This window comes from Bradyrhizobium sp. sBnM-33 (genome assembly GCF_032917945.1).
In the GTDB taxonomy this organism is placed as follows: Bacteria; Pseudomonadota; Alphaproteobacteria; order Rhizobiales; family Xanthobacteraceae; genus Bradyrhizobium.
In genome coordinates this window covers 8,976,610-9,032,225 of the sequence record NZ_CP136624.1, presented here as the reverse complement: position 1 = coordinate 9,032,225, position 55,616 = coordinate 8,976,610, and the positions used below count along the sequence as shown (strand labels likewise).

The 55,616-nt window shown below is 63.0% G+C and carries 54 protein-coding genes and 2 pseudogenes (2 of these 56 only partly in view); 26 read left to right on the top strand and 30 right to left on the bottom strand.

What is annotated here, in order from left to right; translation table 11 throughout:
* From RX328_RS42530 to gloB, 3 genes are all read right to left on the bottom strand, one after another.
* Positions 1 to 267, bottom strand: the 5' portion of a protein-coding gene (locus RX328_RS42530; protein WP_249726726.1) for a hypothetical protein. 192 nt of this gene lie to the left of the window's left edge; the window shows 267 of its 459 coding nt (coding positions 1–267); its start codon is at positions 265 to 267; its stop codon lies beyond the left edge, outside the window.
* Positions 268 to 440: 173 nt separating this feature from the next.
* Entirely contained in the window at positions 441 to 875 is a 435-nt protein-coding gene (locus RX328_RS42525) for a cupin domain-containing protein (RefSeq protein WP_213253411.1), read from the bottom strand.
* Positions 875 to 1,642, bottom strand: a complete 768-nt coding sequence (gene gloB / locus RX328_RS42520) for a hydroxyacylglutathione hydrolase (RefSeq protein ID WP_213253410.1) — start codon at positions 1,640 to 1,642, stop codon at positions 875 to 877. Before gloB ends, RX328_RS42525 begins: the two co-directional genes overlap by 1 nt.
* A 121-nt stretch (positions 1,643 to 1,763) precedes the next feature.
* Between gloB and RX328_RS42515 the strand changes: the two genes are divergently transcribed.
* The gene (locus RX328_RS42515) at positions 1,764 to 2,516 is read left to right on the top strand and encodes a methyltransferase domain-containing protein (protein WP_213253409.1); all 753 of its coding nucleotides are present in this window, start codon (positions 1,764 to 1,766) and stop codon (positions 2,514 to 2,516) included.
* A 137-nt stretch (positions 2,517 to 2,653) separates the two neighbouring features.
* Here the strand turns inward: RX328_RS42515 and RX328_RS42510 are convergent, their stop codons facing one another.
* The 5 genes from RX328_RS42510 to RX328_RS42490 form a co-directional block, all read right to left on the bottom strand.
* Entirely contained in the window at positions 2,654 to 3,373 is a 720-nt protein-coding gene (locus RX328_RS42510) for a DUF4167 domain-containing protein (RefSeq protein WP_213253408.1), read from the bottom strand.
* A 491-nt stretch (positions 3,374 to 3,864) separates the two neighbouring features.
* Positions 3,865 to 4,737: a peptide chain release factor N(5)-glutamine methyltransferase gene (prmC, locus tag RX328_RS42505; protein WP_213253407.1), complete on the bottom strand. Its 873-nt coding sequence runs from the start codon at positions 4,735 to 4,737 to the stop codon at positions 3,865 to 3,867.
* Positions 4,734 to 5,813 carry a peptide chain release factor 1 gene (gene prfA, locus RX328_RS42500; protein ID WP_213253406.1) on the bottom strand — a complete coding sequence of 360 codons (1,080 nt, stop codon included), beginning with the start codon at positions 5,811 to 5,813 and terminating at the stop codon, positions 4,734 to 4,736. The genes prmC and prfA overlap by 4 nt, the downstream gene beginning before the upstream one ends.
* A 56-nt stretch (positions 5,814 to 5,869) precedes the next feature.
* Positions 5,870 to 8,137 (bottom strand): phosphoenolpyruvate--protein phosphotransferase, encoded by a 2,268-nt coding sequence (gene ptsP, locus RX328_RS42495; protein ID WP_213253405.1) that lies wholly within the window; start codon positions 8,135 to 8,137, stop codon positions 5,870 to 5,872.
* 324 nt (positions 8,138 to 8,461) lie between these two features.
* Entirely contained in the window at positions 8,462 to 9,715 is a 1,254-nt protein-coding gene (locus RX328_RS42490) for an aspartate kinase (protein WP_213253404.1), read from the bottom strand.
* Positions 9,716 to 9,891: 176 nt separating this feature from the next.
* Here RX328_RS42490 and RX328_RS42485 point away from each other — a divergent pair, with 176 nt between their 5' ends.
* The 3 genes from RX328_RS42485 (at position 9,892) to RX328_RS42475 (ending at position 12,197) form a co-directional block, all read left to right on the top strand.
* On the top strand, positions 9,892 to 10,371 hold the full coding sequence (locus RX328_RS42485; protein ID WP_213253403.1) for a PH domain-containing protein: 480 nt from the start codon (positions 9,892 to 9,894) through the stop codon (positions 10,369 to 10,371).
* A 3-nt stretch (positions 10,372 to 10,374) separates the two neighbouring features.
* Positions 10,375 to 11,142 carry a bifunctional 2-polyprenyl-6-hydroxyphenol methylase/3-demethylubiquinol 3-O-methyltransferase UbiG gene (gene ubiG / locus RX328_RS42480; protein WP_213253402.1) on the top strand — a complete coding sequence of 256 codons (768 nt, stop codon included), beginning with the start codon at positions 10,375 to 10,377 and terminating at the stop codon, positions 11,140 to 11,142.
* Positions 11,143 to 11,297: 155 nt separating this feature from the next.
* A complete protein-coding gene (locus RX328_RS42475; protein WP_213253401.1) occupies positions 11,298 to 12,197 on the top strand; it encodes a DMT family transporter in 900 nt (299 codons plus the stop codon).
* 148 nt (positions 12,198 to 12,345) lie between these two features.
* Here RX328_RS42475 and RX328_RS42470 read toward each other — a convergent pair whose 3' ends face one another.
* The 4 genes from RX328_RS42470 to RX328_RS42455 are packed head-to-tail and all read right to left on the bottom strand — an operon-like array spanning position 12,346 to position 14,814.
* Positions 12,346 to 12,816 (bottom strand): DUF1178 family protein, encoded by a 471-nt coding sequence (locus tag RX328_RS42470; RefSeq protein WP_213253400.1) that lies wholly within the window; start codon positions 12,814 to 12,816, stop codon positions 12,346 to 12,348.
* A complete protein-coding gene (locus RX328_RS42465; protein ID WP_213253399.1) occupies positions 12,813 to 13,691 on the bottom strand; it encodes a carbon-nitrogen hydrolase family protein in 879 nt (292 codons plus the stop codon). The genes RX328_RS42470 and RX328_RS42465 overlap by 4 nt, the downstream gene beginning before the upstream one ends.
* Positions 13,688 to 13,960 (bottom strand): glutaredoxin 3, encoded by a 273-nt coding sequence (gene grxC, locus RX328_RS42460; RefSeq protein ID WP_213253398.1) that lies wholly within the window; start codon positions 13,958 to 13,960, stop codon positions 13,688 to 13,690. Before grxC ends, RX328_RS42465 begins: the two co-directional genes overlap by 4 nt.
* 44 nt (positions 13,961 to 14,004) lie before the next feature.
* A complete protein-coding gene (locus tag RX328_RS42455) occupies positions 14,005 to 14,814 on the bottom strand; it encodes a ComF family protein (RefSeq protein ID WP_213253397.1) in 810 nt (269 codons plus the stop codon).
* A 78-nt stretch (positions 14,815 to 14,892) separates the two neighbouring features.
* On the opposite strand from RX328_RS42455, the gene RX328_RS42450 reads away from it, so the two are divergent.
* Together RX328_RS42450 and RX328_RS42445 are read left to right on the top strand one after the other, a co-directional pair.
* Entirely contained in the window at positions 14,893 to 15,738 is an 846-nt protein-coding gene (locus RX328_RS42450; RefSeq protein WP_213253396.1) for a methyltransferase domain-containing protein, read from the top strand.
* Between the two features lie 282 nt (positions 15,739 to 16,020).
* Complete coding sequence (locus RX328_RS42445) at positions 16,021 to 16,842, top strand: phosphotransferase (protein WP_213253395.1); 822 nt, start codon at positions 16,021 to 16,023, stop codon at positions 16,840 to 16,842.
* Positions 16,843 to 17,058: 216 nt separating this feature from the next.
* Here RX328_RS42445 and RX328_RS44035 read toward each other — a convergent pair.
* The 4 genes and pseudogenes from RX328_RS44035 to RX328_RS42430 all read right to left on the bottom strand — a co-directional run bounded on the left by RX328_RS44035 (position 17,059) and on the right by RX328_RS42430 (position 19,888).
* Positions 17,059 to 17,342 (bottom strand): annotated as a pseudogene (locus RX328_RS44035) (GFA family protein).
* A gap of 265 nt (positions 17,343 to 17,607) precedes the next feature.
* Complete coding sequence (locus RX328_RS42440) at positions 17,608 to 18,579, bottom strand: MBL fold metallo-hydrolase (protein ID WP_213253394.1); 972 nt, start codon at positions 18,577 to 18,579, stop codon at positions 17,608 to 17,610.
* 292 nt (positions 18,580 to 18,871) lie between these two features.
* On the bottom strand, positions 18,872 to 19,291 hold the full coding sequence (locus RX328_RS42435) for a DUF6647 family protein (RefSeq protein WP_213253393.1): 420 nt from the start codon (positions 19,289 to 19,291) through the stop codon (positions 18,872 to 18,874).
* Between the two features lie 270 nt (positions 19,292 to 19,561).
* Positions 19,562 to 19,888: a hypothetical protein gene (locus tag RX328_RS42430; protein WP_213253392.1), complete on the bottom strand. Its 327-nt coding sequence runs from the start codon at positions 19,886 to 19,888 to the stop codon at positions 19,562 to 19,564.
* A gap of 472 nt (positions 19,889 to 20,360) precedes the next feature.
* Here RX328_RS42430 and RX328_RS42425 point away from each other — a divergent pair, with 472 nt between their 5' ends.
* The 3 genes and pseudogenes from RX328_RS42425 to RX328_RS42415 all read left to right on the top strand — a co-directional run.
* Positions 20,361 to 21,158 (top strand): helix-turn-helix transcriptional regulator, encoded by a 798-nt coding sequence (locus RX328_RS42425; RefSeq protein ID WP_213253391.1) that lies wholly within the window; start codon positions 20,361 to 20,363, stop codon positions 21,156 to 21,158.
* A gap of 349 nt (positions 21,159 to 21,507) precedes the next feature.
* A complete protein-coding gene (locus RX328_RS42420) occupies positions 21,508 to 22,572 on the top strand; it encodes an IS110 family transposase (protein ID WP_317258597.1) in 1,065 nt (354 codons plus the stop codon).
* Positions 22,573 to 23,223: 651 nt separating this feature from the next.
* Positions 23,224 to 23,404, top strand: a pseudogene (locus tag RX328_RS42415) (IS5/IS1182 family transposase); the annotation flags it as partial.
* 324 nt (positions 23,405 to 23,728) lie between these two features.
* Here the strand turns inward: RX328_RS42415 and mutT are convergent.
* From mutT to RX328_RS42400, 3 genes are all read right to left on the bottom strand, one after another.
* Positions 23,729 to 24,139 carry an 8-oxo-dGTP diphosphatase MutT gene (mutT, locus tag RX328_RS42410; RefSeq protein ID WP_213251321.1) on the bottom strand — a complete coding sequence of 137 codons (411 nt, stop codon included), beginning with the start codon at positions 24,137 to 24,139 and terminating at the stop codon, positions 23,729 to 23,731.
* Between the two features lie 15 nt (positions 24,140 to 24,154).
* Positions 24,155 to 25,393 (bottom strand): bifunctional glutamate N-acetyltransferase/amino-acid acetyltransferase ArgJ, encoded by a 1,239-nt coding sequence (gene argJ / locus RX328_RS42405; RefSeq protein ID WP_213251320.1) that lies wholly within the window; start codon positions 25,391 to 25,393, stop codon positions 24,155 to 24,157.
* Between the two features lie 199 nt (positions 25,394 to 25,592).
* Positions 25,593 to 26,516: a peptidylprolyl isomerase gene (locus RX328_RS42400; RefSeq protein ID WP_213251319.1), complete on the bottom strand. Its 924-nt coding sequence runs from the start codon at positions 26,514 to 26,516 to the stop codon at positions 25,593 to 25,595.
* Between the two features lie 345 nt (positions 26,517 to 26,861).
* Between RX328_RS42400 and secA the strand changes: the two genes are divergently transcribed.
* Entirely contained in the window at positions 26,862 to 29,699 is a 2,838-nt protein-coding gene (gene secA, locus RX328_RS42395) for a preprotein translocase subunit SecA (protein WP_213251318.1), read from the top strand.
* A gap of 180 nt (positions 29,700 to 29,879) precedes the next feature.
* On the opposite strand, the gene RX328_RS42390 is transcribed toward secA, so the two are convergent.
* Positions 29,880 to 30,323, bottom strand: coding sequence for a MarR family winged helix-turn-helix transcriptional regulator (locus RX328_RS42390; RefSeq protein ID WP_213251317.1), 444 nt, complete (start codon positions 30,321 to 30,323; stop codon positions 29,880 to 29,882).
* Positions 30,324 to 30,503: 180 nt separating this feature from the next.
* On the opposite strand from RX328_RS42390, the gene RX328_RS42385 reads away from it, so the two are divergent.
* The 7 genes from RX328_RS42385 to RX328_RS42355 all read left to right on the top strand — a co-directional run bounded on the left by RX328_RS42385 (position 30,504) and on the right by RX328_RS42355 (position 37,992).
* Positions 30,504 to 31,688 (top strand): substrate-binding domain-containing protein, encoded by a 1,185-nt coding sequence (locus tag RX328_RS42385; RefSeq protein ID WP_312017993.1) that lies wholly within the window; start codon positions 30,504 to 30,506, stop codon positions 31,686 to 31,688.
* A gap of 154 nt (positions 31,689 to 31,842) precedes the next feature.
* Complete coding sequence (locus RX328_RS42380; RefSeq protein ID WP_213251315.1) at positions 31,843 to 33,357, top strand: amidase; 1,515 nt, start codon at positions 31,843 to 31,845, stop codon at positions 33,355 to 33,357.
* A 35-nt stretch (positions 33,358 to 33,392) separates the two neighbouring features.
* Complete coding sequence (locus tag RX328_RS42375; protein ID WP_213251314.1) at positions 33,393 to 34,250, top strand: branched-chain amino acid ABC transporter permease; 858 nt, start codon at positions 33,393 to 33,395, stop codon at positions 34,248 to 34,250.
* Between the two features lie 4 nt (positions 34,251 to 34,254).
* Positions 34,255 to 35,475 (top strand): substrate-binding protein, encoded by a 1,221-nt coding sequence (locus tag RX328_RS42370; protein WP_213251313.1) that lies wholly within the window; start codon positions 34,255 to 34,257, stop codon positions 35,473 to 35,475.
* A gap of 64 nt (positions 35,476 to 35,539) precedes the next feature.
* The gene (locus RX328_RS42365) at positions 35,540 to 36,577 is read left to right on the top strand and encodes a branched-chain amino acid ABC transporter permease (RefSeq protein ID WP_249726314.1); all 1,038 of its coding nucleotides are present in this window, start codon (positions 35,540 to 35,542) and stop codon (positions 36,575 to 36,577) included.
* Positions 36,564 to 37,298 carry an ABC transporter ATP-binding protein gene (locus RX328_RS42360; RefSeq protein WP_213251311.1) on the top strand — a complete coding sequence of 245 codons (735 nt, stop codon included), beginning with the start codon at positions 36,564 to 36,566 and terminating at the stop codon, positions 37,296 to 37,298. The genes RX328_RS42365 and RX328_RS42360 overlap by 14 nt, the downstream gene beginning before the upstream one ends.
* A complete protein-coding gene (locus tag RX328_RS42355; protein WP_213251310.1) occupies positions 37,291 to 37,992 on the top strand; it encodes an ABC transporter ATP-binding protein in 702 nt (233 codons plus the stop codon). Before RX328_RS42360 ends, RX328_RS42355 begins: the two co-directional genes overlap by 8 nt.
* 60 nt (positions 37,993 to 38,052) lie before the next feature.
* Here RX328_RS42355 and RX328_RS42350 read toward each other — a convergent pair whose 3' ends face one another.
* From RX328_RS42350 to RX328_RS42335, 4 genes are all read right to left on the bottom strand, one after another.
* A complete protein-coding gene (locus RX328_RS42350; protein ID WP_213251309.1) occupies positions 38,053 to 39,537 on the bottom strand; it encodes a L,D-transpeptidase family protein in 1,485 nt (494 codons plus the stop codon).
* 291 nt (positions 39,538 to 39,828) lie between these two features.
* Positions 39,829 to 40,791: an acetyl-CoA carboxylase carboxyltransferase subunit alpha gene (locus RX328_RS42345; protein WP_213251308.1), complete on the bottom strand. Its 963-nt coding sequence runs from the start codon at positions 40,789 to 40,791 to the stop codon at positions 39,829 to 39,831.
* 361 nt (positions 40,792 to 41,152) lie between these two features.
* The gene (gene xerD / locus RX328_RS42340) at positions 41,153 to 42,109 is read right to left on the bottom strand and encodes a site-specific tyrosine recombinase XerD (RefSeq protein ID WP_213251307.1); all 957 of its coding nucleotides are present in this window, start codon (positions 42,107 to 42,109) and stop codon (positions 41,153 to 41,155) included.
* A 78-nt stretch (positions 42,110 to 42,187) separates the two neighbouring features.
* Complete coding sequence (locus RX328_RS42335; RefSeq protein ID WP_213251306.1) at positions 42,188 to 42,598, bottom strand: nuclear transport factor 2 family protein; 411 nt, start codon at positions 42,596 to 42,598, stop codon at positions 42,188 to 42,190.
* Between the two features lie 84 nt (positions 42,599 to 42,682).
* Here RX328_RS42335 and RX328_RS42330 point away from each other — a divergent pair, with 84 nt between their 5' ends.
* Positions 42,683 to 43,264 carry a TetR/AcrR family transcriptional regulator gene (locus RX328_RS42330; protein ID WP_213251305.1) on the top strand — a complete coding sequence of 194 codons (582 nt, stop codon included), beginning with the start codon at positions 42,683 to 42,685 and terminating at the stop codon, positions 43,262 to 43,264.
* A 32-nt stretch (positions 43,265 to 43,296) separates the two neighbouring features.
* Here RX328_RS42330 and RX328_RS42325 read toward each other — a convergent pair whose 3' ends face one another.
* The gene (locus RX328_RS42325; RefSeq protein WP_213251304.1) at positions 43,297 to 43,443 is read right to left on the bottom strand and encodes a histidine kinase; all 147 of its coding nucleotides are present in this window, start codon (positions 43,441 to 43,443) and stop codon (positions 43,297 to 43,299) included.
* Positions 43,444 to 43,586: 143 nt separating this feature from the next.
* On the opposite strand from RX328_RS42325, the gene RX328_RS42320 reads away from it, so the two are divergent.
* From RX328_RS42320 to RX328_RS42310, 3 genes are all read left to right on the top strand, one after another.
* Positions 43,587 to 44,216 (top strand): shikimate kinase, encoded by a 630-nt coding sequence (locus RX328_RS42320; RefSeq protein ID WP_213251303.1) that lies wholly within the window; start codon positions 43,587 to 43,589, stop codon positions 44,214 to 44,216.
* Positions 44,213 to 45,355 carry a 3-dehydroquinate synthase gene (gene aroB, locus RX328_RS42315; protein ID WP_213251302.1) on the top strand — a complete coding sequence of 381 codons (1,143 nt, stop codon included), beginning with the start codon at positions 44,213 to 44,215 and terminating at the stop codon, positions 45,353 to 45,355. Before RX328_RS42320 ends, aroB begins: the two co-directional genes overlap by 4 nt.
* 61 nt (positions 45,356 to 45,416) lie before the next feature.
* The gene (locus RX328_RS42310) at positions 45,417 to 46,769 is read left to right on the top strand and encodes a hemolysin family protein (protein ID WP_213251301.1); all 1,353 of its coding nucleotides are present in this window, start codon (positions 45,417 to 45,419) and stop codon (positions 46,767 to 46,769) included.
* Between the two features lie 41 nt (positions 46,770 to 46,810).
* Here the strand turns inward: RX328_RS42310 and RX328_RS42305 are convergent, their stop codons facing one another.
* The 3 genes from RX328_RS42305 to RX328_RS42295 all read right to left on the bottom strand — a co-directional run bounded on the left by RX328_RS42305 (position 46,811) and on the right by RX328_RS42295 (position 48,232).
* Positions 46,811 to 47,254, bottom strand: coding sequence for a hypothetical protein (locus RX328_RS42305; RefSeq protein WP_249726313.1), 444 nt, complete (start codon positions 47,252 to 47,254; stop codon positions 46,811 to 46,813).
* 147 nt (positions 47,255 to 47,401) lie between these two features.
* Entirely contained in the window at positions 47,402 to 47,917 is a 516-nt protein-coding gene (locus tag RX328_RS42300; RefSeq protein WP_213251300.1) for an AAA family ATPase, read from the bottom strand.
* Positions 47,918 to 47,953: 36 nt separating this feature from the next.
* Positions 47,954 to 48,232 (bottom strand): BolA family protein, encoded by a 279-nt coding sequence (locus RX328_RS42295; protein WP_213251299.1) that lies wholly within the window; start codon positions 48,230 to 48,232, stop codon positions 47,954 to 47,956.
* Between the two features lie 109 nt (positions 48,233 to 48,341).
* Here RX328_RS42295 and RX328_RS42290 point away from each other — a divergent pair, with 109 nt between their 5' ends.
* Positions 48,342 to 48,992 (top strand): J domain-containing protein, encoded by a 651-nt coding sequence (locus tag RX328_RS42290; protein ID WP_213251298.1) that lies wholly within the window; start codon positions 48,342 to 48,344, stop codon positions 48,990 to 48,992.
* A gap of 146 nt (positions 48,993 to 49,138) precedes the next feature.
* On the opposite strand, the gene RX328_RS42285 is transcribed toward RX328_RS42290, so the two are convergent.
* Positions 49,139 to 50,230 carry a citrate synthase/methylcitrate synthase gene (locus tag RX328_RS42285; protein WP_213251297.1) on the bottom strand — a complete coding sequence of 364 codons (1,092 nt, stop codon included), beginning with the start codon at positions 50,228 to 50,230 and terminating at the stop codon, positions 49,139 to 49,141.
* A 73-nt stretch (positions 50,231 to 50,303) separates the two neighbouring features.
* Between RX328_RS42285 and RX328_RS42280 the strand changes: the two genes are divergently transcribed.
* Entirely contained in the window at positions 50,304 to 51,521 is a 1,218-nt protein-coding gene (locus RX328_RS42280) for a citrate synthase family protein (protein ID WP_213251296.1), read from the top strand.
* On the opposite strand, the gene RX328_RS42275 is transcribed toward RX328_RS42280, so the two are convergent.
* Positions 51,518 to 52,162, bottom strand: a complete 645-nt coding sequence (locus RX328_RS42275) for a DedA family protein (RefSeq protein ID WP_213251295.1) — start codon at positions 52,160 to 52,162, stop codon at positions 51,518 to 51,520. The genes RX328_RS42280 and RX328_RS42275 overlap by 4 nt on opposite strands.
* A gap of 301 nt (positions 52,163 to 52,463) precedes the next feature.
* Here RX328_RS42275 and cobS point away from each other — a divergent pair, with 301 nt between their 5' ends.
* The 3 genes from cobS to RX328_RS42260 form a co-directional block, all read left to right on the top strand.
* A complete protein-coding gene (cobS, locus tag RX328_RS42270; protein ID WP_065746623.1) occupies positions 52,464 to 53,462 on the top strand; it encodes a cobaltochelatase subunit CobS in 999 nt (332 codons plus the stop codon).
* 125 nt (positions 53,463 to 53,587) lie between these two features.
* A complete protein-coding gene (gene cobT, locus RX328_RS42265; protein ID WP_213251294.1) occupies positions 53,588 to 55,492 on the top strand; it encodes a cobaltochelatase subunit CobT in 1,905 nt (634 codons plus the stop codon).
* Positions 55,493 to 55,496: 4 nt separating this feature from the next.
* A protein-coding gene (locus tag RX328_RS42260) for an esterase-like activity of phytase family protein (RefSeq protein WP_213251293.1) crosses the window boundary here: on the top strand, positions 55,497 to 55,616 show its 5' end (the start). Its footprint extends 948 nt past the window's final position; 120 of the gene's 1,068 nt are visible here — the first part of the coding sequence; the start codon lies at positions 55,497 to 55,499; the stop codon falls past the right edge of the window.

The window sequence follows — 55,616 nt, the reverse complement described above, 5'->3', positions numbered from 1 at the left end:
GAGAGCGATTGCGGTCAGGGCAAGCCAAAATGCCAATTGGTCACCTCTGACTTCAACCGCGAGAGCCAGATTGGCAATCAACGACGCCGGCAAGAACAGGCCGACCACCCACCAGCCGACATAGGTGCGCTGGACCACGAAGTAGTCCTGCTCCGACATCTGCATCTTGTGGCGCAGTTCGAACAAATGCGCAGCCGGAGCGATGACAGCAAGCCCGGTGAGAATAATCGCCAGGAATCGAATAATCATCGGAGCGGCTTCCGTCATGCAAGAGGGACGGCGCGCAGCGTGGGCGCCCGTTCCCTGGCATGCCGAGATACCGGATCGGGCCGCGGCTTGCCCGCGAGCGGCTTTCGCTACCAACCTCGTCGCCCGGCCAGCGTTCCTGCGGTTGCTTGTTCGGGGAGGCAGCGTGGCTGTTCGCGCGCGATCCCGGTACCTCACCGTGCGGGGAACCAGTCCGGTTTTGCCAGCTCAAACTTCGCAAAGTCGAATCCGGGGGCGACGGTGCATCCGACCAGCGTCCAGTCGCCGGTGCTTTCAGCGGATTGCCAGGCGTGCGGAGGCACAATGGCTTGCGGAACATCGCCGCCAGCGAGATCGGGCCCAAGTTTGACGCTGCGCCGGCCGTCGTCATCGGCGATCTGCAGCATCAGCGCCGCGCCCGCGTAATAATGCCAAATCTCGACTGCATCGATGCGATGCCAATGCGAGCGTTCGCCGCGCGCCAGCAAGAAATAGATCGCGGTCGATCGCGAGCGCCCGGCGGTGTCCACGCTTTCATCGCGAAACGTCTCGCGATAATGCCCGCCTTCGGGATGCGGCTTGAGGTCGAGCCGCGCGATGATCTCGGCGGCTTGTTTTGGCAACGCCATCAGGACTTGTTTTTGCGTTCGCGCAGTTCGCCGAACACCTCGGCGGCGTCGGCGCCCTTCATATGCAGCTTGGCCGCCACCGACGGCTCGTCGGCGCGCAGGAACACATTGGCTTTTTTCTCCTCGCCCAGCAGCACCGGGATCGTCGGCTTGTTCTCGGCGCGCAGCCGCGTGACTTCCTCGGCGCGCGCCTTCAGCGCCGGATTGTCGCCGTCGACGGTGAGCGCGAATTTAACGTTGGCGGCAGTATATTCATGGCCGCAATAGAGCTTGAAATCGTCCGGCAGCGCGCGGAGCTTCAACAGCGAATCCCACATCATTGGATAATTGCCCTCGAACACCCGGCCGCAGCCGATCGAGAACAGCGTATCGGCGGCAAACACCGCCTTTTCCGTATCGAACACGTAGGAGATATGATCGAGCGTGTGCCCCGGCGTTTCCAGCACCCGCGCCAGCAGGCTTCCCACCTTGACTACGTCGCCGTGGGCCGCGCGCAGGTCGACATTGGCAATCTTGGTGGACTTGTCGTGCGGTGCAACGACGCGGCAATTATATTTCTGCTTCAACTCGGCAATGCCGCCGACATGGTCGTGATGGTGATGCGTGACGAGAATATCCGTCAGCGTCCAGCCTTCGCGCTCCAGCGCCTTGATGATCGGGGCCGCCTCCGGCGCGTCGATCGATGCGGTGGCCTTGGTCGCGGGATCATGGATCAAATAGCCGAAATTGTCGTTGAGGCAGGTGAAGGTACGAATTTCCGCGGCCATGACAGCTCCGTGGGTTAAGGCTTTCAGCCCCGCTATTCGGAAAGAAATATGGCGTTAAAGCTTGCGCGGCAATGCCATTTTCGGCGCGCCGCAGTGAAACACGGTGTGGTAGATTGCGCCCATGACCATCGACGTCATCGATCTCCGGGATTTCTATTCACAGCGCCTCGGCATCGTGGCGCGGCAGTTGATCAACCGCGGCATTCGGGCGCGCTGGCCCGATGCGGCGGGGCAGCGGGTACTGGGCCTCGGCTATCCGACACCTTATCTCGGTCTATTTCGTGAGGATTCGGAGCGCTGTATCGCCTTCATGCCGGCAGCACAGGGCGTCTTGAAGTGGCCGACGGGGCGGCCTGCGCTGGCTTCCCTGATCGACGAATTCTCGATGCCGTTACCGGACGCTGCAGTCGACCGCATTCTGCTGGTTCACGCGCTGGAAATGTCCGACGATCCGGAACGCTTGCTGCGCGAAGTATGGCGGATACTGGCTCCATCCGGCCGCTTGATCGCGGTGATTCCGAACCGTCGGGGCGTGTGGACGCGCACCGACAATACGCCGTTCGGTCATGGCCGGCCCTATTCGCGCGCGCAGATCACGCAATTGCTGCGGCAGACCTGGTTCACGCCGGCGGCGTGGGGCGAGGCGCTGTTCCTTCCGCCGGTCGGCAATAGCTGGTTTCTGCGCTCGGCGATGGCGTGGGAGCGTGTCGGCGCCGCGCTGTCGCTGCCGTTCGCCGGCGTCCATATCGTGGAAGCGACCAAACAGGTCTATCGCGCGATCCCCGCCGGCCGCGAACGTACGCGGCTGATTCCGTCGCTGGAGCCGGTGCTGGTGCCGTCATCGACGGCAACGCGGGACAAGCTGAAATCGTAGGGTGGGCAAAGGTGCGTTTGCGCCGTGCCCACCATCTTATCCGTGGTCTTTGCAAGAGAATTGGTGGGCACGTGGAGCCTGTCATCGGGCGCGCATTCGCGCGACCCGTTGGCTTTGCCCACCCTACAAACTGCTACCTACTCATTCCCCGGATTGAAATCTTCGCTTGGCGCGGCGGGCGCGGCCATGCTGTCGGGGCGCGGGCCGTGCGGCCGGCGGCGCCGGCGCGGGAAACGCTCGCCGCGGCCCTCTTCATATCCGCCGGGCGTACCGTTCACCTGCGGCTGCGGGCCGGTGATGAAGGAGGGCAGGCGATCGACGCCGCCGGTATCGGCAATCACCGGCTGCGGCTGAGTTTGCGGCTGATATTGCGGCTGCGGACGGTGCTCGCGCGGCTGTTGGTCGCGCTGGTAGGACTGGTTGTCGCCGCGCTGTTCGCGCGGATTGTTGTCGCGGATGTACGGCTGTGGCTGCTGAGGAACGAAGCCCGGCTCCTGGCCGAAATGGGAGAAGCTCTCGCCCTCGTCGTCGCCGTCTTCCGTCGGCTGCTGTTCGGCGTCGATGCGCGGCTGCGGCTGGTTCTGCCGGAACTGCTCCTGCGCAGCAGCGATCAGGCGGAAATAGTGCTCGGCGTGCTGGTAGTAGTTCTCGGCCGCGACCGGGTCGCCGGAAGAGCGCGCATCGCGCGCTAGCTGAACGTATTTTTCCGCAACGTGCGAAGCGGTGCCGCGGATCTTGATGTCAGGCCCGTTGGATTCGAACACCCGGGTCATCGGGTTCTGACCACGCCGGCCATCGTTCCGGTTACTGCCTTGATTCCGGTTACGCATCCGCTTGTTGTTTTGACCGTTTCTCATGTCTCGCCTTTATTCCAGCCCTGAAGTTTTGCAGTTGCCGTCGTAGCCTGATCCGATCCGGCGCGCACTCAGGCGCACCGAATCACGATGCCGTTAAATTCATGTCGTCGATTTCGCCAACCCTCGCGTTCAACAAAGACGCGTTCCCCAATCGGCGGCGTACATTCGCCCGCCGGATCAAATCATTCAGCCTGCCAAAACCAGCCTAACCGTCTTGCATGACGGCTTCGCGTGACTGGCTGTTGCGTAAGTCTTCAAGCGCAATATCAGGCTTTCGTTCGCTTTACGGTCGAGAGCAGCACAGCTCTAGCTATTGCGCTCGATTCGACCTGCGTTTGGAACCTTTCACCCGGCGGGCTCTCGTTTCGAGAAACTCTGGCCTCACCCGTATGGATCTTACGGGGCCAGCAACCCTGGACCGATGTTGTGAACGGAACGTAGTCGCTCCGGGGGAATATTCCAAGGGGTTTTTTTTGCGTTCCAAAAGGACTTTATCGGGCCATTTTGTGGCCCGCGACCGCCCTCGGAATGCCCGCCAGATCAGTCTTGGGGGCCCTTGCAGGCGTTAACCCTGCGCTCGTCATCAGGGCCTGGATTGGGCCGCTCTGGCCCTCTCCGGCCTCCACGACCAAGGCTGCACCCGGGGCGAGGAGGCCGGCCGCTTGGGGAATCAACGCGCGGTAGGCGTCCAGCCCGTCGGCGCCACCATCGAGCGCGGCAAGCGGGTCATGATTTCTCACCTCCACCGCCAGACGGCCGATATCCGCCGACCGGATATAGGGCGGATTCGAGACGATCAGATCGAACGAACCGGATAGTCCGCGCGCGTAATCGCAGGTGATGAACGTCGCGCGCTCCAACAGGCCAGCGGCGGTGGCATTGGCCGTCGCGGTCTGCAGCGCCGCTTCGGAGATGTCGGTTCCGAATCCCTCGGCCGCCGGCAATTCGGATAACAGTGCGAGAAGAATTGCGCCGGAACCGGTGCCGAGATCGGCGATACGCATCGGACGAGCGAGATCGCCGCCGGCGCGTAGCAATTCCAGCGCCAATTCGACCACCGTCTCGGTATCGGGCCGCGGCACCAGGGTTGAGGGGGAGAGTTGCAAGGGCAGACCCCAAAACTCTTTCTCGCCGATGATGCGGGCGACCGGTTCTCGGGCGAGGCGACGGCGGGCGAATTCCTCGAAGCAAGCCGATTCGTCCGAGGTGAGCTCGCGCTGTGCAGCCGATATCAAGCCGGTCAGGTCGAGGCCAAGTGCATGGCCTGTCAGGATCCGCGCGTCGAGGTCGGCGGATTCAATGGCGGCGGCTTTGAGTCTCGCTGCGAGCGCGCGCCGGGCGGCCTCGACGGTCGGCGCTCTCACGCCGCTGCGCCCTGTGCGGCAAGCTGGGCGGCCTGATGCTCGGTCGTCAGCGCGTCGATCAGTTCGCCCAGCGCTTCGCCCGAAATCACCTGCGGCAATTTGTAGAGCGTCAGGTTGATGCGGTGATCGGTGACGCGGCCCTGCGGGAAATTATAGGTGCGGATGCGCTCGCTTCGGTCGCCGGAGCCGACCTTCTCCTTGCGGTCAGCGGAGCGCGCGGCATTGGCGCGCTGGCGTTCGGCGTCGTAGATGCGCGAGCGCAGGATGTTCATCGCGGAAGCGCGGTTTTTGTGCTGCGAGCGGCTGTCCTGCATCATCACCACGATGCCGGTCGGAATGTGCGTGATACGGATCGCCGATTCAGTCTTGTTGACGTGCTGGCCGCCGGCGCCTTGCGCGCGCATGGTTTCGATCCGCAGATCTTCATTCTTGATGTCGACATCGACATCCTCGACCTCGGGCAGCACCGCCACCGTTGCAGCCGACGTGTGAATCCGCCCCTGTGTTTCCGTATCGGGCACGCGCTGCACGCGGTGCACGCCGGATTCGAATTTCAGCTTGGCGAACGCGCCGCGGCCCTGCACCTCGGCGATGATTTCCTTGTAGCCGCCCACGGTACCTTCCGAGGCCGAGATCACCTCGACCTTCCAGCCCTGCAAGGCGGCAAACCGCTCATACATGCGGAACAGATCGCCGGCGAACAGCGAGGCCTCGTCGCCGCCCGTGCCGGCGCGGATTTCCAGCATCACGTTGCGGTCGTCCATGGCGTCCTTGGGCAACAGCGCCACGCGAATCTTCTGCTCGAGGTCAGCGACGCGCGCCTGCAGCGTTTCGAGCTCGGCTTCGGCCATGCCGCGGATTTCGGGGTCGGTGCCAGCATCCGCCAAGAGCGATTCGGCGCCCGCAATCTCGGCCCGTGCCGTCCGATACGCCTTGACCGCATCGATCAGCGGATGGAGCTCGGCGAGCTCGCGCGTGATCTGGACGTATTTCTCTGAATTCACCTGGCCCAGCAGCTCGGCCTCGAGCGAGGCGTGGTGGGCGAGCAGGATATCGAGTTTGGCTTCGGGTAGCATGGCGCATTTCTCAGGCAGGGGATACGGAAAGGTGGCGTTGTCGGGGCAGAGCCTCGCTACAACGACAGCCCCTCGGCTTCCGCGAATTCCGTCAGCTTCTGCCGGATCGAGACGCTGCCGGCCGGCGCGTCGAGCAGCGGCATCAGGACAGCTTCCGCCTTCTTGGCGTCGAGGTCGAGGATCATCGCCTTGACCGGGCCGTGCGCGGTGGCCGACAGCGAGAGCGAGCGGTAGCCGAGCGCAATCAATGCCAGCGCGCCGAGCGGTTTTGAGGCCATCTCGCCGCATAGCGAGGCCATCTTCTTCGCGGCTTGCGCCTTCCGGACGATATCGCGCAGCGCGCGCAGGATCGGCGCCGACATGGTGTCGAACCGTTCGGAAACTTTTGGGTTGCCGCGGTCGACCGCAAACATGAACTGGAACAGGTCGTTCGATCCAACCGAAACGAAATCGACCTTCTTCAAGAGTTCGTCGAGTTGATAGAGCAGCGCCGGCACTTCCACCATGGTGCCGACGTCGATACGTTCCGGCAGCGCGTGACCGTGCTGGCGCAGGTATGTCAGTTCGCGCTCGACGATGGCCTTGGCCTGGTCGAATTCGGCGACATCCGAAATCATCGGAAACATGATCTTCAGCGCGCGGCCGCCGCCGGCCCGCAGCAGCGCGCGAATCTGACCGCGCAACAGTCCCGGCCGGTCGAGCCCGAGCCGGATCGCGCGCCAGCCGAGCGCGGGATTTTCCTCGATGACGGTCTCCATATAGGGCAGCGCCTTGTCGCCGCCAATGTCGAGGGTGCGGAACGTGACCGGCTTGGAAGCAGCGGCGTCCAGCACGGTGCGATAGAGCGCGAGTTGGTCGGAAGCGCGCGGCAGGCTCTGGCCGACCATGAACTGTAGCTCGGTACGGAACAGCCCGATGCCGGCGCTGCCGGTGTCGTCGATATGCGGCAGGTCGATGACGAGGCCCGCATTGATCATCAGTTCGACCGGCTGGCCGTCCTTGGTAATACAGGGTTTGTCGCGCAGCGCGGCATACTGCGCCTGCCGCCGTGCGCGGAACCGCACCCGCTCGGCATAGGCCGATTCGATCTCGGCGGAGGGGCGGACATAGATCGAGCCCGAGGTGCCGTCGACGATGATGGGATCGCCGGGATCGGCAATGCCGGGCGCGTTCGGGATCTCGCCGACCGCAGGGATTCCGAGCGCGCGCGCCACGATCGAGACGTGCGAATTCGCGGTGCCTTCCTCCAGCACCAGGCCGCGCAGCCGCTTGCGGTCGTAGTCGAGTAGCGCCGCCGGTCCCATCGCGCGCGCGATCAGGATCGCGTTTTCGGGAAGCTGCTCGCGCGAGGGGGCGTGATCCTGGCCGACCAGTTGCCGCATCAGGCGATGGCCGAGGTCTTCCAGATCGTGCAGGCGGTCGCGCAGATAAGGATCGGTCGAGCGCAACATCCGCGCGCGGGTGTCGGACTGCACGCGCTCGACGGCGGCTTCCGCGGTGAGGCCGGTAGCGACCGCCTCATGCAGCTTGTGCGACCAGCCGTGGTCGTTGGCGAACATCCGGTAGGCTTCCAGCACCTCGCGGTGCTCGCCGCCATCGGCGACGTCGCCGCGCTCCAGCATGCGGTCGAGATCGGCGCGCAGCTTGGTCAGCGCTGCATCCAGTTTCTTGATTTCCTTCGGCAGGTCTTCGGCGATGTAGTTGGTGATGACGACGCGCGGCTCGTGCAGCACGACATGGCCGAGCGCGATGCCGTCGGAGAGGATCGCGCCGGTCTTGTGCAGCGAATGCCGTGCCGCCGGTTCCGCGCCGGGCTGCGCCAGCGCCGCCAGTTCGCCTGAGGCGATCATTTCCGCCAGCACCATGGCGGTGGTCTGCAGCGCCTCGACCTCTTCCTCGACATAGGTGCGCTTGGCGCGGTTCTGCACCACCAGCACGCCGAGCGTGTTGCCGGCGCGCAAGATCGGCACGCCAAGGAACGAATGGTAGATTTCTTCGCCGGTTTCCGGCCGGAACGAGAACGCCGGATGGCTCTGCGCGTCCGAGAGGTTGAGCGGGCTGGCCTCGCTGGCGACGAGGCCGACGAGACCCTCATGCGCGTTCAGCACGGTGCGGTGCACCGCGTCGCGGTTCAAACCCTCGGTGGCATAGAGTTCGAGCGTGTTATCGATACGCAGCACATAACAGGAGCAGACCTCGGCCACCATGTTGGCCGCGATCAACACCACGATCTTGTCCAGGCGTTCCTGCGCCGAGACCTTCTCCGCCATGGTTTCGCGGAGCCGTCTCAGCAAGACGCGGGGACCTCCCGACGTGCTCCGCATGTGCTGGTATCCTCCCCCGCAAGGCCAGCCCGCCGGGTGGCCGGCAGCTGGCGTGAAACGCACGACAAGCAACAATTTTATTCATTCGGCGCTGCCGCAGGGCGCCGGATCCCGGCCGAATCGGGATCGCCAAACCGTGGCGCAGTTTGCAGCAACCACCTCACAGGCCGTATAGCCAATCGAGGCTTGCTTTGCCAAGCAAAACGCCTGCCAGAAGCAATAACGTGTGTGTCAGGACCGATGCTGCGCCAGCGAAGCGCATGATCCGCCAAACTAGGCCGGTTTGGCGATCAGACCATGCGCCAAATTTGAGAGAAAATCGTTCTAAGTCTGGTCGAGCCCGTAGAGCGTGTGCAGCGTGCGTACCGCGAGTTCGGTATAGGCGGCGTCGATCAGCACTGAAAACTTGATCTCCGAGGTGGTGATGGCGCGGATGTTGATGTTGCGCTCGGACAATGCCTTGAACGCCTTCGCCGCGACGCCGGCATGGCTGCGCATGCCGCTGCCGATCACCGATACCTTCGACACGTCGGTGGCGCTGTCGAGCCGGGCATAACCGATCTTGCCCTTCGACGAGGTGATGGTGTCGCGGGCGCGGTGATAGTCGGAGGCCGGAACGGTGAAGGTGAGATCGGTGGTCTTGCCGTCCTCGGAGACGTTCTGCACGATCATGTCGACATTGATGTTGGCCTCGGCCAGCGGGCCGAAGATCGCGGCGGCAACGCCCGGCTTATCCTCGATCTGGCGGAGCGAAATCTGGGCTTCGTCCTTGGAAAAGGCGATGCCGGTGACGACGTGGCTTTCCATGATTTCCTCCTCGCTGCAGATCAGCGTGCCCGGCGGTGTGCCGTGCGGGTCGATATCCTCAGGCTTGTCGAAGCTGGAACGAACGAACACGGGCATGTTGTGCACCATGCCGAGTTCCACCGAGCGCACCTGCAGAACCTTGGCGCCCAGCGAGGCCAGTTCCAGCATGTCCTCAAAGGCGATCTTGTCGAGCCGCCGCGCCTTGGGAACCACCCGCGGATCGGTGGTGTAGACGCCATCGACGTCGGTATAGATGTCGCAGCGGTCGGCCCGGATGGCGGCTGCAATCGCCACCGCCGAGGTGTCCGAACCGCCGCGCCCGAGCGTGGTGATCCGGTGGGTCTGCGGGTTGATGCCCTGAAAACCGGCAATGACGGCGACTTCCTGACGATCCTTGAAACGAGCGGCGATCTCGCTGCCGTCGATCTCGAGAATCCGCGCCGAGGCGTGGGCGTCCGAGGTTTTGATCGGGATCTGCCACCCTTGCCACGAGCGGGCCTGGATGCCCATGCCCTGCAGCACGATCGCGAGCAGGCCCGCGGTCACCTGTTCGCCGGATGCCACCACGGCGTCATATTCGCGCGCATCATGCAGCGGCGAAGCGTCGCGGCACCAGTCGACCAGCTCGTTGGTCTTGCCGGCCATGGCCGATACCACGACGGCGACGTCATGCCCGGCATCGACTTCACGCTTGACGTGACGCGCGACATTGCGGATTCGATCGATGTTGGCGACGGACGTACCGCCGAATTTCATCACGAGGCGGCCCATGACGTCGCGTGCATTCCCTGTGAGGATAAGTTAGGTGACCCGCACGGAAACTGGAGCGCCCGGGCCGAAAGCGGCGTATACATAGCGACGCGGTCCGGGGCAAGCACCTCCGGTTCCGTTTTCGACCCAAAAATGGCGCAAATTGCTGTGGTGACGGGTTAATTCAGGACGAGCGTATGGGGCGTTATATCGATGATATCCTGCAGCCCGGCGAGAGGGTGCTGTATTCGACCAACGCGCACTGGATGTTCTATCTCCCGGCCATCGCGGCGTGGACTGTGGCGATCGTGTTTCTGGTGCTGTCGCGGATGGTCACCGCCGACGCGCTGATGTTGCTTTGCCTGGCGCTGGCTGCCGTCGCCGGACTTGCGGCATTGTATTGGACCGCGACAGCTTGGTTCCATCGCTGGACCACCGAGACCGACGTCACCAATATGCGAGTCGTCCACAAGACGGGCTTCATCAAGCGGCGAACCTTCGAGATGAGCCTCGACAAGGTCGAGAGCGTCGACGTCAACCAGAGCATTCTTGGCCGCATCATGAACTACGGCGACGTCACCATTCAGGGCGTCGGCGAGGGCACGCAAACCATTTCCACCATTTCGCGCCCGCTGGCGTTTCGCACCGCCATCACCACCCGACCGTCCGGCACCTGAACCATGGCCATGCAGCAGAACTCCTCCGCCGGTTTGTCGGGCAAGGGCTCTACCGTCGACCCGGCCGAGGTCGCGAAATTTTCGAAATTGTCGGATGAGTGGTGGGACCCCAAAGGCAAGATGGCCCCGCTGCACAAGATCAACCCGCTGCGGCTCGCCTATATCCGCGACGCCGCCTGCCGCAAGTTTGAGCGTAACGCCAGGAGCTTGAGTTGCCTCTCGGGCCTGCGCATCCTCGATATCGGTTGCGGCGCTGGCCTGTTGTGTGAGCCGTTGACGCGGCTGGGCGCGCAGGTGATCGGGATCGATCCGTCCGCGACCAACATTGCCGCTGCCAAGCTGCACGCCGACAAGGGGCATCTGTCGATCGACTATCGCTGCACCACCGTCGAGCAGATGGACCACCGCGAGCGCTTCGACGTCGTGCTGGCGATGGAAGTGATCGAGCATGTTACCGATGTCGGGGCGTTCCTCGCCCGCTGCGCGGCGATGGTCAAGCCGGGCGGGATGATGGTGGTCTCGACGCTGAACCGCAACTGGAAGAGTTTTGCGCTCGCGATCGTCGGCGCGGAATATGTGCTGCGCTGGCTCCCGCGCGGCACCCATCAATGGGACAAGTTCGTCACGCCGGACGAACTCGCCCAGCACCTCGCCAACAACCGCCTCACCATCACCGAGCAGGCCGGCGTGGTCTACAACCCGCTCGCCGACAGATGGAGCATCTCGTCCGACATGGATGTGAACTACATGGTGGTGGCGGAGGGGATCTGAGTTGGTGCCGGCGCTAGCCGGATAACTGGTGCCGTCTCTGCGTTCGCGCGGACGACGGCGAGTTTTTGTCGCGCGCATTCCCGCTATGACGCCGCTCCGGTTGACCGCATCCATGGTGCCCGGCACGGTGTGGCTCCTTTCCGCCGGTATTCCCCATGCTGTCCGTCGCCATGCTCTGGATTCCCTTCACTATCATCGCCGCGCTGGGCCAGGTCGCGCGCAATGCGATGCAGCGGTCGTTGACGGGGCCGCTCGGGACCTGGGGCGCGACCAATATCCGCTTCCTGTTCGGCTTTCCGTTCTCACTGGTCTTTTTCGCGATCGTGATCGCTGTAACAGGCGATCCCGTGCCGTGGCCGACGGCTGTATTCTGGCCGTGGTTGCTGCTGGGCGCGCTCAGCCAGATCGTCGCCACCGGCCTGATGCTGCTCGCGATGAACGATCGCTCTTTCGTCGTGACGACTGCATATTTAAAAACGGAGGCGATCCAGACCGCGATCTTCGGCTTCATCTTCCTCAGCGATCGTCTGACGCTGCTGAAAGTGGTCGCGATCATGATCGCAACCGTCGGAGTGGTCATCACCGCGCTGCGGCCCGGCGGCGAGAAGGGCTTTGCGGAGTTGAAGCCGACCATCATCGGCCTGGTTGCAGCGGGCTGCTTTGCGCTGTCGGCGGTTGGATTTCGCGGCGCGATCATCACGGTGCCCGGCGTCTCCTTCGTCACCGCGGCCTCCTACACGCTGGTGTTCGGACTGTTCGTGCAGACGCTGGTGCTGACGGTTTATCTGCTGGCCCGCGCGCCTGATGTGCTGATGAAGATTTTCGGGCTGTGGCGGCCCTCGATGCTCGCGGGCTTCATGGGCGCGTTCGCCTCCCAATTCTGGTTTCTGGCATTTGCGCTGACGGCCGCCGCCAACGTGCGCACGCTGGCGCTGGTCGAGGTGTTGTTTGCGCAGGCCGTGTCGTATTACTCGTTCAAGCAGCCGTTATCGGCGCGTGAATTGTCCGGTATTGTCCTGATCGTGATTGGTGTGGCGCTGCTGGTGGCAGCTTGATGCGGTAATCGTAGGGTGGGCAAAGGCGCATTGCGCCGTGCCCACCATCTCTCGACGGCCACAGTGTTGGTGGGCAGGCTTCCGCCTTCGCTCGTTTGAGCTACTGCGGACAAGTCGCTTTGCCCACCCTACGGAATGACGGTGAACATCAATTCCGGTCTTCCGGCAGCACTGGCAGCGGCGACACCTCGACGCCTTCCTCGATCAGCGCACGGGCCTCGTCGGGCGAGGCCTCGCCATAGATCGGGCGATGCTCGATATCGCCGTAATGCATCTTGCGCGCTTCGTTGGGGAAGCGCTCGCCGACATTGTCGGCGTTCTTGACGATGTGATCGCGCAATTCTTTCAGCTTGGCGCGCAACTCGCGCTCCTGCGCCATCAACAGCGGCGTCGATTCCGATCCGGTTACTTCCGCAGGCGCGCCCGGCGCGGGCGCGGCTTGCTCGCGGCCCTTCTTGCTGACGATCTGTGGAGCCATGATGGCGCGCTCGACCTTGACCGAGCCGCAATTCGGGCAGCTCACCAGCCTGCGCTTTTCCTGGGTCTCGTAAGCCGCGGAGCTTTGAAACCAGCTTTCGAAAGCATGGCCCTTCTCGCAGCGAAGGTTATAGCGGATCATGCCGAGCCCCGGACGATGTGCAGATGCTCGGGGCCGGCCTTGGGATCGGCAATGCCGAAGCGCCTGCCATGCTGCAGCGACGGCACGGCTCTCCGAGCCGTTTCGACCCTGGATGTGTCGATCTTGGCGAGGAACACGCCGGGCTCGACGCCACCCTCGGCGAGGATCTCGCCCCAGGGGCCGATGATCAGCGAATGCCCGTAGGTCTCGCGCTTGTTCTCATGCATGCCGGCCTGCGCCGCGGCGAACACGAAGCAGCCGGTCTCGATGGCGCGGGCGCGCAACAGCACGTGCCAATGCGCCTCGCCGGTTTTCCTGGTGAAGGCCGAGGGGACGGTGAGGAATGACGCGCCGGCCTCGGCCAGCGCGCGATAGAGTGCCGGAAACCGCACGTCGTAGCAGATCGTCAGCCCGATGCGGCCCCACGGCAGGTCCGAGATAACGGCAGTTTCGCCCGGCTGGTAGTTGGCGGATTCGCGATAGCTCTCGCCGCCGGGCAGGTCGATATCGAACATGTGGATCTTGTCGTAGCTGGCGAGCAAATTGCCGTCGGGCCCGATCAGGAACGAGCGGTTGACGGCGCGCTCGGGCGAGAAGCGCAGCGCCAGTGAGCCAATGTGAAGATAAATCTTCAGCTCCGCGGCCAACGCGCGATAGGCCTTCAGCGAGAGGTCGTCTTCTTCCGATGCGAGATGCTCGAACAGCGCCTTGCGGTTCAGTTGCATCATGTTGCTCACCTCGGGCGTGAGCACGTAGTCGGCGCCTTGCGCTGCGGCCTCGCGGATCAGGTTGATGCCCTGTTCGAGGCTCGGTTCGGGCAGCAGCCCGGTGCGCATCTGCACCATGGCCGCGTTGAAGGTGGAACCAGCGCTCATGAGGGGGCCTTTTCTCCTGCCAGCAAAGCGTCGAGCTTGCCTGCGCGGTCCAGTGCATAGAGCTCGTCACAGCCGCCGACGTGGGTTGTGCCGATGAAGATCTGAGGGAAGGTCGAGCCGTAGCCGGCGCGGTCGTACATCTGGTCGCGATAGGCCGGGTCGGCGGCCACGTTCCGTTCCGTGAACGCGGCGTTCTTGCGCGTCAGCAGCGATTTGGCGGCGGTACAGTAGCCGCAGCCCGGGCGGGTATAGATTTCAACGGCGGTCATGGCGCGCTCTGATTTGGCAAGTCGTTTTTTGGCAAGTCATTGAACTATATGGGAGCCCGATGGCTGTCCACAACCCGCGCGAATACCAGCACGTCGACCTGCGCGGCCTTGGCGCGCAGTAGCGCCCGGGCGCAAACATCGGTCGTCGCGCCGGACGTCAGCACGTCGTCGATCAGGATGACGCGGCGGCCCTGGATGTCGGCCACGCGGTCGGCGGCGACCTTGAAGGCGCCCTGCACATTGCTGGCGCGCTGTGGCCGGGACAGCCCGATCTGCTGCTCGGTCGCGCGAATGCGGCGAAGCGCCTCGGAGGCCAGTTTGACGCCGGTTTGGCGCGAAATCACGCGCGCCAGTGCGCCGGACTGGTTGTAGCGGCGGCTCCAACCGCGCCGCCAGTGCAGGGGAACCGGGACCAGCACGTCGGCCTCATCGAGCAATTCCTTGCCTGCGCGGGTCATCCAGCGGCCCATCGCCGGCGCCAGATCGGTGCGATCCTGGTATTTTAGCGCATGAACCAGCGTGCGGGCGACGTCGTCATAGCGCACCGCGGCGCGGGCGCGCTGGTAGGCCGGCGGGTTGGCGATCGCCTCCATCGACAGCAATTCGGGACCGGGGTCATACACAAAGGGGATGCCGAGTCGCGGACAGAACGGCGGAGCGATGAACGACAGTTTCGCCCAGCATGCCGCGCAAACGCCCTCGCCATGAACCGGTTCGCGGCAGGAAACGCACTGCGTCGGCAACGCGATGTCGAGCGCGAGCCGCGGCAGATGCGCGAATGCGTCGCGGCAGCCGCGCAACGCGCCGCGCAGATGGCTGGAAATGGAGCGTGGTGGTGATGCCTCGGCGTCCATCGGGCGAGGCTAGCGCCGTGCCGCGCGCGGCTCAAGCACGGCATTGCCAGAGATAGGCGGCCAGCGTAACCAACCGGCATGGTTTCGAGCTCGACCGCCGCACCCATCCTGTTCGATCGCGCACTCTTGCGCGCGCGGATGGAACGCGCGCGGCGTGGCGGGCCGGTGACGTTCTTGCTTAATCGCGTCAGGGAGGACATGGAGGAGCGGCTGCAGGCGGTGATGCGGAATTTTGCCGATGTCGCCGATATCTGGACGCCTGGCGATTTGCTGCGAAAGCCCGTCGCCGATCGCTTCCAGTCGATCAGCCGGATCGATGTCGATCAATCCGAAACGCTGCACTTGCCGCCGCAATCGCTCGACCTTGCCGTCTCGGCACTCGCATTCCAGTTCGTCAACGATCTCCCTGGCGTGCTGGCGCAGATCCGCCGCGCGCTCAAACCCGACGGATTGTTGCTGGCGGCGATGATCGGCGGCGATACGCTGACGGAGCTCAGACAATCTTTTGCCGCTGCGGAAGCTGAATGCGAGGGCGGGGTGTCGCCGCGCGTCGTGCCGTTTGCGGATTTGCGCGATATCGGTGGCCTGCTGCAGCGTGTAGGCTTGGCGCTGCCGGTCACCGACCTCGATCGCGTCGTGGTGCGCTACGACAGCGCGTTTTCGCTGATGGCCGATCTCCGGCGGATGGCTGCAACCAATATTTTGATCGAGCGGCGGCGGACGCCGACCCGTCGCGCCACCATGTTGCGGATGGCGCAGATTTACGCCGAACGCTTTGCCGATACCGACGGCCGCATCCGCGCGACCTTCGACGTGATCTGGCTGTCCGGCTGGGCGCCGCATGAGAGCCAGCAAAAGCCGTTGAAGCCGGGTTCGGCGAAAGCAAGCCTGGAAGCGGCGGTGAAGAAAACTGCTCCCAAGTAGACAACCCAAGGGGGATGAGATTAGGCCATGTACCCATAACCCGTCGGCGTGACGCGACGAAGACTATGTCCGCTTTGCCCAGTTTGCGACCAGGCTCGCGCCGCGGCGCAATATGTCGCGACGGGCCAGAACCGGATTTGTCTCAAACCGCGCGTCGCTTCGCGATTCTGGCAAACGCTGCGGCCGGGGACAAGCCACGATCATGGCGGGTAGCCAAGATCGCGGGAGTGTTCTCTTTTGCCCGCCGTTGGTGTTTGGTCGCGACCGGCGGGAGGACGGGCGATGCGGGGATCCCTCGGGGAGAAGATCAACCAGGGCGGCACGGCGGACATCCACGCCTGGGCGCCAGGTCAGGTCGTAAAACTGTTCAAGGAAGGTTTCCCGCCGCGGCTCGGCCAGCAAGAGGCGCGGATGACCCAGGCAGTCTTCGCCGCCGGCTTGCCAACGCCGGAGGTGTTCGGCGAGGTGACGCTCGACGGACGCTTCGGCATCGTGCTCGGCCGCCTCGACGGACCGACATTGCTGCAGGTCACGCGCAGCGGCGCCGTGACGTTCGCCCAGGCGGGTGCGATCCTTGCGTCCCTCGGCCTGTCCGTTCACAGGATGTCGCCGCCGCCGGAGGCGTTCCATCTACGCGGCTGGATGGACACCGCCTTCAGGCTCTCGGGCGACATCGTGCCCAAGCACATCGCCTCCGGCATCCTCGCGCTGATCGACCGCCTGCAGCAGCCGGGGGACGGGCTGTGCCATGGCGACATCCACCCTGAAAACGTGATCATGACGGCGGACGGTCCGCGGCTGATCGACTGGACCTTTACGATCCGCGCGCCTGCGGCCCTCGATCATGGGTTCACTCACATCAGCCTGACCGAGTTTGCCCTCGACGTCACCGACAATCCGCGGCGGCCGCTTGCGGTCAATGCGGCCGCGCAATCCGAATATGCGCGGCTGTCCGGCAAGCCGGTAGCGGCGCTGAGGCAAGCGATGGAGACTTGGCTGCCGATCGCGATCGTCCGCTACTTCCTGCTTATGGGCGGGCCGACAAGCGAGCGATGGCGGCGGATGATGCAGCGCGCCGAAGCGGGCCTGCGCCCGCAGGACTGAATCCTTCATCGGCGCGTGGCCGTCGATGCGGCTGCTCAGTGTCAGCTTCGGGTCATTCGCGTCGCTTTGACCGCACCGCGGCGACTTCTCCCGTCTACTCCGGTTAACGGACATTCTCAGGACAGGCGGGAGTGTCTCAAAGGTGCCAACAGGCGACATGACCTTACTCTTCGGGTGTAAAACGATTTTGCGCTTTGATACTAGCAGCGCCCGAGATCAGCCCTTCGGGACCGCGCGGATATCATACGCCCATGGCATTGCGGAGGTGCAAAATCCCTGCCGTTGCGGCGGCAACTGCGCGCGCTGGGTTACTCCACCGAGACGTAAGTTCACAAACCTCGGATCGTCGGCTGCACACGAATAGATCGGCGTACCGCATGTGCCGCAAAATGTCGTCGCGATCCTGGCGCCGCTTGAGCCACCTTGATGTAACGCCTTGGTTCGCCGCGGAGCTTTCCGACGAGAACGGGCACGTTTACGCGATAAGGGGCGCCTGACATCGTTTGACAATCCGTGCAGTGGCAAATGATTACTTTGTCGGGATTTACCTCCGTCTCATAGCGTACGGCGCCGCAGTGACAGGCTCCATCGATCTTCATGACTTGGTGCATTCTCTCTCTGTGCGATCCAATCAATAGTACACGGACATGCCCGTGCATTTCTCCGAAGGTCCGCCTTGGTCAAAAGCTGACTCAGATGCCGACCGGTTCTCCGCTACGGGCAGCAGTCGTGTTCCAATTGCCAACAGATAGTGTCGCGGGGCTATCATCCCTCGGCTGCGAATACGTAGCCGTTGCCGTCCTTGGCCAGTGTGCCGACGTTCGGCATCAACCAGTGAGTACCCGAAATGGTGAGCTTGTCGGCGACCGCGCGATCGAAGATCTTCCTTCGCGTTTCGACAGCCATTTGCGGATCCTGGTCGATAGCAAGCTGCCACTCGGGATTCGTTGAAATGTGGGGCGCAAGATTGACCACGTCAGCGCTGATCAGAAACTGCTTGCTGCCGGAGGTGACCAGATGCGCGACCATTCCCGGGCTATGGCCGGGCGCCTGAATGGTGTGCACGCCGGGCAGGAGTTCTGGTTCTCCCTCAAAGGGCCTGACGTTTTTCCAAGTCGCCACTGTAGCCTGAATGCGGTGGGCGAGGCCTTTGCGTGTCGGTCCGAGATCGATTGACTCGACGCCTGGGCGCGTCCACCATTTCAATTCCGCGGCGGGCACCACTATTTCGGCATCCGGGAAGACCTGCGCATTGGTCTCATTATTCATGAGACCATAAATGTGGTCGCCGTGAAGATGGGAGATGAGGATCGTTTTGACTGCCTTGGGGGCAAGGCCCGCCGCCGCCATGCTCTCGAATAGCCGGCCGTTCCCCTCACCATAAATCGGATGACCGCCCGTGCCCGAGTCGATCAGGACCACTTGATCGCGCAGCTTGAGCGCCATGACGATAAATCGCAGGGGCGCCTGATTGTCGGGAAAACCGGCAGTGCGCAGCGCGGCCTTGACTTGTTCGACGCTGACATTCCTGACCATGCCCTCCCGCAGCGGAACGTCGCGCATGCCATCAATCAGAGAGAAGACTTCAATGTCGCCGACCTTGTATTTGCGAAAAGGTTGCGTGACGGACTGTTGAGCGTAAGCCGCGTCGACAAACGTGATCGGCTTGTCGAGTCCAAACGCAGCGTAAGCACCGGCTGCGCCAAGTGTCAGATCCCGACGCGAGATATCGGACATCGTTCGGCGCTCCCCACTGGCTGACTGATCGAGCATATCGATGGTGTGTGCACCGCACAAGGTCGGCTTTGGGTCAAAGGACTAAACCGCTGCGCGGTAGAACGCTGCAGCTGGCGACACAGCGAAGCAATAGGCGACAGGGCATCCGGACGAGCGGGGCAATTGCCCGTTGCGCGCGATGATCGCTGCATCCACAATGGCGAGAGATCCGTGGCCGCGGCTAGCTAGATAATCGATAGCATCGGACTACGAGGCGAAGTGATTGAGCCAGGTCCCTTGGCCCATTCGGCTTTTATGACCCGTCACGGCATACGCTAACCATGTAGATGCCCAGCTCATTGGTTTTTATAAGCTCGTACGGATCGGTCACCCCTTCTTCCCGCAGCCATTTGATCTGCAGTTCGTATGCTTGGCGTTCGTAAGCAGCAATACAGGGGAGGACGATGTTGTTTGATCTCTGCACGTGGTGCACCAGTTCATGCAGCAGAGTGCTTTTCTGTCGCAGATCATCGGGTCGCCAGCCCTGAGGCAGGTAAATTGAGCCCTCGTTGCGATTATAGAGCGCCTGCAACTCCAGCCCGCTATTTTCCGGCGAGCCGTGTCGCATTGCCATTTCCGCCGGTGTCACGAAGTGGATCGGCGGATGATCGGGAGCCGACAAATCGGTCTGGGCAACGATCCATGCGATGTAGATTGCGATCAGGCTATCCAAGGAAACGACCTCCTGCAGCAAGACCGCAGCGCGGCCTGCTGGTGACGAGCATTTCCCGAGTTTCGGAATCCTGGCTAGATTGGCGCGGAGCGGATTGCTCGGAAGGCGCGATCAAGTGTTCGTATTGACGCAGGATTCGACCTGCCTGAAGGCGCCGTGAGCTGTGCAGCGCCGACGTGATAAAAGCGAAGAAGCTTCGCCTTTCCTTTTCGACGTGAAACGGAGCGAGAGGCGGCAGTACGGCCGAAGGGTGCGAAGTGTTTTTCATTATTAGGACACCACGGTAGATTGATGATTTAATGCGTTGTCAGCACAATATCTGGAATCAACGGCCTCGACGGCTGACCGCGCGATGGCGGCAGTTGCAGGGGAATAATCCAGGATTGGCAGGCGCTTCAGCGTGATCGGTTGCCAGAAAAAGCGGCACGCTTCAGCATGCGCTTCAAGCACGTCGATGCCGACATCGCGTAGAAAATCAGATCTGTCCCTGATATCCTCGCGCAGCTTTGACCGGAAGCAGGCGCGCTCCCACCATCTCAAAGGCAGCCGCGCAATGGCATGGTCGGTGTGACCAAGTTTATTTCTGTAAATTTGCAAGAAAACCTCCTGAGGCAGTTGGGTCCGCGATGATTTTTTTGAAAAGAAGGAGCTTAGATATTTACCGCTCAATACCGATTGTCGCTCCGGGTGTGAGTATTGAGAAGAAAAGCGACACCCGCGTCTCGGAGGCGCTAGATCGTGCGATCAATCGCACTGGAAATACGAAGGTCATGTCGTAAAAATTCTCCACCGGGAGATCTTTGATCTCTCGATGTCTCTCGGGGACGTCGATGCTCCCGCTTTTGCAACCGGAGCAGCGCATGACGGGATGAAAGAGCCGGGAAGCCATCGGTACCGTTCGCTCTTCGACAGGCCTCCCAATGTCGTCACGGTGGGAGGACCCGTCTTCCCAGCACCCGTGCTGAATATCGCGCCACGTCATGCGTCTGAAAACTACCTAGAAAGGTGGTTCGTTGTCGTTTATGCATGCCCGCGCAGGCCGGCGACCTGCACACGCTTTGGGAATAACATGCATCTCTCCACGGATCCCATCGATCCGCAAAACCAAGATGTCTATGCACTGTGGGATCAGCTGGCCGACTTCACGGTCGCCGACGGCGACGCCGCGCTGACACACCTGCTGTCCGCACTGCGTACCATGTTGTCGGCACGCAATGTGCTATGGGGTGCGGTCGTGCGATTGCCTTCGCCGAAGCGGACCGATCCCTTACTTGGCTGGCGTCCGCGCCTTGTCCGGGTGCTTGACCCGATACCGGCCGTGGCGGCATCTGTGCAGAAGCAGTACGATACGCTCTGGTCCGACAACGTCGACCTGTCTCAGATTCTTTCCGCGTCGGGAGATGAGCCGTTCCGTGTCCGCCTGCTGTTCGAAGCGCTGCCGCCGGAATGGTTCGAGGGCGAGCATTATCGTCGGCACTATTTGGACGTCGGATTCGCCGACAGCATTTCAGTGCGCATTGCGCTCAATGACGACGTGAGGATCCGCCTGTTCGTGTTTCGCGATGCACAGGCACCTCGCTTCTCGGCGCACGACGGCCAGCGCCTGGGCTTCACGATGCGGGGGTTGAGATGGTTTCACCGTCAACAACTGCTCAGCCACGGCCTGCTCATCGCCGACGCGGCCCTGACACCCGCTGAGCGCAGGGTATTGCTCGCACTGCTCGACGGGCACGCGGAAAAGGAGATTGCGCGGAAGTTTGACCAAAGTCCGAACACCACGCACTTCCACGTCAAGTCGATCTACGCCAAGTTCGGCGTGCGCAACCGCGCGACGCTAGCCGCGCTCTGGCTCGGCAAGCTGCGATAACGAACTGAAGCCGCAGTCAACCCGGGGATGACGCAAACCGCTAGGGGCGGTTCTAAAACGCGGACGGCGGGCCGATGCACCTATGAACGACGGAGAGATCGTTCGATGGGAGCTGTAACCGAAGCCCTTGGGTCTGTGGCGCGACCCGCAAGTCAAAGAACCGCTGCGCAAACCTGACCTCAACCAAGTTCGCCCGCGAAGGCCGCCATCCACCGATAGAGGCCCCGCGAGGCTGCGAACCCGAAGTACCACCTCCTGAGGTCTGGTCTGCTAATGGGATGGTCCGGCCGTGCTCCGGCCCTGCCAGCACGAGAAGCTGGCAAGGGGCGCTCAAGACAAGGAGCACGCCATGTCTCAGAAAATCAACGCAGCGATCGCCGTGATCGGCATCGATATTGGCAAAAACTCGCTCCACATCGTGGGTCATGATCACCGCGGTGCCATCGTGCTGCGGCAGAAGTGGTCACGCGGCCAGGTGGAAACGCGGCTCGCCAACCTGCCGCCGTGCTTGATCGGTATGGAGGCCTGCGTAGGCGCCCATCATCTCAGCCGCAAACTCCAGATGCTTGGCCACGACGCCCGCCTGATGCCGGCGAAGTACGTGCGCCCGTATTCGAAGGGACAGAAGAATGACTTCCGAGATGCGGAAGCCATCGCCGAGGCGGTCCAACGCCCGACGATGAAGTTCGTCGCGACCAAGACCGCCGAACAGCTCGACCTTCAGGCACTGCACCGCGTCCGCTATCGATTGGTCGGTCAGCGTACCGGCGTCATCAATCAGATCCGTGCGTTCCTGCTGGAGCGGGGCATCGCCGTGCGGCAAGGCCTGCATTCCCTGCGGTTCGAGTTGCCGGGCATCTTGGCGACACGCATCGATGTGCTCTCGCCTCGCATGTCGCTCATCATCGAGGGCCTGGTGGAAGACTGGCGCCGGCTGGATCAGCGTATCGAGAGGCTATCTAGCGAGATCGAAACACTAGCCCATCAAGATGAGGCCTGCCGGCGACTGATGACGGTGCCTGGTATTGGCCCGATCATCTCGAGCGCAATGGTGGCCGCGATCGGCGCTGGAGACGTGTTCTCGAAAGGCCGCGACTTCGGCGCCTGGCTTGGACTTGTGCCGAAGCAGACATCGACCGGCGACCGCACGATCCTCGGCAGTATATCAAGGCGCGGCAATCGCGACCTGCGCGCGCTGTTCGTGCAAGCCGCTTGGGTTGTGCTGGTCAAGATCAGGTGTTGGGAGCGCTATGGCCTCAACTCTTGGATCCGAGCCGCCAAGAAACGATTGCATCACAACGTGCTGGCGATTGCGCTCGCTAACAAACTCGCCCGAATTGCCTGGGCGGTCCTCAACAAGGGACGCGCCTTCGCGAGCGTCAAGACGGAGGAGACAGCGTCCCAACCTGCTTGACCCTCGCGCCGTGCGCGGGGCCGTCAAGGCGCAGCCTGGCAGCAGAGAGCAAGACGTCAGGAAAGCACGACGGCCGGCCTTGACGACCCCTGCGCGCGGCGCGTCTGCGCGCGCAGGCCGGGACGAAGGAACGACCGCCAGGCACGAACAAAGGAACAGCGCGAAGTGAGGAGCTATCGATGACGTAACAACACCCTTACCCGCCGAGGTCTGCGAGAAGATGAGACGACGATGGAGAATCGGTCTTCCCGGCGCATGCGAACACTGGTGACCCAAATGGCCCGGTCGAGGCCTGTCCGCTAACCAGATCACATGCGCGCTGATATCCATGATGGCCCGGAGCACTGCGCTCCAAGCAGAGGCCGGATACATTGATGCAAGACCGCATCTACCGGATCGTCGAAATCTTCTTGCACCGCACGGCCGGACCATACATCTGGGTCATTTTCGACAGATTCGCCGGCGCGTGTGGACCAGTCGATGTTGGCTTTACCCCGAAAGCGCCGAATCCGAGCCAGGACCAGGCGCGTTGCGTGTGGCCGGACGCCTGTGATCCAAACTCCGAAATGGGGGGCTCTGATCATGGGCTATGAACTCGCCGATTGTGAATGGGTTGCCATAGCGATGCCTGCCCAACAAGCCGCGTGGGCAATCTGCTTCAGCCCCTTATCTCTACCGCGCTCCTAACAGAGTCGAACGGTTCTTCGATCGGACCAAGCGATATCATCGGGTCGCGACACGCCACGACAAGCTCGCCGCCAATTACCTTGCCTTCGTCCAGCTTTCATCCATTCGGCTGTGGTTTGCTGCGCGTTATGAGTCCACACCGTAGGTTGGGCCGTGACGACGGACCATTTTTCTTCTCGTGCCCCGGACGCAAGCAGCACGAGTGCGGCGAGCCGGCCCATTCTACTTTGCATGGGGTTGTTTTCGCGTTTTTGTGTCTGGGCTCTGCGTGCCGCCGAAGAGGCGCTGCGGCCGGGTTCGGCGAAAGCGAGTTTGGAAGCGGCAGCGAAGGGGAAGCCACAGGGCTGATCGTGTCCCGGACGCGGTGCAGCGCTTCTTCAGCGGTGCACCGCAGAGCCGGGACCCACGATGGACCCCGGAACAGCAGCGCATCACTTCGTGCTGCGCAGCATCCGGGGAACGCCGTCCATCACATCAACAAGTCGATCAGATGCGGGATCAGCGGAATGTCCGCGGGCGGCATCGGGTAATCGCGCAGTCTGTTGGCGCGGACCCAGGCCAGTTGCTGGCCCTCGCGCGCTATCACCATGCCTTCCCAGCGCCGGCAGATGTAGAGCGGCATCAACAGATGAAAGCTTTCGTAGGCGTAGCTGGCAAAGGTCAGCGGCGCCAGGCAGGGCTCGCTGACATCGATTCCGATCTCCTCATGCAGTTCGCGGATCAAGGTCTGCTCCGGCCGCTCGCCGGGCTCGACCTTGCCGCCGGGAAATTCCCACAAACCCGCGAGCGCCTTGCCTTCCGGCCGCTGCGTGATCAGCACGCGCTTGTCGGTATCGACGAGGGCGCAGGCGACGACCAGAGTAAGCTTGATGTCAGCCATGCGCCGCTTTCTCGCTTACGAACGGTAATCGCCATTGATCGCGACATATTCCTTGGTGAGGTCGCAGGTCAGCACGCGGTCGCGGCCCTTGCCGAGGCCAAGCGCGACCTTGATCTGGATCTTGGGGTTCTTCATCACCTCGGAAACCTCCGCCTCGTTGTAGGACGGATCGCGCGCGCCGCTCTTGGCGACGCGAATGCCGTTGAACGAGATCGAAAGCTTGTCGCGGTTGGCGGGCTCGCCGGCCTTGCCGACCGCCATCACCACGCGGCCCCAATTGGCATCCTCGCCGGCGATCGCGGTCTTCACCAGCGGCGAATTCGCGATCGACATGGCGATCTTGCGCGCGGAGTTCTTGGTGGTCGCGCCTTCGACGATCACCTCGACCAACTTGCGCGCGCCTTCGCCGTCGCGGGCCACCTGTTCGGCAAGGTTGGCCAGCACACCCTGGAAGGCCTTGGCAAACGCATTCAGGCGCGGATCGCTGGCGCGGTTGATCTTCGGCGCGCCATCGGCAGCAGCCGCGCCGGTGGCGAAGGCCAAGAGCGTATCCGAGGTCGAGGTATCGCTGTCGATGGTGATGGCATTGAAAGTGTCTTCGACGCCGCTCTTGAGCAGCGACTGCAGCACGGCGGACGACAGCGGCGCGTCGGTGAACACGAAAGACAGCATGGTCGCCATGTCGGGCGCGATCATGCCGGCGCCCTTGGCCATGCCGTTGATCGTGACCTTGGTCTTGCCGAGCTTCACCGTGGCGGTCGCGACCTTCGGGAAGGTATCAGTTGTCATGATGGCCTTGGCTGCGGCCATCCATTCGTCCGGCGCAGCTTGCTCGGCGAGCGTGCCAAGCACGCCGTTGAACTTGGTGGCATCGAGCGGCTCGCCGATCACCCCGGTAGAGGCAAGAAACACCTCGTTGGCGCTGCAGCCGACAGCTTTTGCGGCGATCGAGGCCGTCAGTGCCGTCGACTGGCGGCCGGTCTTGCCGGTGAACGCGTTGGCGTTGCCGGAATTGACCACCAGCGCGCGGGCGCCGCGGCCGAGTTTGGCGCGGCACCATTCCACCGGCGCAGACGGGCATTTCGATTTGGTGAACACGCCGGCAACCGTGGTGCCCTTGTCCATGACGGCGAGCAGCACGTCGGTGCGCCCCTTGTAGCGGATGCCGGCGGCCGCCGTCGCAAGCTTCACGCCCGCAATCGCGGGCATCTCGGGGACATCGGTCGGGGCGAGGGGAGAGACGGTAGTGGACATGGGCCAGAATCCGAGCTGGGATCAAATTCGATCGTCATGGCCGGGCACAGTGGCCTGCTTCTGCGCAGACTACTTACACTTGTCTGCGCTCCCGGCCGTCCACGTCTTCAGCAGCAATCAATGAAGCTCTTAAGACGTGGATGCCCGGCACAGGGCCGGGCATCACGTCTCATTACTGAAGTCTGGGTGCGAAGTCGATTTACTTCTTCGCCGGCGCCATCTTGGAATCCGCGGGCTTTGCGGCATCCGGCTTGGTGGCCTCGGCCGGCTTGTCCATGCGCTCGACCTTGGCAGCTTCGCGCAGCTTGGCGACGTATTCGGCCTGCGCCTTGCGCGTCACATAGGTCTCGATCTGGGCCTTGACCTGCTCGAACTCGGGCGCCTTGCGGGCGCGCTTTTCCTCGACCTTGATGAGGTGCCAGCCGAATTGCGACTTGACGGGATCGGAGATCTTGCCGGGTTCGAGCGCGAAGGCGACAGCGGAGAATTCCGGCACCATCTGTTCCTTGGTGAAGAAGCCGAGATCGCCGCCATCGGAGGCGCCGGGGTCCTTGGACTTCTTCTTCGCCAATTCGGCGAAGTCGCCGCCCTTCTTCAGCTCTTCCGCGATCGCCTTGGCCTCGTCCTCGGTCTCGACGAGGATGTGCCGGGCGTGGACTTCCGCTTCGCCGGTGATCTGCTTGGACGCCTCTTCATAGACCTGCTTCATGGCCGCTTCGGTGGTCGCTGCCTTGCCCTCGGTAGCGAGCAGGCTGTCCATCAGCAGGCGGCTGCGCGTGAACGCCAGGCGCTTCTTGAAGTCCTCGGAATTCTCGACCTTCTTGTCCTCGGCGGCCTTGGCGACGATCTTCAGGTCGATCAGGAAGGCCAGCACATTGTCCTTCTTGGTCGCCGGGTCCATTTGCGCGAGGCTGGGGCCGAGTTCCTCTTCCGCCAGCGCGACGTCGCTCTGGCGGATCTCCGCACCGTTAACCTTGGCGAGAACGGGGTTGTCCTGGGCGCGAACCGGCAGGCCGGCGGCAAGAACCGCAGCCAAACAGGCCATTGCGGCCAAAGAACCCCGTGAGGCGGCGGCCGTGCCGAAGCGCAGGCCGGTTTTCGTTTCCGGGAACGAGGTGGTCATGGAAAATCCTTGTCTTGAAGAGGGGCGCCAAAGGCGGCGGGACACTCGCCCAATCATGGGGCCTTGGCAACGCGAAAAGTCTGTCAAAATGATGAATTCCTTGACATATGGACCCACGTTGACAAGGCCCTAACCCGGCCATATCTGTGCCGGATCGTTCAGCGGCGATAGCGCTTATTTTGCTGCGTTTTTTGCTGTTGAACCTTGGATTGCTTAATTCCCACTCATTAGGCGGATGACGCCCCGGAACGGGGTATTTGCCGCCGTGCGTCACGGTGAGTTGATAGGCAATTTGGCGGTCCATCACGGCTTGCAACGCAAGTAACGGCAAAGGCAGGAATTGGCATGATCGGCGCGCTCGCCCGCAAGTTTTTCGGCTCCGCCAACGACCGGCGGGTGAAGGGATATCAATCCCGCGTCAATGCCATCAACGCGCTTGAGCCCGAGCTCGCGAAACTCTCCGATGAGGCCCTGAAAGCCCGCACCGCCGAGTTCCGCCAGCAGCTCGCCGACGGCAAGACGCTCGACGACATTCTGGTTCCCGCCTTCGCGACCGTCCGCGAGGCCGCCAAGCGCACCCTCGGCCAGCGGCATTTCGACGTCCAGTTGATCGGCGGCATCGTGCTGCATGAGGGCGACATCGCCGAGATGAAGACCGGCGAAGGCAAGACGCTGGTGGCGACGCTCGCGGTCTATCTCAACGCGCTGGCCGGCCGGGGCGTCCATGTCGTCACCGTCAACGACTATCTCGCCCGCCGCGATAGCGCATGGATGGGCCAGATCTACAATTTCCTCGGGCTCACTGTCGGCGTCATTGTCCATGGTCTCGACGATGCCGAGCGCAAGGAAGCCTATTCGCGCGACATCACCTACGGCACTAACAACGAATACGGTTTCGATTATCTGCGCGACAACATGAAGTACCGGCTGGAGGACATGGTCCAGCGCGGCCATTTCTACGCCATCGTCGACGAAGTCGACTCGATCCTGATCGACGAGGCGCGCACGCCGCTGATCATCTCCGGCCCGCTCGACGACCGCTCGGATTTCTACAACACCATCGACACCTTCTTCCCCCAGCTCGACAAGACCGATTACGAGGTCGACGAGAAGCAGCGCACGGTGACGCTGACCGAAGCCGGCATGGAGAAGATCGAGACGCTGCTGCGCGACGCCGGCCAGCTCAAGGGCGAGTCGCTCTACGACGTCGAGAACGTCTCGGTCGTGCACCACATCAACCAGGCGCTGCGGGCGCATTCGCTGTTTACCCGCGACAAGGACTACATCGTCCGCGACGGCGAAGTCATCATCATCGACGAGTTCACCGGCCGCATGATGCCGGGACGGCGCTATTCGGAAGGCTTGCACCAGGCGCTGGAAGCCAAAGAGCACGTTCAGGTCCAGCCGGAAAACCAGACGCTGGCCTCGATCACCTTCCAGAACTATTTCCGGATGTACGAAAAGCTCGCCGGCATGACCGGTACGGCCGCGACCGAAGCCGACGAATTGTTCGACATCTACAAGCTTGAGGTCGTGGAAATCCCGACTAATCTGCCGGTGGCGCGTCTCGACGAGGACGACGAGGTCTACCGCACCCAGACCGAGAAATACGCCGCCATCCTGGCCGAGATCGAGCGCGCCAATGCACGGCTGCAGCCGGTGCTGGTCGGCACCGCCTCGATCGAAAAGTCGGAAGTGCTGGCCGACTATCTGAAGAAGCACGGCTACAAGCAGATCGATTTCGGCAATGATGCCGCGCTGGAGAAGCTCTATGCCGCGGCGCGCGCCGGCAAGCCGGCAAAACTGTTTGCGGTGCTGAACGCGCGCTTCCACGAACAGGAAGCCTATATCGTCGCCGAGGCCGGCGTGCCCGGCGCGATCACGATCGCGACCAACATGGCCGGCCGCGGTACCGACATCAAGCTCGGCGGCTCGCTCGAGATGCGGATCCTTCAGGAGACCGCCGACATCACCGACGAGACCGAGAAGGCCAAGAAGATCGAACAGATCAAGGCCGACATCGAGCGCTTCCGCGAGATCGTGCTGAAGGCTGAGGAAGTGGTGGAGCTCGAGCCTGCCAAGGGCTCAAAGGCGGCCAAGACCGTGACCAAGCCCGGCGGGCTCTACATCATAGGCTCGGAGCGCCATGAATCCCGACGCATCGACAACCAGCTCCGCGGCCGCTCCGGCCGCCAGGGCGATCCCGGGCGCTCGAAATTCTTCCTGTCGCTGGAAGACGATCTGATGCGGATCTTCGGCTCCGACCGGCTCGACACCATGCTGCAGCGGCTTGGCCTTCAGGAAGGCGAGGCCATCATCCATCCGTGGATCAACAAGGCGCTGGAGAAGGCGCAGCAGAAGGTCGAGGCGCGCAACTTCGATATCCGCAAGAACCTGCTCAAGTTCGACAACGTCCAGAACGACCAGCGCAAGGTGATCTTCGACCAGCGCGTCGAGTTGATGAGGAGCGACAGCGTGGCCGAAATGGTCACCGATATGCGTCACGACTTCATCGACGACATCGTCGCCAAGCACGTGCCCGAGCATGCCTATGCCGAGCAGTGGGATGTCGCCGGCCTCAGGGAAGAATTGAAGCGCGTGCTCGACATCGATCTGCCGGTCGATGAATGGGCCAAGGAGGAAGGCATTGCCGACGAGGAATTGCTGACGCGGATCGAGCAGCGCGTCGACGAGCATATGGCGGCCAAGGTCGCGCAATGGGGTCCCGACGTGATGCGCTACGTCGAGAAAACCATCCTCTTGCAGACGCTCGATCACCTCTGGCGCGAGCACCTGATCATGCTCGATCATCTGCGCCAGGTGATCGGCCTGCGCGGCTATGGCCAGCGCGACCCCTTGCAGGAATACAAGTCGGAAGCCTTCGGCCTGTATGAAGCAATGACCGCGCATCTGCGCGAGGCGGTGACGGCGCAATTGATGCGCGTCGAGATCGTGCCGCCGGAAGAGCAGCAGCCGGTGCTGCCGGCGATGGAAGCGCACAAGTTCGATCCCAATACCGGCGAAGACGAGATGGCCTTTGCCAACGCCTCGCTGGTGCCCCAGGCTCCGGCCGCCGATCGCGATCCGAAAAACCCCGCAAGCTGGGGCAAGGTCGGCCGCAACGAGGATTGTCCCTGCGGAAGCGGCAGGAAGTACAAGCACTGCCACGGCAAGTACGCCTGAGCGCAACGTGCGCGCGATTGAGCGCTGACGCATCATCCGCGAAAGCGGATGATGCAGTACGCAGCGCGGCTTCCGCACATGCAAATTGTCTCGGAGTACCGGACGCCTGGCCTTCGCGGGCCATGACGATGGAATGCCTACGCGAATTTAGCTGACCGCTGCGAAGGCGCGGATCATCCTCTAGTTCGAGCTGTCGATCAGGCTCTCGAGCAGGCGCTTGAGCTCGGTGGTCGATTTGTCGCCATAGCTCTCGACGATGTGCTCTTCCTGGCTCACCGCCAGCGAGTTCAGCCGCTTGCTCAGCGCCTTGCCGCGGTCGGACACGAACATCAGGACCTTGCGGCGGTCCTTGGGGTCCTGAACGCGGTAGACCAGCGCGTCTGACACCATGCGGTCGACCATCTTGGTCAGCGTGGGATGGTTGAGCAGCACCGCGTCCGCAAGCTCGCCCATGGAATGGCCGTTGCCATCGGACAGAACTTTAAGGATGCGCCATTGCTCGACAGGCACGCCTTCCTTGCTCAAGCGCATTTCCAGCTGCCGGTTGATCTCCCGGTTGGCTTGCGCGAGCAAATAGGCGAGGTGTTCGGTGATGGGGGAATTGTCTTTCGGCGGTTTGGCCACGGCTGAGACTTCGTCTTGATCCGAATGTGAGTGAATGTCCGGCAACGAGTGCCGTTTCTATATGCACTTCAATTGTTGAATATTCAATATTTTCCAATAAGATATTTCTCCAACTAAGAAGGGCGGATGCCGCGGCCGCCCGCTGGATGTGTTTTGGTCTGGTGCCAGACAGGAGTTGGCGTGCGTTCGACGGTAAACTTCCCGGCTTCCGGTGGCCCTACGTTTCCGCCGCAGTTGCTGTTTCGAAACCTGTCGGCGGCGGCGGATGGTCGCGCCTTGTCGCCGGACGATCATGCCTTCTTCAGGCGGCGCGGCGCCGGGAACAGGCTTCGGATCGGGGGCTTCATATGCTGCACCGGCTCTCCCGGGGTTTGGGGCCCATCCGCCACGAGCAGTGCGCAGCTTGCGGTCGCGGAGATCAACAAGCGCGGCGGTATCCTTGGACGCGAGATCGAGCTTTCGATCTACGATGCAGGCGGGCCGCTCGAGGACGTCCTGCGTCGCGCCGAACAGGCAATCGGGTTCGACGAAGTCGATCTCATTGTTGGATTGCACACCAGCGCGGTCCGTGTGGCTTTGCGCAAGATTACACGTGGCCGCGTGCCCTATGTCTACACCCCCGTTTACGAAGGCGGCGAACAGACGCCGGGCGTGATGGCGATCGGCGAGACGCCGCGCTGGCAGATCCGGCCGTCGATCCATTGGCTCAGCGAGGTCAAGAAGGCCGCGCGCTGGTATCTGATAGGCAGCGATTATGTCTGGCCCTGGCAGTCGCATCGCGCGGTGAAGCGGTACATCAAGGAAGCCGGCGGCCACGTTGTCGGCGAGGAGTTCGTCCCGCTCGGCGAGGACAATCACGAGCCGCATCTGGCGCGCATTCGCACCGCGCGACCCGACGTTGTGCTGATCTCCCTGATCGGAACCGACAGTATCACCTTCAATCGCGCCTTCGGCGAATCCGGGCTCGCCGCCACCATGCTGCGGTTCGCCGGAGCGATGGACGAAACCGTGTTGCTCGGCATCGGCGCCGACAACAGCGAGAACCTGTTCTGCGCGTCCGGCTACTTTCCCTGTGTCGGCTCGCGCGCCAATGACGAATTCATGGGCGGCTATCGCGCGATGTTCGGTCCAAATGCCCCGCCGATCGGCTCGCTCGGTCAATCCAACTATGAAGGGTTGCGCTTTCTTGAAGCCGCTGCCAACCAGGCCGGCACGCTGGCGATGGGGCCCTTGTTCGCGGCGGGGCGCAATGTCGTTTATAGCGGCGCGCGCGGACCGGTGATCGTCCGCGATGGTCGTGTTCGGATGCAGATGTATCTCGCCGAGGCCGATGGCCTCGACTTCAAGGTGATCAAGGCAATCTAGCAACGACGGAACAATCTTCTTCAGTCGAAATCCGAAATAATGCTTGAAAAGGAAAATATTTCCGTTTGAATACCCGCGCAAAAGCCACGGTTCGCACGCGATAAGCGGGCCGCCGGCTGCACGCCCAGGGATCAATAAGCTTCAGGAGAGAGTCGTGTCAGTCGTCCTACCAACCCCAACCCAACTTCGTGCGGTCGCGGAGCAATGCGGCCTCTCGTTGACCGAGGAAGATGTGGCATCGTTTCGCGGCCTGATGCAGGGCTCGATCGACGCCTACAATCTCGTGGCAGCCATGCCGGACGAGGTGCCGCCGGTGAAATATCCGCGCACGCCCGGCTACCGGCCGCAGCCGGAGGAAAACCCGCGCAACGCCTGGTACCGCAAGTCGACCGTGAAGGGCGCCGCTTCCGGCAAGCTCAAGGGCAAGACGGTGGCTCTGAAGGACAACATCATGCTGGCGGGCGTGCCGATGATGAACGGATCGGCGACGCTGGAAGGCTACGTGCCCGATTTCGACGCCACCATCGTCACCCGCATGCTCGATGCGGGCGCCGAGATCGCCGGCAAGGTTCACTGCGAATCCTTCTGCATGTCCGGCGGCAGCCACACCGGCGCGGTAGGGCCTGTGCACAATCCGCACAAAATGGGCTATTCGGCCGGCGGTTCGTCGTCGGGCAGCGGCGTCGTCGTCGCGCTCGGTGAGGTCGACATGGCGATCGGCGGTGACCAGGGCGGTTCGATCCGCATGCCGTCCTCGTTCTGCGGCATCTACGGCATGAAGCCGACCTGGGGGTTGGTGCCATACACCGGGATCATGCCAATCGAAATCTTCGTCGACCACACCGGCCCAATGACGGCGACGGTGGCGGACAACGCGCTGCTGCTGGAGGTGATCGCCGGCGACGATGGCTACGATCCGCGTATCAAGGCTCCGAAGGTCGAGGAGTACACCAAGGCGCTCGGCGGCGGCATCAAAGGGATGAAGATCGGCATCCTGAAGGAAGGCTTCGAACAGCCGACAGCCGAGCTGGCGGTCAATGAGAGCGTGCGAGAGGCGGCGAAGCGCTTCCGCGACCTCGGCGCCATCGTCGAGCAGGTCTCGATTCCGATGCATCTGATGGGGCCTGCGATCTGGACGCCGATCGGCACCGAAGGCATGACGCAGACCATGATGTATGGCGACGGTTACGGACTGAGCCGTGGCGACCTCTATTCGACCTCGCTGATGGACTTCCATCGCGGCTGGCGACGGCAGGCCGACTCGCTCTCGGAGACCACGAAGCTGTTCCTGCTGCTAGGCACTTACATCAACAACAATTTCGGGCCGCGCTACTACGGCAAGGCGCTCAACATCTCACGGCGGTTGACCGCCGCCTATGACAAGGCGTTCAAGGATTACGATCTCCTGCTGCTGCCGACGACGCCGATGAAGGCGACGCCGTTGCCGCCGGCCAATGCGAGCCGCGAGGATTATGTGGCGCGGGCGCTCGAGATGATTGCCAACACCGCGCCGTTCGACATCACGCATCATCCTGCAATGTCACTGCCCTGCGGCATGGTCGACGGCCTGCCCGTCGGGCTGATGCTGGTCGGCCGGATGTTCGAGGAATCGACGATCTATCGCGCCGCGCACGCCTTCGAGCAGATCGGCGACTGGAAGAAGATGTGAGAGGTTCATCGTTGCAGGCCGGCTGGACATAGGACATGGCTAGCGCATTCGTCACGGCATTCGAGATCCTGAGTTTCGGCGCGATCATCGTTCTGGTCGTGCTGGGGCTCGGGATCATTGCCAGCATGATGGGAATTTTCAACTTCGCGCAGGGCGAGTTCGTCCTGCTCGGCGCTTACGTTACCTATCTGGCGCATAGCCGCGGGATTCCGATCTGGGCGGGCATGGCGGCCGCGCCATTCATAGTTGGCGGCATTGGTTTCGTGCTGGAGGCGCTCATCATCCGGCGCTTCTACGCCGCGCCCATCGTGGCGATGCTTGGCACCTATGCGCTGGGCCTGATCATTCGCGAGAGCGTGCGCGGCCTGATCGGCGGTTTCTATCTGACCGTGCCGGAGCCGATCGGCGGCTCGATCGATATTGGCACGATGCACATTTCGACGTGGCGCTTCACGATTATCATCATCACGCTGCTGGTGATGGGCGGCTGCTTTCTGTTGCTGTCGCGGACCAGCTTCGGCCTTCGTGTGCGCGCGACGTTGGAAAATCCCGCGCTGGCGCGGGTGTCGGGAATCTCGACGCCCCTGATCTACGGCGCCACGTTTGCCTTCGGCGCCGCGCTGGCGGGGCTTGCCGGCGCGTTGATCGTGCCCGTGTTCAGCCTGTTCGCCGACCTCGGCATTCGCTTCCTGATTCAGGGCTTTGTCGCCGTCATGGTCGGCGGCGTCGGATCGTTTATCGGGCCGGTCGCCGGAGCCGGCTTGATCGGAACGCTCAGCGCGGCGCTGCCCTGGGTCATGGCGCCCGTGGTCGCCGACGTTCTCGTCTTCGTACTTGCCATCGTCTTCATCAAATTCCGGCCGCAAGGCCTCATCGCTGGAAAAGGGGTTTAGTCGCATGTTTGCCGATCGCTTTGATTTGACGCGTCGTCGTTTCCTCAGCGGCTTTGCTTTCACCACCGGCGCCATTGCGACCGGGGTCGGTAGCTGGGTGGTCAGGCCCGACTGGGCCAATGCCGCCGAAGGCCCGATCAAGGTTGGCATCGCAACCGACCTGACCGGCCCGATCGCCTATGCCGGCAATGCCGACGCCAATGTCGCCAAGATGGTCATCAAGCAGATCAACGCTGCCGGCGGCCTGCTCGGCCGGCCGCTCGAGCTCTATATCGAGGATACCGCCTCCAACGAATCGGTCGCCGTCGGCAACGTTCGCAAGCTGATCCAGCGCGACAAGGTCGACATGGTGCTCGGCGGCATCACCAGTTCGATGCGCAACGCGATCAAGGATCCGATCGTGGCGCGTGGCAAGACGCTGTATATCTATCCGCAGCTTTACGAAGGCAAGGAATGCACGGCCAATCTATTCTGCACCGGCCCGACTCCGGCCCAGCAATGCGACGAGTTCATCCCCTGGCTGATCAAGAACGGCGGCAAGAAGTTTGCGCTGCCAAGCGCGAACTATGTCTGGCCGCACACGCTCAACGTCTATGCGCGCAAAGTGATTGAATCCAGCGGTGGCGAGGTCGTATTCGAGGAGTACTACCCGCTCGACCAGGTCGACTTCTCAGCCACCGTCAACCGCATCATCTCCAACAAGGTCGATGTCGTCTTTAACACCGTAATCCCTCCCGGTGTCGGTCCGTTCTTCAAGCAGCTCTACGAGGCCGGCTTCCTGAAGAATGGGGGACGGCTGGCCTGCGTGTACTATGACGAGAATACGCTCAACATCAATCAGGCCAGCGAGATCGAGGGCCTTGCAAGCTGTCTCGACTACTTCAAGGCGCTGACGAAGGACGATCCGGTCAGCGCCAAGATCCAGGCGGCCTACGAGAAGGATTTCCCCGGCAACTTCCTGTTCGCCGCCGGCAGCGCGGCGACCGGCACCTATCGCGGGCTGAAGCTATGGGAAGCGGCGGTCAAGGAAGCCGGCAAGATCGACCGCGATGCGGTGGCCGCGGCGCTCGATCACGCCAAGATCGCGGAAGGCCCGGGCGGACCGGCCGAGATGGTGCCGGGCAAGCGGCACTGCAAGATGAAGATGTATACCGCTGTTGCCAAAGGCGGGAACTATGAGATCGTGGGCCGCAGCGACGGCCTCGTCGATCCCAAGGAATGCTGAGTGATCCATGGGTGCAGCAAAGCAGGCCCTTCGCGCAACGGTGAATCGGGGGCCCGACGTTTCGATGGCTGACAGTGGATTGGATCGACCATTGCCGGCGCGACAAGCGGCGGGACGAAAGGTGCTCCCGATCGTGGAAGGGGCGGTGCTGATCGCAGCGCTGATCCTGCCGCTGGTTCTGCAGGACTACCTCACGGTGTTCGCCACCCGTGTCATTATCCTCGCCCTGTTCGCGCTCTCGTTCGATCTGGTGTGGGGATATGCCGGCATCATGAGCTTCGGTCAGGCCCTGTTCTTCGGGTCGGCCGGTTATGGCGTTGCGCTGATGGCGCGCGACCTCAACATCACCTCGATCTTTCTGGTGCTGCCGGCGGGAACGCTGATCGGGCTCACCACCTCGCTGCTGCTCGGTGGCTTTCTGCTGCTCGGCCGGCATCCCTCCAGCGTGATCTTCGTTGCACTCGGTACCCTGACCGGATCCTACGCCGCCGACCGCTTGGCACGCGGCTGGTACTATCTCGGCGGACAGAACGGCATTCCTTCGATTCCGTCGATGTCGCTCGGCAGCTACGACATTACCGAGGGGCCGGTCTATTACTATTTCGCGCTCGGCACTCTGGTCGTCGTCTATCTGCTGTGCCGCTTCCTGGTGCGCTCGCAGTTCGGCCTGGCATTGGCGGGGCTTCGCGAGAACGAGCAGCGCATAGCCTTCTTCGGATACAAGGCGCAACACCTGAAGGCGATTGTTTTTGCCGTCGGCGGCACCATCGCAGGCCTTGCAGGTAGTCTCTACGCGTTTCACGAGGGCTTCGTCTGGCCCAATATGGTCGGCGTGGTAATCTCGACGCAGGTCGTGCTTTACGTTTTATTCGGCGGATCGGGCACATTGATCGGCGCGGTTATCGGCGCCGTGATCATCGAGGGCGTCAGCTTCTGGCTGTCGGACAATTATCGCGACATCTGGCCGATCCTTCTCGGCGTGTTGCTGCTGCTGGTGATCCTGTTCCGCCCGCTCGGGCTGATCAGCTTCGTGCTCGGCGAACGCGAGCGCGTCGGCAGTTTTGGGACGGGGCCGAAGGAGAAGCGCAATGCCGCTCCTTGAGGCGACCGGTATCGTCAAGGTGTTTGGCAAACTCACCGCGCTCGATGGTGCAGCGCTGACGATAGGCGAAAACGAGTTTCACGGCCTGATCGGGCCGAACGGCTCGGGAAAAAGCACCCTGATGAAGTGCGTTGCAGGCGCCGAGATGCCGACCAAAGGCAAGGTCAGCTTCGTCAACCGCGATATTACCCTGTTGTCGCCGACCGAGCGAGCCCGCGCCGGCATGAGCCTGAAATTCCAGATCACCAGCGTGCTGCCGACACTCACGCTGTACGACAACATCCTGCTGGCGCTGCAGGCGCAATCGTCGCTGTTCGATCTGGTGTTCTCGCGCACACGCGGCGTGCTGCACGATCAGGTAATGATGATGCTGAGCCAGTTCCGCCTCGCCGATCGCGCGCATGATGCTGCCGCAGCGCTGTCGCACGGGCAGCAGCAATGGCTGGAAATCGCTATGGCGCTCGCAGCCAAGCCGCGGCTGCTGCTGCTGGACGAGCCGACCGGCGGCATGAGCCTCGAAGAACGCCGCGTCACCGGCGAACTCCTGCAGCCTATCAAGCAGCATTGTTCGCTTGTGATCGTCGAACACGATCTGGATTTCATCCGCGATATCTGCGACCGCCTGACCGTGATCGACCAGGGTCGTGTGCTCGCGTCCGGAACGGTCGCCGAGATCCAGGCCAACAAGAGCGTCCAGGAGATTTATCTGCGCCGTGCCTGAACAGACATTTCTCGACATCCGGCACCTCGAAGCCGGCTATGGCCGCAGCCAGGTCCTGTTCGATGTCAACATCGGCATTCCTTGGCGCGGCGGCGTCGCGGTGCTCGGCCGCAACGGAGCCGGCAAGACCACACTGATGAAGACGATCGTCGGCGAGCTTGCGAGCTCGAAGGGCGAATTGTTTTTCGACGGCCGTGACATCACCCAGCGCCGCACCGAGGAGCGAGTCCGCTCGGGCATCGGCTACGTGCCGCAGGAGCATTCGGTGTTCGCTCGGCTTTCGGTGCGCGACAATCTCGCCGTCGGCTCGCTGTTCAACGTTGATCCGGCGGCGGTCGATCGGGTCCTGACCATCTTCCCAAAGCTCGGGCAGCGGCTCGACCAGCCGGCCGGCACGCTGTCGGGCGGCGAGCGCAAGATGCTGGCGATCGGACGCGCGATGCTTGGCGATCCCAAATTGCTGCTGCTGGACGAGCCGACCGAAGGCGTGTGGGTCGGTGTGATCGAGGAGATCACCGAGCGGCTCATCGAGTTGGCCAAGCAGATCGCGGTCGTCATCGTCGAGCAGCATCTCGATCTCGCGCTGCGCGTCGCCGATTATGCCTATGTGCTCGATCGCGGCAAGGTGGCGCTGCAAGGCGCTGCCGGCGAGGTGCGGAGCGATCCGGAACTATTGCGCTATCTCGCACCGTAGCGTTCGCCGAAGGAGCGCCGGCGTCGATGGCTGATCCGGCTATGAAGGTGTTGCCGCGCCTTACTTCACCGCCCCGAAGCGGCTGTCGAACGAGTTCGTGGAGATGATCGGTGCGGAGCCTGCGACTTGATTGTCCTTGGCGGCAGGTGCCGGGCTATCCGACACCGACGGCTTCAGCGGCGGGCGGCTGGCGGCGGCGTGTTTGGCCTCGGGTTTCGCTGCCGTCGTCGTCTTCGGCGCAGCGGCTTCCGGCCGCGGCGCCTGCTTGGTCTCGGCTGCCTTCGGTTTAGATGGCGGGGTGCTGGCGGTGGCGTCAGCTGCGCCACCAAGGCCGACCTTGCGGGCGAGGCCGGAGAAGAACCCGTCATCTTGCGCCGTCGGCGCCGCATTGGCGACTCGCGTCGAAGCTGCGGCAGGGGCGGGAGCAGATGCAGCAGCCGGTGCTGCGACCAGTTTCGGCTGCTCGGGCGGACCCATTAGCAGGTTTTCGGACGGAGCTTTCGGCGGATTGACGTGGGAGGGAACGGTGCCGGGCGCGCGCGCCATCAGCGACAGGCTTGAGCCGTCGCCGGGTTCCGAAAGCCCGGTGCTGCCTTCGGGCACGCGGGCGGCGAACACCCTGTGCATGCCGCCGTCGATGCCGGTGTTGATTCGGGCGACGGGAGTGCCTTTCGCGATCAGTCTGGCGGTTTCGGCGAGGTCGGTCGCCTGCTTCTCCCGCACAGCGTCGGCGATTTCATCTGGGATCACATAGGCTGGGCATTTGGCGGAGGCGTCGAACACCGGGTCCTTGGTCGCGTTCGGCGGCTTGGCCGCATCGAACACATACTTCTTTTCGCAGAAATCGACCTTCGGCTCCTGCCGCGTCACTTCGAAATGATCATTGCCTTCCTTGATCATTTTCCAGAACGGCATGTGCGGGTTGTTGCGGTGCTTGGCCATGTTGGCCGGCGTCATCCGGAACGGATAGGCCTGCAACTGGAACGACTTCTGGCCGCCGAAGAAGGATTCGCGGCCCAGCGAATAGATCTCCGCGATCTGCTCGTCGGTCATCGCGTAGCAGCCGCGCGAGGAGCAGTCGCCATGCACCATCAGTTGCGAGCCGGTACGTCCCAGCGCCTTGTCGAACGCGTTGGGATAGCCGGTGTTGAAGGAGAGGTAATAGGCCGACTGCGGATTCATCTGCGCCGGCGAGATCGAATAGAAGCCTTCGGGCGCCTGGCGGTCGCCTTCCTTGATCTTCGGTCCGAGGTCGCCTGACCAGCGGCAGATCGGATACGTCTTGAGCAGCGCAAAGCGGCCGGAGCGGTCCTGCTTCCAGATCTCGAGTTCGGCTTCCTGCTTGAACAGCCGGACCAGGATCGGCGACTGCAGGTCCATGTCCTTCGCCGCCATATCGGCGATCAGCTTTGGCGGGACCGGCTGGTTGGCCTTGGCGTTGTTGGCGAGCGAGATTTGGTCGCTGTTGCAGCCGGCCATCAGCACGCCTGCGCCCACGAGGACAGCCGACGTGACGAGCGCGCGAACCAGCGAGCGGTTAATCAAAGGCTAAGCTCCACACCCACCGGGCATTCTCGCACCCCAAATCACAGCGACATGCCCTGAAGCCATTGTCTAAAATATTATCCATTGCCCCCCTGCGCCGCAACCCGAACGGGGCCGTCCAGCGGTTGCCGCGGCAGGCATGGTCAACAGAAACTAAAGACCGGGCTCTGGGCCTAATTGCGGCCGAATCATGCGCGCTGGCGAAAATAATGGCCGTTTAGAGGTCGTTAACAATTGGGGCGGGCACGCGCGGGCGACCGCATCAAGCGAGATGAGATATGGACGCGGCGATCAGCCGAGCTTGCGACCGATATCGAGGAATTTTTGCCGCCGGTGTCGGCGGACAGCATCTGCGTCGAGATTGCGGAGGTCGTTGAAGGCCTCGGCAATGGCATCGCCCGTGGCTGAAATCATCGCCGCTGAATCGCGGTGGGCGCCGCCGGCGGGCTCTTTCAGGATCTGATCGATCACGCCGAATCGCAGCATGTCTTGCGCTGTTATCTTCATGCTGGTGGCGGCTTCCTGCGCCTTGGTGCCGTCGCGCCACAGGATCGAGGAGGCCGCTTCCGGCGAGATCACGCTGTAGATCGCGTGTTCGAACATCAAAACCTTATTCGCGGTGGTGATGGCGATCGCGCCGCCCGACATGCCTTCGCCGGTGATGATCGCGACATTGGGTACGCCGAGCGACAGGCAGGCATCGGTGGAGCGCGCGATCGCTTCCGCCTGGCCGCGTTCCTCGGCGCCGATGCCAGGATAGGCGCCGGCGGAATCGACGATCGACAGCACGGGAATACCGAAACGATCGGCCAGCTCCATCAGTCGCACGGCCTTGCGATAGCCTTCAGGCCGGGCCATGCCGAAATTGTGTTTGATGCGGCCCTCGGTCGAGGCGCCCTTTTCCTGGCCGACGACGCAGATGCTGTCGCCGCGGAAGCGGCCGAAGCCACCCATCAGCGCCTCGTCCTCGCCGAACTTGCGGTCACCCGCCATCGGCGTGAATTCCGTGATCAGCGCCTTGACGAAATCGGTGAAGTGCGGGCGCTGCGGATGGCGCGCCACCAGCGTCTTCTGCCACGGCGTCAAATTGGCATAAAGATCGGCCAGCGCCTGCTGCGCCTTGTCCTCGATGCGCGCAATCTCGTCGCCGATGTCGCTGCCGGACGCCGCCAGCGCGCGCAATTCGTCGATCTTTGACTCGAGTTCGGCGACTGGTTTTTCGAAGTCGAGATAGCTGCGCATCTGTTCCGGCATCGAGACAATATAGGAAACAACGTGCTGTCAGGCGAAGCGGTTTTCGATTCGCTCCAGGAAAGCACGCATCTTCAATGATTTAGCGTGCATTTCGGTCCGGGTGACCCGGCTTGCCGAAAGCGCGCCAAACAAGGCCGCGGGCGGGACGGCTGTTTCGGGGGAGAAGCCGCGGAAGTCAAGGCGAATGAGGCGCGCGCGGCGATATCTCCGTGTCCCGGATGCCGAAGTCTCGTAGCCCGGATGGAGCCAACGGGTCGCGCGAACGCGCGCCCGATGACAGGCTCCGCGCAATCCGGGACCGGTCGATCCAGATGCGAGATAGTCCCCGGATTTCGCTCCGCTCCATCCGGGCTACGCTTCCTTACTTCTCCGCCAGCGGGTGCAGGTCGCGCACCAGGCTCTTCAGCCGCTCCTCGACCACATGGGTATAGATCTGCGTGGTCGATATGTCGGTGTGGCCGAGCAGGGTCTGCACGATGCGCAGGTCCGCGCCGTTGTGCAGCAAATGGCTGGCAAAGGCGTGGCGCAGCACGTGCGGCGAGACCAGCCGCGGCGCGAGGCCGGACGCCGCCGCCAGTTCCTTCAAGTCGCGCGCAAAGTGCTGCCGCGTCAGATGGCCGCTCTCACCGAAAGAGGGAAACAGCCACTTTGATGCGGCGGTATTTTTCTTCTTCTCGGGCCTGAGCGCTTCCATCGCGGCGAGGTAATCGGCCATCGCCTGCCTTGAGGCTTCGTTGAGCGGCACCAGCCGCTCCTTGTTGCCCTTGCCGCGTACCATGATCATGCGGGCATCGCGCCGCGCGGCCGACAACGGCAACGCCACCAGCTCCGAGACGCGCAAGCCGGTGGCGTAGAGCACCTCCAAAAGGCAATACAGCCGCATCGCGCGCAGCCGCTGCTGCGGCGAGGCGTTCTCGGCCTCGGTCAATTCCTTGGCCCGCGTCAGCATGCGGTCGACGTCCGATATCGACAGCACCTTCGGCAGCCCGCGGCCGCGCTTGGGGCCGGACAGGATCGCCGCCGGATCGTCGGCACGGATGCGCTCGTTGAGCAGGAAGCGGAACAGATGCCGCATCGCCGACAGCCGCCGCGCCACGCTGGAGGATTTGAAGCCACGCGTGTCGAGATCGGCGAGGTAGTCGCGCAGCACGTCGGTCCCGGCACGGGTAAAGTTTTGCCCGGCTTGCCCAAGAAATTCGGAGAAATCTGTGAGGTCGCGGCGATAGGCATCGAGCGTATTGTCGCCTGCGCCCTGTTCCGCCGCGAGCATGTCGAGGAACAGGTTGATCAGCTTCGTGTCGGAGGGTGTCGTGCGCATTCGCTATGATACCGCATGACCCGGGCAGGACGGAGGCCTTTTCAAATCAAACACGCGCTTGCACAAGCATTCGGAACGCTAGGACATTTGACTGATCGCCGTGGCCTGCGACCAGACGACCATCCACCGCCCGTCGTGATATTCGTAAGTGTCGGTGTGCCAGTAATCGCCAGGGGCGACCTGGCGGCCATCGAACACGATCTCGAGCCTGGCGCGATACCGAATCACTGCATGGCCCTTGTGCTGCCGTACGGCGATAAGTCCGGGTTCCCACATGAGATATTTGATCTGGCCACTCGCGATCGCGCCCAAATATTCGTCCTTGGATAGCGGTATTCCGATCGGCGTAATCAACTGGAACTCGGACGCATGAAGCGGCCCCGCCGCCTCCATTTCGCCGGCGACCAGGGCGCGAAGCCGCGATCGTTCGGCGTTGCGGATGTGCTCGGCTTCCGGTGAGGAGTCCGTGTCGGTGGTGTGCGTTGGCATCGGTGTTGTCCGCGGTTAAACAGATAGACAATAATTGTCCATTCGTCTTTGACGGATTAGACAAACACTGTCAATCTGTCTCGCATGAATCAGGGCGACCAAAAATCTGAGACCATTCTCGACGCGGCGCTTCCGGTCTTCGTGCGTCACGGCTTCCGCAAGACATCGATGGCCGACATCGCGCGCGCGGCGGGCATGTCTCGGGCGGCGCTCTATCTGAGCTTCAGCAGCAAAGAAGAACTGTTTCGGGCGGGGTCGGCCCGGGCGCACGCCCGGGCAATGCGAAAGGTCGAAGCCGCGCTCGCTGGTGACGGCGATGTTTTCAGTCGGATTGAAACGGCTATTGCCGCTTTCCAGCGGGAATTAATCGCGCCGTTCGCCGGCAGCGGCGACGCGGCGGAACTGTTCGAAACCAATATGGCATTGGCCCGAAACGTCACGCTGGCGGCGCGCGCCGAGCTGGTGGCCCTCCTTGCTCAAGCGCTAACCAATGCGCAGGCGACAGGTGCGATCACCTTGGATGCTCTGCATGCCACGCCTGCCGATCTAGCCGCCATCATTGTTGCGGCCACGGAGGGTATCAAGGACGCGCAAGTCGCGGGCCACGATCTGCTCGAAGATACGCGGCTGTTCCTGCGTCTGCTGCGCAAAGCGCTCAGTCGCTAATTTGCCAGCCGTCTGATCCTCGCAACCAGCGGCTATCTCTTGAGGAACTTGTCTGCGGGAATGGTGACCGTCATTTCCCGGGGGCTTGGATTGACGAAATTCGCCAGCGCGAAAATCACGCCATAGATCACCCCGGCGATCACGCCGACGACCGTCAGAAAACGGAACAAGCTGGGCATGGGGGCTCAGAGCGGCGAATTAACCAATGAAATCATCCAACATGTTCCCATCCCCGTGGCAAGAGTCTCTGGCAACCGCGTCAGTCGGGGTAGTATAGGTGTCGCGGAGCGGTGGAAATCCGCAAAACCACAGAGTTTTTTTGATGTCCGAGATCGCACCGGCGCAGGCGAGCGCCCCCCAGGAGGCCGACATTACGTCGGCCCTGGCACGGCGTTCGGTTGTGCTGGTTGGCATGATGGGGGCCGGCAAGTCGACCATCGGCCGACGGCTGGCGGCGCGGTTGCGCCTGCCGTTCCTCGACGCCGATATCGAGATCGAGGCGGCCGCCGGCATGTCGATCCCGGATATTTTCGAAACCCATGGCGAGCCGCATTTCCGGGACGGCGAGGCGCGGGTGATTGCGCGGCTGCTCGATAGCGGTCCGGCCGTGATCGCCACCGGCGGCGGCGCCTTCATGCGCGAGGAGACCCGCACCCGCATCCGCGACAGGGCGGTCTCGATCTGGCTCAAGGCGGACGTCGACATCATTATGAAGCGCGTGAAGCGCCGCGCCGACCGGCCGCTGCTGCAGACCGAGGATCCGGTTGCGACCGTCAGCCGTCTGCTCGAAGCGCGCGAGCCGGTCTACCGGAGCGCCGACGTGACCATTCTGTCTCGCGACGTGCCGCATGATCGAATCGTCGACGAATGCATCGAGGCCCTGCGCGCCCGGCTGTGTGCCGGCGCCCCGGCCGCCCAGCCAACAACCGACGGGATGAACGTCACGCCATGACTGCGCCGCTGAAACATTTCGCCGATATCACGGTCGACGTCGCCCTCGGCGACCGCGCCTATGACATCGTGATCGGCCGCGGCGTGCTGGATACGCTCGGCGCGCGCGTCGCTGCGCTGCGCGCCGGCGTGCGAACCGCCATCGTCACCGACCGTACCGTCGCAACGCACTGGCTGGAGCAAACCGAGCGTTCGCTTACCGAAGCCGGCATCCCGACGTCACGCGTGATCGTCGAGGAAGGCGAGGTATCAAAGACCTATGCCGGTCTCGAAAAGGTCTCTGAAGCGCTGATCGCGGCGAAGATCGAGCGCAACGATCTGGTGATCGCGCTCGGCGGCGGCGTGGTCGGCGATCTCGCCGGTTTCGCGGCGGCAATCCTGCGCCGCGGCGTCGATTTCGTGCAGGTGCCGACCTCGCTTTTGGCCCAGGTTGATTCCTCGGTTGGTGGGAAAACCGGCATCAATTCGCCGCAGGGCAAGAATTTGCTTGGCGCGTTTCATCAGCCGGTGCTGGTCATCGCCGATACGTCGGTGCTCGACACGCTGTCGCCGCGCCAGTTCCGCGCCGGCTACGCCGAGGTCGCCAAATATGGCGTGCTCGGCGATGAAGCCTTTTTCGCCTGGCTTGAAGCCAACCATGCCGACATCTTCTCCGGTGGCGCGGCGCGCGAGCACGCGATCGCAACCTCCTGCCGCGCCAAGGCGGCGATCGTCTCCCGCGATGAGCGCGAAAATGGCGAGCGCGCGCTGCTCAACCTCGGCCACACCTTCGGCCATGCGCTGGAGGCCGCGACCGGCTTTTCCGACCGCCTGTTCCACGGCGAAGGCGTCGCCATCGGCATGGTGCTGGCGGCGGAGTTTTCGGCGAAACTCGGCATGATCTCCGAGGCCGACGCCATCCGGGTCGAGCGCCATCTTGCTTCCGTTGGCCTGCCGACCCATTTGCAGGATATCGCGGGCTTTGCCCAGGAAGGGCTGGCCGATGCCGACGCCCTGATGGCGCTGATGGCACAGGACAAGAAGGTCAAGCGCGGCAAGCTGACCTTCATCCTGCTGCAGGCGATCGGCCGCGCGGTGGTTGCAAACGACGTCGAGCCGGCGCTGGTTCGCGATTTCCTGCAACAGAAGTTGTCGGGATGAGGGAATTATCGGGCGGCTTGACGCGAGCGTCGCGCGGGGCCGGGGCCGTCACGAGGAATATATGAGTTCGACCGCGTTCAATCTGCTGCTCGCGACCTTGCTGCTCGCCGCCAACGCGTTTTACGTGGCCGCCGAGTTTGCGCTGGTCAAGAGCCGCGGGTTTCGCATCAGGGCGATGGTCGAACAGAATCGTTTTGGCGCTCACCTCCTGCAAAGCATGATGGGCAACATCGAGGCCTATCTCGCGTGTTGCCAACTCGGCATCACCATGGCCTCGCTCGGCCTCGGCTGGGTTGGCGAGCCCACGGTTTCGGCTCTGCTGGAGCCGCTGCTCATTCCGCTCGGAATGTCGGAAGCCACCTTGCACTTCGTGTCGTTCCTGGCCGGGTTCCTGGTGTTCTCCTCGCTGCATATCGTCGTCGGCGAGCAGGTGCCGAAGACGCTGGCGATCAGGGAGCCGATGCCGGTATCGCAATGGATCGCCTATCCGCTCTATCTGTCCTTTCTGGTTTTCTATCCGCTCAATTGGCTGCTCAACAGCGCGTCACGTGCGATCTTGCGCCTGCTCGGTGTGCAGGAATCCTCGCAACATGAAATCCTCACGGACTCCGAGATCGAAGGGCTGGTAGAAGAATCGGCCGAGCACGGCGGGATCGAAAGCGGGGAGGCCGAATACCTTCAAAATGTCTTCCGCTTTGGCGACCTCGCCGTGTCAGATGTCATGGTCCACCGCACTGCGATGGTGATGATCAATGCCGACCTGCCGCCGGACGAACTGGTGGGCGAGGTGCTGGCCACAGAATACACCCGGATCCCGTTGTGGCGCGACAAGCCGGAGAACATCATCGGCGTGCTGCACGCCAAGGATCTCTTGCGCGCGATCCGTGCTTCCGACGGCGATACCTCGCACATCAACGTTTCGGCCATCATGCGCCCGCCCTGGTTCGTGCCGGAGATGCGGCCGCTATCGGAGCAGTTGAAGGCGTTCCGCCGCCGCAAAACCCACTTCGCGCTCGTCGTAGACGAATATGGCGAGGTCGAAGGCATGGTGACGCTGGAGGACGTTCTGGAAGAGATCGTCGGTGATATTTCCGACGAGCATGACGTCGTGGTCGCCGGCGTCCGCGTCCAGGCCGACGGCTCCGTCGTGGTGGATGGCTCCGTGCCGATCCGCGATCTCAACCGCGCTATGAACTGGCATCTGCCCGACGAGGAGGCAACCACGGTCGCCGGTCTCGTGATTCACGAGGCGCGCTCGATTCCCGAACGTGGCCAGAATTTTACCTTCCACGGCTGCCGTTTCCGCGTGCTGCGCCGCGAGCGCAACCGCATTACGGCGCTGAAGATCACGCCGCTGCCGCGCGAAACCGACGCCGAGTATCCGAAGCCGAAGCGGGCAGGGACGGCGTTCTGAGCGCCTCCGCGCATTGCGCGCTTATTCCTGACATGACGGGACTATTCAATATCGATCGTGACGCCAGAGAGCTTCCACTGGCCGTCGGAGGGAATGAAGCCGAGCTGGTACTTCACCTTTTTCGGTGTGGTATCGAAGCGGCCCTTCAGGCGCAGCACGCCCTTGTCATCGATCTTTGCGTCCTCCTCCGGAATGACTGGGCTGGCGACGATCGCGTCGAACACGGCGTGCTTCTCGACTAGGTCCTTGAAGACAGCCCGCAGCTTGTCGGGCGGAAACTGATCGCGAAACGGCTTTGAAATCTTGGCGTGGAGGACCGTGAAATTGTCCGATGCCACCGCGTCGTTGAGCGTCACCAGAATGCTCTTGATGAGCACCTCCTGGACAAAGGGGCTCGGCATATCCAGTGCCTGCGTCCTGATTGGGGAGACCGCAACCAGCAGCGCCACGGCGGCGGCCCATCTGAAGCGTGCCCAGTATCGCATCGGACGATCCATCGAGCTGCTATGGCATTAGGGTCGGTCCGACCCCGCGTTCAACCGGAACTTCACCTTCGCTTCAGTGATTGTCTCACAGTTGCGAAAACGGTTCTACCGTCTCTGGCGATCTTCACAGGAAGCTGGTGGATAGCATCACGCCAAGTAGCCGATGGCTTCGGCGAGTAGTCGTTCAGGCGGGTGTGCCGAGGTATCCAGCGTCAGCCGTGCATCGATCCAGGCCTCATAGCCGGTACGCCGTTTTTCGACTTCGGCCCAGGTGATCTCGGTCATTCCCTCGATTTGACGCATTCGCGCTTCAATGCGCCGGCGGTGCGTCGCCTCGTCCACGCAAATGCACTCGATGATCGACAAATTCGCGCGATGTTTTTCGGCGAGATTTCGCCAGGCGGCGCGTGGCGCCTCAACCGGATTGACGGCGTCAATAATAACCGACTGCCCCAGCCGCAGATGCTCTTCGGCCAATGCTTGAGCAACGACATATGCCGCAATTCCCGTGTGATCCCGGGGCAGGCCGCTGCGCCACATCGCGGCCTCGATCGGATCGACAGAAAACAGCGGCAGCGAAAAATGCCGCGAAAGCCCTTCCGCCAGCGTGCTCTTCCCGGAACCCGGGAGCCCTGCCAAAATTACGAGCTTCTGCGACATCATCATCGGATGCTGATATGCTCGCGGCCGGTTTCCACACTACCTCCCGGCGGCTTCTCCCGGCGCCTGCGCCTTGATGGCGAGTGCATGGACGGAGCCCTCAAGTTCCACCGCAAGTGCCGTGTTTACCATGCGGTGGCGTTCAACCCGGCTCTTCCCTTCGAAGGCCGGAGATACGATATAGACCCTGAAATGCGTCTCACCGCCTGGCCGGTGGCCCGCATGACCCTCGTGCAGATGAGATTCGTCCGCGACGTCGAGGCTTTCCGGCAAGAAAGCTTCACGCAACTTGTTTATGATAATGTCCCTGGTGCTCATGATGGCGGCAGATAATTCTGTGTCGGCTTCCCGTCAATGGCGCATCCGAATAGAGGTATTCGCAATGTCAAGACTTGAAGCCTTGCGCATTGCGTAGTCAAAGTCAGCCATGCCGATTGATTCATCCAAGTTCTTCGATTCCATTCGCATCAAGCCCAACAAGCTGAGTGCGAAGCAGCAGGCGCAGACGCGCGAGGAAGCCGCCATGTGCGAGTGGGCGGGCTGCCAGAACAAGGGCCCGCACCGCGCGCCCAAGGGCCGGGAGAATTCCCGCGAGTACTGGCACTTCTGTCTCAACCACGTGCGCGAATACAACCAGTCCTACAATTTCTTCCAAGGCATGAACGCCGATGCCGTGGCGCGCTACCAGAAGGATGCGCTGACCGGCCATCGCCCGACCTGGAAGATGGGCGCCAACACCGCCGGCAAGAAGGGCAAGCAGCCCAGTGCCGAGGATTTTGACGGCGCCGCCGATCCGTTCAGCATGTTCTCCGAGCTCAACGGCCGCGGCCGCTGGCGACCAGGCCCGGGCGCGCAGGCCAAGACCGAAACGCGCAAGGTCATGAACGCCGAGCGCAAGGCGCTGCAGGTGATGGGGCTTACGTCCGAAGCAACGCTTGATGACGTCAAGGCCAAGTACAAGGCGCTGGTCAAACAGCACCATCCCGACGCCAATGGCGGCGACCGCTCCACCGAGGACCGCCTGATCGAGATCATCAAGGCGTATAATTATCTGAAGACGGTGGTGCGCGGCGCGTAGCTCCCCCGGCAATTCCTCATCCTGAGGAGCGGCGTCTTCGCCGCGTCTCGAAGGATGAAGGCCCATCTGTGGCCTCATGGTTCGAGACGCGCGAAGACGCGCTCCTCACCATGAGGATCGGGTCCACCAAGTTCTTTGTTCGTACCTCACCCCGGCATCGGCCCGACATACGCCGAACTCGGCCGGATCAGCCGGCCGCCACGCTGCTGCTCGCGGGCATGCGCGGTCCAGCCTGCGGCGCGCGCCACCGCAAAGATCGGCGTAAACGCCTGTCGCGGAATTTTCAGCGCGTCGAGCAGGATTGCGGTGAAGAACTCCACATTGGTATCGAGCGGGCGCTCCGGATTTTTCCGCCGCAGGGCCTCGCGGATATAGGCCTCCACCTCGCCCGCGAACGGCAGATCGGTGCCGCCTCCTGCGAGCCGCTCGATCGCGCGCTTGAGCACATCTGCGCGTGGGTCGCGGACGCGATAGACGCGGTGGCCGAATCCCATCAGCCGCTCGCCACGGCCCAGCGCGCTGTCGACCCACGGTTTGATCCGCTCGGTCGAGCCGATCGCATCCAGCATCTCCAGCACCGGCTCGGGGGCGCCGCCATGCAGCGGCCCGGTCAGAGCGCAATAACCGGCTGTGACGGCTGCGAACAAATCCGCCTGCGTCGAGGCCACCACGCGTGTCGTGAAGGTCGACGCATTCATGCCGTGATCGCACACCGTAACGAAGTAGGTGTCGAGCGCGGTGATCTCGCGTGGTTCGGCTTTGCGGCCGCGCAGCATCGACAGCGTGTCGGCGGCATGGCCAAGACTCGGGTCGGGCGCGATGGGGTCCTCGCCTTTGGCCCGCTGCAGCAGCGCGCCGGCAATCACCGGCAACGCGCCGACGATGGTCGCCTCGTGCTCAAGTCCGTTCTCGCCGCGCAGGCCGGCAACGGCTGCGCGAAAGCCGTCGACAATCGACATGCCACGCGTTGCCGGCAGCAATTCGGGTAGCCTTGCGAACGCGCGTTCCCGCGCAGCGCCAAGCCTAGAGCGCACATTGGCTTCGTTGAGCGAGGTTCCTGTTGCGGCGTTCCACAGCCGCGCGGTGACGCCTTCGAAACTGGATTTTCCCGCGAGGTCGCCGACCCGCTCACCGGCAATGATCAGTTCGCCGCGCTCGCCGTCGACATGGCTGAGCACGGTTTCGGCGGCCGGAATGCCGTCGAGGCCGATCGGGGTCTTGGAAATCTGCATGTTCATGAGGGCTCTCCTTTGCCTGCCGTAAAGGTCGGGCCCCTCGACAGATTGATCAATCTTGATTATGTAAATCAATATGAAAAAATCCGCCGGCCTTTACCTCTCGGCCCGCGAGGCCTCCGCCGAGCTCGCGATCTCCCAGGCAACCCTCTACGCTTATGTCAGCCGTGGCCTGATCCGCTCGGAACCGTCGGAGGATTCTCGCAGCCACCGTTACCGGGCCGAGGACGTCCGCACGCTGAAAGAGCGGCGCGCGCCGTCGCCGGAGCCGCGCGGCCTGCGCAGCTTCGACGCCGATCTGCCGGTGATGGATTCGGCCGTCGGAACGATCACCGAGGACGGCGCGATCTACCGCGGCGTCAACTGCATCGATCTTGCCGAGCGTGACACGCTCGAACATGCCGCGACGCTGTTGTGGGACGTGACCGGTGTCGATCCGTTTGATCAGAACAATTGTCCCGTTGTGTCGGACGAAATGCGCGCAGTGGCCGAGGCCGCACGTGGGGCTAATGCGATCGATCGCGCCATCGCCGTGCTCGCGCTCGCCGCCAGGGCTGACCCGAGGGCCTTCACCCGCGCCGACGAAGAGCGCGCGATGCTAGGTGGCCGCATCATGCGCCTCGTGGTCGCGACCATGCTGAACTCCAAATCCTCGGCAAAGCCGCTTCACTTGCAGATCGCACGCGTCTGGGCGCCGGAGCACAAGCACGCGGCCGATCTGATCCGCCGCGCGCTGGTGCTGCTGGCGGATCATGAGCTGAATGCCTCGACCTTTACCGTGCGCTGCGCGGCCTCGACCGGGCTAAATCTCTACGATGCCATGATCGCCGGCCTCGTCGCGCTGAAGGGCCCGAAGCACGGCGGCGCCGGCGTGCTGGCGGCGCAGCTTTTGAAGACGCTTGCCAATGGCGAGGTAGCCCCCGTCATCCGCGAGCGCGTCGCGCTCGGCGAGCGCTTCGCGGGCTTTGGCCATGGCGTCTATAAGCATGGCGATCCCCGTGCGCGGGCGCTCTTGGAGGCACTGGCACGCTCGGGCGCGGACCGTAAGCTGACCCACGAAATCCCGGAGCGGATCGCGGAGGCGACTGGCGAGTTCGTCAATATCGACTATGCCCTTGCGGTGCTGGTGCACACGCTCGGACTACCGCCGGGCCATGAACTGGTGCTGTTTTCCATGGCGCGCACGGTCGGATGGATCGCGCATGCCTGCGAGCAATTGCGCCATGGCCGGCTGATCCGGCCTCGCGCGCGCTATGTCGGCCCCGCACCGGGACGAAGCCCGTCCCGGGCTTAATCCGAAGGAGGCTTCCCCATCCGGCGGCGGCGCAGCGTCCAGACGCCGAGCGCGATGATCGCCGCCGCGAACACGGCTAAAATCCACAGGTGCTTGCCGGTGCCCTGGTCATGCGGCAGGCCGGCATATTCATGCAATGCCGAGACCGCGAGCACGCCTGGCAGCACATGCGCCAAAGCCCAGGCCAGTACCGCGGGAATATTGACGCCGAAGAAAACGGCCGGCGACATCCCGAGCGCGCCCGCGGTGATCGGTACGAAGGCACGGATCGGTGGCACAAAGCGCGCGAACAACACGGCCAGCGTCCCCCAGCGGTGGAAGAACGTCTCGCTCTGCGCCATCACGCCTGGATATTTCGACATCGGCCAGGCGTTAAGAATTCGGCGTTGCGCGCGATGGCCGGCCCAAAACGCCGAGCCGTCGCCGAGTATGGCGCCGGCGATCGCGGCCGCGATCACGCCCCACAGCTTCAGTTCGCCGCCGGGCACCAGCGCACTCAGCGCAAGGATGAGGGTTGAGCCCGGCACCAGCGCGCCTGCGACCGGGATCGCTTCCAAGAGGGCTGCCAGAAATAGCGTCAGGTAGGCCAGCCAGGGATAGGCCGATACCAATGCAATCACGGGATCGAGGAATGAAGTCACAACTGCCGTCCTGTGGGTGGCGCCTGCGCCCAGAACTACCAAGCCCGGGCAAGGGCCGAAAGCGCCGGCAGGTCTCCGGTTTCGGCCCCGCCAAGTGGCCAAACCGGCAAAAGTGCGGCGTGATTCGCAGAGCAGCCCTCCAAAAAGCTGAGAGATGGCTTATCTCAATGATAAGGCAATGGAACTTTGATTGCGCCGCGGGCTTCTGCCGGCCCCTGCTCTCTGCTAGGTTCACGTTAGCCCCCATCCGCAGCCATTCAATAGATCTGGTTTCGGGAACGCCCGGGACCTCGGAGGATTGATGACGACCGCCGCCATGAGCAAAGTTTCGGAGCCCGTCGGACTGCCCGACATGAAGGTGTCGGTCCGGCAGGTTTTCGGTATCGACAGCGATCTCGAAGTGCCGGCCTATTCCGAAGTCGACCCGCACGTGCCGGAAGTCGATTCGGACTACCGCTTCGACCGCGCCACCACGCTCGCGATTCTCGCCGGTTTCGCCAAGAACCGCCGCGTCATGGTCACCGGCTATCACGGCACCGGTAAATCGACCCATATCGAGCAGGTCGCGGCGCGCCTGAACTGGCCCTGCGTGCGCGTCAACCTGGACAGCCACATCAGCCGTATCGATCTGGTCGGCAAGGACTCGATCGTCATCAAGGACGGCAAGCAGGTCACCGAATTCCGCGACGGCATTCTGCCTTGGGCGCTGCAACACAACATCGCGCTGGTGTTCGACGAATACGACGCCGGCCGCCCCGACGTGATGTTCGTGATCCAGCGCGTGCTGGAAGTCTCCGGCCGGCTGACGCTGTTGGACCAGAACAAGGTGATCAAGCCGCACCCGGCGTTCCGCCTGTTTTCCACCGCCAACACGGTCGGCCTCGGCGACACCTCGGGCCTCTATCACGGCACCCAGCAGATCAACCAGGGCCAGATGGACCGCTGGTCGATCGTCACCACACTGAACTATCTGGCGCATGACGAGGAAGTCGAGATCGTGCTGGCCAAGGCGCATCACTACCGCACCCAGGAAGGTCGCGACATCGTCAACAAGATGGTGCGGCTGGCCGATCTCACCCGTAACGCATTCGCCAATGGCGATTTGTCGACGGTGATGAGCCCGCGGACCGTGATCACCTGGGCCGAGAACTCCGACATCTTCGGCGACATCGGCTTTGCGTTCCGCGTCACCTTCCTCAACAAATGTGACGAGCTGGAGCGGCCGCTTGTGGCCGAATTCTATCAGCGCTGCTTCAACCAGGAGCTGCCCGAGAGTTCGGTGAACGTGGCGCTTTCGTAACTGTCGTCCCTGCGAAAGCAGGGAGCGGACTTTCGATAGAGGGATGCTGCCAACGTCGGGTGAAATAACGACCGCTGGTGGTTATGGGTCCCCGCGTTCGCGGGGACGACGGAAGTAGAGCCAGGATGACGACGTCGAACTCCAAATTCCGCACCGGATCCAAGGAAGCCCCGACCGAACCGTTCAAGCGCGCGGTGACCTCGTGCCTGCGCGCAATCGCGAAGGCGCCGGAACTGGACGTGACGTTCGCGGCCGAGCGCCCCGGTCTCGCGCCGGGCAAGGCGCGGCTGCCCGAGCCCGCCCGCAAGATGACCAAGCGCGATGCGGCGATCGTGCGCGGCCACGCCGACTCGATCGCATTAAAGCTCGCCTGTCACGACCCCAAGGTACACCGCAAGCTGATGCCGGGAAATCCGCAGGCGCGCGGCGTATTCGAGGCGGTGGAGCAGGCGCGCGTCGAGGCCATCGGCTCGCGCCGGATGTCGGGCGTTGCGAAAAACCTCACAGCGATGCTCGACGATCATTTTCATCGCGGCAAATACGACGAGATCACCGACCGCGCCGATGCGCCGCTGTCGGATGCGCTGGCAATGCTGGTGCGCGAACGCCTGACTGGGCTCGCCCCGCCTACCGCTGCGAAGAAGATGGTCGATCTCTGGCGGCCGGTGCTGGAAGGCAAGATCGGCACCCGGCTCGATAAGCTCAGCCGCGTCACCGAGGACCAGGCCAGGTTCGGCGATCTCGTGCACGACCTCTTGTCGGCGCTCGACCTCGGCGATGACCGCGATGCGGATGCCGATGACGACGAAAACGATGACGAGAATCAGGACGGCGAGAACGATCAGTCCGGCGCCGAGGGTTCGCCCGATTCCGATGCCGCGCAGGAAATGAGCGCCGACGAGGCGCAGGCTTCCACCGACGAAATGTCGGAAAGCGCGATGGAGAGCGCGCAGGCCTCCACATCAGATACGTTCGATGACGGCGAGCTCGGCGACGACGAGACGCCAGGCGAGGCGACGCGGCCGAATACGCGCGGTGCCAACGAGCCGCGCGGACCGGAATATCACGCCTTTGCACCGAAATTCGACGAGGTCATCGCCGCCGAAGATCTCTGCGACCATGACGAGCTGGAACGCTTGCGTTCCTACCTCGACAAGCAGCTCGCCCATCTGCAGGGCATCGTCGCACGGCTCGCCAACCGGCTGCAGCGTCGCCTGATGGCGCAACAAAACCGCGCATGGGAATTCGATCTCGAGGAAGGTATCCTCGATCCCGCGCGCCTGTCGCGCGTGGTTACCGATCCCTATCACCCGCTGTCCTTTATGCACGAGAAGGAAGCCACCTTCCGCGATACCGTGGTGACGCTGCTTCTCGATAATTCCGGTTCGATGCGCGGCCGTCCGATCACGGTGGCGGCGACCTGCGCCGATATCCTGGCGCGCACGCTGGAGCGTTGCGGCGTCAAGGTCGAAATTTTGGGCTTCACCACGCGCGCCTGGAAGGGCGGCCAGTCCCGCGAGGCGTGGCTTGCCGCTGGCAAGCCGGCCAGTCCCGGACGCCTCAACGACCTCCGCCACATCATCTACAAATCGGCCGATGCGCCGTGGCGGCGTTCGCGCAAGAATTTGGGGCTGATGATGCGCGAGGGCCTCTTGAAGGAAAACATCGATGGCGAGGCACTGGACTGGGCGCACAAGCGGCTGCTCGGACGGGCCGAACAGCGCAAGATCCTGATGATGATTTCGGACGGCGCGCCGGTCGACGATTCCACGCTGTCGGTCAATCCCGGCAACTACCTCGAGCGGCATTTGCGCCACATCATCGAGGAGATCGAGACCCGTTCGCCGGTCGAGTTGATCGCGATCGGCATCGGTCACGACGTCACGCGCTACTACCGGCGCGCGGTCACCATCGTCGATGCCGAGGAGCTTGGCGGCGCCATCACCGAAAAACTCGCCGAGCTGTTCAGCGAGACCAACGGCGCCGCGCCCGCCATGGGCCACCACCGGCCGCGCCGCCTGCACTCGTGAAAGCATGCCCCCGCTCATAGGCCGCCGCCGCCTTTTGAAATATGCAGCGGCGGCGCTTTCGATGGCGGCCGTGCCCTGCGCGGCATTGGCGCAGACCGCCGTTCAGCGGCCGCCGAAGCAGACC

Bases quoted from the DNA above. Each gene is read 5' to 3' on its own strand.
- RX328_RS42295 (WP_213251299.1), bottom strand. From the start codon at position 48,232: ATGAGCACCAGGGACATTATCATAAACAAGTTGCGTGAAGCTTTCTTG.
- RX328_RS42310 (WP_213251301.1), top strand. From the start codon at position 45,417: ATGAGTTCGACCGCGTTCAATCTGCTGCTCGCGACCTTGCTGCTCGCC.
- cobT (WP_213251294.1), top strand. From the start codon at position 53,588: ATGACGACGTCGAACTCCAAATTCCGCACCGGATCCAAGGAAGCCCCG.
- RX328_RS42455 (WP_213253397.1), bottom strand. From the start codon at position 14,814: ATGGACGCCGAGGCATCACCACCACGCTCCATTTCCAGCCATCTGCGC.
- xerD (WP_213251307.1), bottom strand. From the start codon at position 42,109: ATGCGCACGACACCCTCCGACACGAAGCTGATCAACCTGTTCCTCGAC.
- RX328_RS42320 (WP_213251303.1), top strand. From the start codon at position 43,587: ATGTCCGAGATCGCACCGGCGCAGGCGAGCGCCCCCCAGGAGGCCGAC.
- RX328_RS42450 (WP_213253396.1), top strand. From the start codon at position 14,893: ATGGTTTCGAGCTCGACCGCCGCACCCATCCTGTTCGATCGCGCACTC.
- RX328_RS42525 (WP_213253411.1), bottom strand. From the start codon at position 875: ATGGCGTTGCCAAAACAAGCCGCCGAGATCATCGCGCGGCTCGACCTC.
- ubiG (WP_213253402.1), top strand. From the start codon at position 10,375: ATGGCCATGCAGCAGAACTCCTCCGCCGGTTTGTCGGGCAAGGGCTCT.
- RX328_RS42420 (WP_317258597.1), top strand. From the start codon at position 21,508: ATGTCTCAGAAAATCAACGCAGCGATCGCCGTGATCGGCATCGATATT.
- mutT (WP_213251321.1), bottom strand. From the start codon at position 24,139: ATGGCTGACATCAAGCTTACTCTGGTCGTCGCCTGCGCCCTCGTCGAT.
- RX328_RS42330 (WP_213251305.1), top strand. From the start codon at position 42,683: ATGAATCAGGGCGACCAAAAATCTGAGACCATTCTCGACGCGGCGCTT.
- RX328_RS42360 (WP_213251311.1), top strand. From the start codon at position 36,564: ATGCCGCTCCTTGAGGCGACCGGTATCGTCAAGGTGTTTGGCAAACTC.
- RX328_RS42335 (WP_213251306.1), bottom strand. From the start codon at position 42,598: ATGCCAACGCACACCACCGACACGGACTCCTCACCGGAAGCCGAGCAC.
- RX328_RS42365 (WP_249726314.1), top strand. From the start codon at position 35,540: ATGGCTGACAGTGGATTGGATCGACCATTGCCGGCGCGACAAGCGGCG.
- RX328_RS42490 (WP_213253404.1), bottom strand. From the start codon at position 9,715: ATGGGCCGCCTCGTGATGAAATTCGGCGGTACGTCCGTCGCCAACATC.
- cobS (WP_065746623.1), top strand. From the start codon at position 52,464: ATGACGACCGCCGCCATGAGCAAAGTTTCGGAGCCCGTCGGACTGCCC.
- argJ (WP_213251320.1), bottom strand. From the start codon at position 25,393: ATGTCCACTACCGTCTCTCCCCTCGCCCCGACCGATGTCCCCGAGATG.
- RX328_RS42300 (WP_213251300.1), bottom strand. From the start codon at position 47,917: ATGATGTCGCAGAAGCTCGTAATTTTGGCAGGGCTCCCGGGTTCCGGG.
- RX328_RS42445 (WP_213253395.1), top strand. From the start codon at position 16,021: ATGCGGGGATCCCTCGGGGAGAAGATCAACCAGGGCGGCACGGCGGAC.
- ptsP (WP_213253405.1), bottom strand. From the start codon at position 8,137: ATGCGGAGCACGTCGGGAGGTCCCCGCGTCTTGCTGAGACGGCTCCGC.
- RX328_RS42370 (WP_213251313.1), top strand. From the start codon at position 34,255: ATGTTTGCCGATCGCTTTGATTTGACGCGTCGTCGTTTCCTCAGCGGC.
- RX328_RS42485 (WP_213253403.1), top strand. From the start codon at position 9,892: ATGGGGCGTTATATCGATGATATCCTGCAGCCCGGCGAGAGGGTGCTG.
- RX328_RS42375 (WP_213251314.1), top strand. From the start codon at position 33,393: ATGGCTAGCGCATTCGTCACGGCATTCGAGATCCTGAGTTTCGGCGCG.
- RX328_RS42400 (WP_213251319.1), bottom strand. From the start codon at position 26,516: ATGACCACCTCGTTCCCGGAAACGAAAACCGGCCTGCGCTTCGGCACG.
- secA (WP_213251318.1), top strand. From the start codon at position 26,862: ATGATCGGCGCGCTCGCCCGCAAGTTTTTCGGCTCCGCCAACGACCGG.
- RX328_RS42345 (WP_213251308.1), bottom strand. From the start codon at position 40,791: ATGCCGGAACAGATGCGCAGCTATCTCGACTTCGAAAAACCAGTCGCC.
- RX328_RS42425 (WP_213253391.1), top strand. From the start codon at position 20,361: ATGCATCTCTCCACGGATCCCATCGATCCGCAAAACCAAGATGTCTAT.
- gloB (WP_213253410.1), bottom strand. From the start codon at position 1,642: ATGGCCGCGGAAATTCGTACCTTCACCTGCCTCAACGACAATTTCGGC.
- aroB (WP_213251302.1), top strand. From the start codon at position 44,213: ATGACTGCGCCGCTGAAACATTTCGCCGATATCACGGTCGACGTCGCC.
- RX328_RS42440 (WP_213253394.1), bottom strand. From the start codon at position 18,579: ATGTCCGATATCTCGCGTCGGGATCTGACACTTGGCGCAGCCGGTGCT.
- RX328_RS42470 (WP_213253400.1), bottom strand. From the start codon at position 12,816: ATGATCCGCTATAACCTTCGCTGCGAGAAGGGCCATGCTTTCGAAAGC.
- RX328_RS42515 (WP_213253409.1), top strand. From the start codon at position 1,764: ATGACCATCGACGTCATCGATCTCCGGGATTTCTATTCACAGCGCCTC.
- grxC (WP_213253398.1), bottom strand. From the start codon at position 13,960: ATGACCGCCGTTGAAATCTATACCCGCCCGGGCTGCGGCTACTGTACC.
- prfA (WP_213253406.1), bottom strand. From the start codon at position 5,813: ATGCTACCCGAAGCCAAACTCGATATCCTGCTCGCCCACCACGCCTCG.
- RX328_RS42475 (WP_213253401.1), top strand. From the start codon at position 11,298: ATGCTGTCCGTCGCCATGCTCTGGATTCCCTTCACTATCATCGCCGCG.
- RX328_RS42325 (WP_213251304.1), bottom strand. From the start codon at position 43,443: ATGCCCAGCTTGTTCCGTTTTCTGACGGTCGTCGGCGTGATCGCCGGG.
- RX328_RS42510 (WP_213253408.1), bottom strand. From the start codon at position 3,373: ATGAGAAACGGTCAAAACAACAAGCGGATGCGTAACCGGAATCAAGGC.
- RX328_RS42465 (WP_213253399.1), bottom strand. From the start codon at position 13,691: ATGAGCGCTGGTTCCACCTTCAACGCGGCCATGGTGCAGATGCGCACC.
- RX328_RS42285 (WP_213251297.1), bottom strand. From the start codon at position 50,230: ATGAACATGCAGATTTCCAAGACCCCGATCGGCCTCGACGGCATTCCG.
- RX328_RS42290 (WP_213251298.1), top strand. From the start codon at position 48,342: ATGCCGATTGATTCATCCAAGTTCTTCGATTCCATTCGCATCAAGCCC.
- RX328_RS42280 (WP_213251296.1), top strand. From the start codon at position 50,304: ATGAAAAAATCCGCCGGCCTTTACCTCTCGGCCCGCGAGGCCTCCGCC.
- RX328_RS42305 (WP_249726313.1), bottom strand. From the start codon at position 47,254: ATGCGATACTGGGCACGCTTCAGATGGGCCGCCGCCGTGGCGCTGCTG.